The 57,671-nt window shown below is 59.0% G+C and carries 51 protein-coding genes, 2 tRNA genes and 1 pseudogene (2 of these 54 cut by a window edge); 22 read left to right on the top strand and 32 right to left on the bottom strand.

The genetic code is table 11. From position 1 onward, the window contains the following. Together AC3IYG_RS01900 and AC3IYG_RS01895 are read right to left on the bottom strand one after the other, a co-directional pair. On the bottom strand, positions 1–569 hold the beginning of the coding sequence (locus AC3IYG_RS01900; protein ID WP_489312031.1) for a DUF3999 domain-containing protein. The gene continues 802 nt to the left of window position 1, outside the view; only the first 569 of its 1,371 coding nucleotides appear in the window; its start codon is at positions 567–569; the stop codon falls past the left edge of the window. Further along, entirely contained in the window at positions 566–4,171 is a 3,606-nt protein-coding gene (locus AC3IYG_RS01895) for a DUF2339 domain-containing protein (protein WP_489312030.1), read from the bottom strand. The genes AC3IYG_RS01900 and AC3IYG_RS01895 overlap by 4 nt, the downstream gene beginning before the upstream one ends. Positions 4,172–4,478: 307 nt before the next feature. Here AC3IYG_RS01895 and AC3IYG_RS01890 point away from each other — a divergent pair, with 307 nt between their 5' ends. Continuing rightward, entirely contained in the window at positions 4,479–4,883 is a 405-nt protein-coding gene (locus AC3IYG_RS01890; protein ID WP_489312029.1) for a YkgJ family cysteine cluster protein, read from the top strand. Positions 4,884–4,908: 25 nt separating this feature from the next. Here the strand turns inward: AC3IYG_RS01890 and AC3IYG_RS01885 are convergent, their stop codons facing one another. The 4 genes from AC3IYG_RS01885 to thiI all read right to left on the bottom strand — a co-directional run bounded on the left by AC3IYG_RS01885 (position 4,909) and on the right by thiI (position 11,112). Then, on the bottom strand, positions 4,909–6,498 hold the full coding sequence (locus tag AC3IYG_RS01885) for a CHASE domain-containing protein (protein WP_489312028.1): 1,590 nt from the start codon (positions 6,496–6,498) through the stop codon (positions 4,909–4,911). Next, positions 6,495–7,283: a substrate-binding periplasmic protein gene (locus tag AC3IYG_RS01880; RefSeq protein WP_489332152.1), complete on the bottom strand. Its 789-nt coding sequence runs from the start codon at positions 7,281–7,283 to the stop codon at positions 6,495–6,497. Before AC3IYG_RS01880 ends, AC3IYG_RS01885 begins: the two co-directional genes overlap by 4 nt. A gap of 426 nt (positions 7,284–7,709) precedes the next feature. After that, on the bottom strand, positions 7,710–9,527 hold the full coding sequence (gene typA / locus AC3IYG_RS01875) for a translational GTPase TypA (protein ID WP_489312026.1): 1,818 nt from the start codon (positions 9,525–9,527) through the stop codon (positions 7,710–7,712). Between the two features lie 130 nt (positions 9,528–9,657). Further along, positions 9,658–11,112: a tRNA uracil 4-sulfurtransferase ThiI gene (gene thiI / locus AC3IYG_RS01870; protein WP_489312025.1), complete on the bottom strand. Its 1,455-nt coding sequence runs from the start codon at positions 11,110–11,112 to the stop codon at positions 9,658–9,660. A 333-nt stretch (positions 11,113–11,445) separates the two neighbouring features. Between thiI and glnA the strand changes: the two genes are divergently transcribed. The 5 genes from glnA (at position 11,446) to ntrC (ending at position 17,008) form a co-directional block, all read left to right on the top strand. Beyond that, entirely contained in the window at positions 11,446–12,849 is a 1,404-nt protein-coding gene (gene glnA, locus AC3IYG_RS01865; RefSeq protein WP_489312024.1) for a glutamate--ammonia ligase, read from the top strand. Between the two features lie 270 nt (positions 12,850–13,119). After that, the gene (locus AC3IYG_RS01860) at positions 13,120–13,677 is read left to right on the top strand and encodes a DUF4124 domain-containing protein (RefSeq protein WP_489312023.1); all 558 of its coding nucleotides are present in this window, start codon (positions 13,120–13,122) and stop codon (positions 13,675–13,677) included. Positions 13,678–13,680: 3 nt separating this feature from the next. Next, positions 13,681–14,301, top strand: a complete 621-nt coding sequence (locus AC3IYG_RS01855; protein ID WP_489312022.1) for a DUF4124 domain-containing protein — start codon at positions 13,681–13,683, stop codon at positions 14,299–14,301. Between the two features lie 191 nt (positions 14,302–14,492). Then, positions 14,493–15,578, top strand: a complete 1,086-nt coding sequence (glnL, locus tag AC3IYG_RS01850) for a nitrogen regulation protein NR(II) (RefSeq protein ID WP_489312021.1) — start codon at positions 14,493–14,495, stop codon at positions 15,576–15,578. Then, positions 15,575–17,008 (top strand): nitrogen regulation protein NR(I), encoded by a 1,434-nt coding sequence (gene ntrC / locus AC3IYG_RS01845; RefSeq protein WP_489312020.1) that lies wholly within the window; start codon positions 15,575–15,577, stop codon positions 17,006–17,008. The genes glnL and ntrC overlap by 4 nt, the downstream gene beginning before the upstream one ends. A gap of 138 nt (positions 17,009–17,146) precedes the next feature. Here ntrC and AC3IYG_RS01840 read toward each other — a convergent pair whose 3' ends face one another. Beyond that, positions 17,147–17,587 (bottom strand): hypothetical protein, encoded by a 441-nt coding sequence (locus AC3IYG_RS01840; protein ID WP_489312019.1) that lies wholly within the window; start codon positions 17,585–17,587, stop codon positions 17,147–17,149. On the opposite strand from AC3IYG_RS01840, the gene AC3IYG_RS01835 reads away from it, so the two are divergent. Continuing rightward, entirely contained in the window at positions 17,586–18,047 is a 462-nt protein-coding gene (locus AC3IYG_RS01835; RefSeq protein ID WP_489312018.1) for a tRNA (cytidine(34)-2'-O)-methyltransferase, read from the top strand. The genes AC3IYG_RS01840 and AC3IYG_RS01835 overlap by 2 nt on opposite strands. A gap of 80 nt (positions 18,048–18,127) precedes the next feature. Here the strand turns inward: AC3IYG_RS01835 and secB are convergent, their stop codons facing one another. Genes secB through AC3IYG_RS01820 form a run of 3 tightly spaced genes read right to left on the bottom strand, consistent with a single transcriptional unit; the run spans position 18,128 to position 19,325 of the window. Continuing rightward, a complete protein-coding gene (gene secB / locus AC3IYG_RS01830) occupies positions 18,128–18,619 on the bottom strand; it encodes a protein-export chaperone SecB (RefSeq protein ID WP_489312017.1) in 492 nt (163 codons plus the stop codon). A 36-nt stretch (positions 18,620–18,655) separates the two neighbouring features. Then, on the bottom strand, positions 18,656–18,910 hold the full coding sequence (grxC, locus tag AC3IYG_RS01825; protein WP_489312016.1) for a glutaredoxin 3: 255 nt from the start codon (positions 18,908–18,910) through the stop codon (positions 18,656–18,658). 1 nt (position 18,911) lies between these two features. Further along, on the bottom strand, positions 18,912–19,325 hold the full coding sequence (locus AC3IYG_RS01820) for a rhodanese-like domain-containing protein (protein WP_489312015.1): 414 nt from the start codon (positions 19,323–19,325) through the stop codon (positions 18,912–18,914). Between the two features lie 141 nt (positions 19,326–19,466). On the opposite strand from AC3IYG_RS01820, the gene gpmI reads away from it, so the two are divergent. The 3 genes from gpmI to AC3IYG_RS01805 all read left to right on the top strand — a co-directional run bounded on the left by gpmI (position 19,467) and on the right by AC3IYG_RS01805 (position 23,936). Next, complete coding sequence (gene gpmI, locus AC3IYG_RS01815) at positions 19,467–21,002, top strand: 2,3-bisphosphoglycerate-independent phosphoglycerate mutase (RefSeq protein WP_489312014.1); 1,536 nt, start codon at positions 19,467–19,469, stop codon at positions 21,000–21,002. 311 nt (positions 21,003–21,313) lie between these two features. Continuing rightward, positions 21,314–22,576, top strand: coding sequence for a murein hydrolase activator EnvC family protein (locus AC3IYG_RS01810; RefSeq protein ID WP_489312013.1), 1,263 nt, complete (start codon positions 21,314–21,316; stop codon positions 22,574–22,576). 34 nt (positions 22,577–22,610) lie between these two features. Beyond that, the gene (locus tag AC3IYG_RS01805) at positions 22,611–23,936 is read left to right on the top strand and encodes a S41 family peptidase (RefSeq protein ID WP_489312012.1); all 1,326 of its coding nucleotides are present in this window, start codon (positions 22,611–22,613) and stop codon (positions 23,934–23,936) included. A gap of 94 nt (positions 23,937–24,030) precedes the next feature. Here the strand turns inward: AC3IYG_RS01805 and AC3IYG_RS01800 are convergent, their stop codons facing one another. The 7 genes from AC3IYG_RS01800 to hisB form a co-directional block, all read right to left on the bottom strand. Further along, on the bottom strand, positions 24,031–24,786 hold the full coding sequence (locus AC3IYG_RS01800; RefSeq protein ID WP_489312011.1) for a substrate-binding periplasmic protein: 756 nt from the start codon (positions 24,784–24,786) through the stop codon (positions 24,031–24,033). Between the two features lie 128 nt (positions 24,787–24,914). Beyond that, a complete protein-coding gene (locus tag AC3IYG_RS01795) occupies positions 24,915–25,670 on the bottom strand; it encodes a substrate-binding periplasmic protein (protein ID WP_489312010.1) in 756 nt (251 codons plus the stop codon). A gap of 145 nt (positions 25,671–25,815) precedes the next feature. Beyond that, positions 25,816–26,589 carry an imidazole glycerol phosphate synthase subunit HisF gene (gene hisF / locus AC3IYG_RS01790; RefSeq protein ID WP_489312009.1) on the bottom strand — a complete coding sequence of 258 codons (774 nt, stop codon included), beginning with the start codon at positions 26,587–26,589 and terminating at the stop codon, positions 25,816–25,818. Positions 26,590–26,729: 140 nt separating this feature from the next. Continuing rightward, positions 26,730–27,464 (bottom strand): 1-(5-phosphoribosyl)-5-[(5-phosphoribosylamino)methylideneamino]imidazole-4-carboxamide isomerase, encoded by a 735-nt coding sequence (hisA, locus tag AC3IYG_RS01785; RefSeq protein WP_489312008.1) that lies wholly within the window; start codon positions 27,462–27,464, stop codon positions 26,730–26,732. Between the two features lie 51 nt (positions 27,465–27,515). Beyond that, positions 27,516–27,776, bottom strand: coding sequence for a DUF2164 domain-containing protein (locus AC3IYG_RS01780; protein ID WP_489312007.1), 261 nt, complete (start codon positions 27,774–27,776; stop codon positions 27,516–27,518). Continuing rightward, positions 27,776–28,414 (bottom strand): imidazole glycerol phosphate synthase subunit HisH, encoded by a 639-nt coding sequence (gene hisH / locus AC3IYG_RS01775; RefSeq protein ID WP_489312006.1) that lies wholly within the window; start codon positions 28,412–28,414, stop codon positions 27,776–27,778. The genes AC3IYG_RS01780 and hisH overlap by 1 nt, the downstream gene beginning before the upstream one ends. Beyond that, positions 28,414–29,007: an imidazoleglycerol-phosphate dehydratase HisB gene (gene hisB / locus AC3IYG_RS01770; RefSeq protein WP_489312005.1), complete on the bottom strand. Its 594-nt coding sequence runs from the start codon at positions 29,005–29,007 to the stop codon at positions 28,414–28,416. Before hisB ends, hisH begins: the two co-directional genes overlap by 1 nt. A gap of 131 nt (positions 29,008–29,138) precedes the next feature. On the opposite strand from hisB, the gene AC3IYG_RS01765 reads away from it, so the two are divergent. The 12 genes from AC3IYG_RS01765 (at position 29,139) to AC3IYG_RS01710 (ending at position 39,358) form a co-directional block, all read left to right on the top strand. Further along, positions 29,139–29,537, top strand: a complete 399-nt coding sequence (locus tag AC3IYG_RS01765; protein ID WP_489312004.1) for an acetyl-CoA sensor PanZ family protein — start codon at positions 29,139–29,141, stop codon at positions 29,535–29,537. A 179-nt stretch (positions 29,538–29,716) separates the two neighbouring features. After that, on the top strand, positions 29,717–31,939 hold the full coding sequence (locus tag AC3IYG_RS01760; RefSeq protein ID WP_489312003.1) for an AsmA family protein: 2,223 nt from the start codon (positions 29,717–29,719) through the stop codon (positions 31,937–31,939). Then, positions 31,936–33,003, top strand: coding sequence for an A/G-specific adenine glycosylase (gene mutY / locus AC3IYG_RS01755; protein WP_489312002.1), 1,068 nt, complete (start codon positions 31,936–31,938; stop codon positions 33,001–33,003). The genes AC3IYG_RS01760 and mutY overlap by 4 nt, the downstream gene beginning before the upstream one ends. Next, positions 33,000–33,287, top strand: coding sequence for an oxidative damage protection protein (locus AC3IYG_RS01750; protein WP_489312001.1), 288 nt, complete (start codon positions 33,000–33,002; stop codon positions 33,285–33,287). The genes mutY and AC3IYG_RS01750 overlap by 4 nt, the downstream gene beginning before the upstream one ends. 77 nt (positions 33,288–33,364) lie before the next feature. Next, positions 33,365–33,440: transfer RNA gene (locus tag AC3IYG_RS01745), tRNA-Phe, on the top strand. 204 nt (positions 33,441–33,644) lie between these two features. Further along, entirely contained in the window at positions 33,645–34,418 is a 774-nt protein-coding gene (locus AC3IYG_RS01740) for an ABC transporter ATP-binding protein (RefSeq protein ID WP_489312000.1), read from the top strand. A gap of 17 nt (positions 34,419–34,435) precedes the next feature. After that, positions 34,436–35,188, top strand: a complete 753-nt coding sequence (locus AC3IYG_RS01735) for an ABC transporter substrate-binding protein (protein WP_489311999.1) — start codon at positions 34,436–34,438, stop codon at positions 35,186–35,188. Between the two features lie 56 nt (positions 35,189–35,244). Continuing rightward, on the top strand, positions 35,245–35,940 hold the full coding sequence (locus tag AC3IYG_RS01730; RefSeq protein ID WP_489311998.1) for an ABC transporter permease: 696 nt from the start codon (positions 35,245–35,247) through the stop codon (positions 35,938–35,940). After that, entirely contained in the window at positions 35,937–36,626 is a 690-nt protein-coding gene (locus tag AC3IYG_RS01725) for an ABC transporter permease (protein WP_489311997.1), read from the top strand. The genes AC3IYG_RS01730 and AC3IYG_RS01725 overlap by 4 nt, the downstream gene beginning before the upstream one ends. 82 nt (positions 36,627–36,708) lie before the next feature. Then, the gene (locus tag AC3IYG_RS01720; protein ID WP_489311996.1) at positions 36,709–37,950 is read left to right on the top strand and encodes a methyltransferase; all 1,242 of its coding nucleotides are present in this window, start codon (positions 36,709–36,711) and stop codon (positions 37,948–37,950) included. Positions 37,951–38,220: 270 nt separating this feature from the next. Next, positions 38,221–38,296, top strand: a tRNA-Thr gene (locus AC3IYG_RS01715). 327 nt (positions 38,297–38,623) lie between these two features. Then, the gene (locus tag AC3IYG_RS01710) at positions 38,624–39,358 is read left to right on the top strand and encodes a class I SAM-dependent methyltransferase (RefSeq protein ID WP_489311995.1); all 735 of its coding nucleotides are present in this window, start codon (positions 38,624–38,626) and stop codon (positions 39,356–39,358) included. A 96-nt stretch (positions 39,359–39,454) separates the two neighbouring features. Here the strand turns inward: AC3IYG_RS01710 and AC3IYG_RS01705 are convergent, their stop codons facing one another. The 15 genes and pseudogenes from AC3IYG_RS01705 to AC3IYG_RS01635 form a co-directional block, all read right to left on the bottom strand. After that, complete coding sequence (locus AC3IYG_RS01705; RefSeq protein ID WP_489311994.1) at positions 39,455–40,573, bottom strand: glycosyltransferase; 1,119 nt, start codon at positions 40,571–40,573, stop codon at positions 39,455–39,457. A 100-nt stretch (positions 40,574–40,673) separates the two neighbouring features. After that, the gene (locus tag AC3IYG_RS01700) at positions 40,674–41,195 is read right to left on the bottom strand and encodes a hypothetical protein (protein ID WP_489311993.1); all 522 of its coding nucleotides are present in this window, start codon (positions 41,193–41,195) and stop codon (positions 40,674–40,676) included. Then, entirely contained in the window at positions 41,185–42,366 is a 1,182-nt protein-coding gene (locus AC3IYG_RS01695) for a glycosyltransferase family 4 protein (protein WP_489311992.1), read from the bottom strand. Before AC3IYG_RS01695 ends, AC3IYG_RS01700 begins: the two co-directional genes overlap by 11 nt. Next, entirely contained in the window at positions 42,366–43,319 is a 954-nt protein-coding gene (locus AC3IYG_RS01690) for a GDP-mannose 4,6-dehydratase (protein WP_489311991.1), read from the bottom strand. Before AC3IYG_RS01690 ends, AC3IYG_RS01695 begins: the two co-directional genes overlap by 1 nt. Before the next feature lie 169 nt (positions 43,320–43,488). Next, positions 43,489–44,520, bottom strand: a complete 1,032-nt coding sequence (gene gmd, locus AC3IYG_RS01685; RefSeq protein ID WP_489311990.1) for a GDP-mannose 4,6-dehydratase — start codon at positions 44,518–44,520, stop codon at positions 43,489–43,491. A 43-nt stretch (positions 44,521–44,563) separates the two neighbouring features. Further along, positions 44,564–45,898 carry a UDP-glucose dehydrogenase family protein gene (locus AC3IYG_RS01680; RefSeq protein WP_489311989.1) on the bottom strand — a complete coding sequence of 445 codons (1,335 nt, stop codon included), beginning with the start codon at positions 45,896–45,898 and terminating at the stop codon, positions 44,564–44,566. A gap of 37 nt (positions 45,899–45,935) precedes the next feature. Continuing rightward, positions 45,936–48,194: a hypothetical protein gene (locus tag AC3IYG_RS01675; RefSeq protein ID WP_489311988.1), complete on the bottom strand. Its 2,259-nt coding sequence runs from the start codon at positions 48,192–48,194 to the stop codon at positions 45,936–45,938. Continuing rightward, positions 48,191–49,060, bottom strand: a complete 870-nt coding sequence (locus AC3IYG_RS01670; RefSeq protein ID WP_489311987.1) for a hypothetical protein — start codon at positions 49,058–49,060, stop codon at positions 48,191–48,193. Before AC3IYG_RS01670 ends, AC3IYG_RS01675 begins: the two co-directional genes overlap by 4 nt. Before the next feature lie 10 nt (positions 49,061–49,070). After that, entirely contained in the window at positions 49,071–49,706 is a 636-nt protein-coding gene (locus AC3IYG_RS01665; protein ID WP_489311986.1) for a class I SAM-dependent methyltransferase, read from the bottom strand. Next, on the bottom strand, positions 49,703–50,698 hold the full coding sequence (locus AC3IYG_RS01660) for a glycosyltransferase family 2 protein (RefSeq protein ID WP_489311985.1): 996 nt from the start codon (positions 50,696–50,698) through the stop codon (positions 49,703–49,705). The genes AC3IYG_RS01665 and AC3IYG_RS01660 overlap by 4 nt, the downstream gene beginning before the upstream one ends. A gap of 112 nt (positions 50,699–50,810) precedes the next feature. Then, complete coding sequence (locus AC3IYG_RS01655; RefSeq protein WP_489311984.1) at positions 50,811–51,518, bottom strand: FkbM family methyltransferase; 708 nt, start codon at positions 51,516–51,518, stop codon at positions 50,811–50,813. Positions 51,519–51,541: 23 nt separating this feature from the next. Further along, positions 51,542–53,983 (bottom strand): glycosyltransferase family 4 protein, encoded by a 2,442-nt coding sequence (locus tag AC3IYG_RS01650; protein WP_489311983.1) that lies wholly within the window; start codon positions 53,981–53,983, stop codon positions 51,542–51,544. Next, entirely contained in the window at positions 53,983–55,041 is a 1,059-nt protein-coding gene (locus AC3IYG_RS01645; RefSeq protein ID WP_489311982.1) for a glycosyltransferase family 4 protein, read from the bottom strand. The genes AC3IYG_RS01650 and AC3IYG_RS01645 overlap by 1 nt, the downstream gene beginning before the upstream one ends. Positions 55,042–56,357: 1,316 nt before the next feature. Then, positions 56,358–57,329 (bottom strand): annotated as a pseudogene (locus AC3IYG_RS01640) (class I SAM-dependent methyltransferase); the annotation flags it as partial. Continuing rightward, on the bottom strand, positions 57,326–57,671 hold the end of the coding sequence (locus AC3IYG_RS01635; RefSeq protein ID WP_489311981.1) for an ABC transporter ATP-binding protein. It continues 872 nt past the right edge of the window; the window shows 346 of its 1,218 coding nt (coding positions 873–1,218); its start codon lies beyond the right edge, outside the window; the stop codon is at positions 57,326–57,328. The pseudogene AC3IYG_RS01640 and the gene AC3IYG_RS01635, both read right to left, overlap by 4 nt.

Here is a 57,671-nt window from a genome sequence, read left to right as displayed (position 1 = left end):
ATCTGGCCGTCACCCCAGCTTTCCCAGTGTTGCAGGTCATCGCTGGCCTCGATGGAAAAGCGCTGGAAACCCTCACGCTCGGCACTCCAATCGAGGATCAGCTTGTCCAGCGGCGTCTTGATCGCACTGGCGTCCAGCAACCAGCCACGCAGCAAGTCCTGGTCGCCCGCCGGCGCAACCTCCGGACCGACCTCCACCAGGGTGCCGCTGGTAGTGCGCTGCACACGAATGTCCGGTAGCGCCTGGGCGGTATCGGCCTGGCTGTAGAGCGGAAACCATTTGACCGCAGTTTGCGTGCGCGTCTCGCTGTGCTGGGCACTGCCGAGGGTCAAGGCATAGGCCTGGGCCTCGCCCTCGGCATTGAACACGCGCAGGTCTCGCAGGTCGCCGAAGCGCGCGGCGAAATGCAGCGCCATTGGCAACTCCAGGCGATACCACGGCCCCTCACCGCTGAGCGTCAGCGGCACTTGCGCGGCATAGTCGCTGCGCTGCTCCTGGGCGCCGGCCAGCATGGATACGAGCACGCCGGCAGCCGCCAGCAATAACCGCAAAGAAGCAAAACCACTCATGTAGGCGCCTGCTCTGATTCCGCTGCCGGCTGCCGGGGCGGCAGCGGGGCAAAATAGCCGACGATCAACAACAGCACGCCGACCCCAATAAACGACACAATCCGTTCCAGACCGCCGCGGTTGCCCAACTCGACGAAGAACAGCTTGGCCACCACCACAGCGATCAGCACCGCGCCCACCAACCAGATCTCGCGGCGAGTGCGCAGATGACCGACGATCATCAGGGCCAGGGCGATCAGGGTCCAGACGATGGACAACCCCGCCTGCACCAACATCGACTGGAGCAGCAGATCCAACGCATAGGGCACCCCGCCCCAGTGATGGGCGGTGCGGAACACGGCTGCGGTCGCCAGGGCGAACAACGAAGCACCGGCCACCGCCTGCGGCAGCCAGCTCTGCTGCGCGGTGCTGAAACCCAGCTCCGGCAAGCCGCTGCGCAGCCACTTGCACACGCCGAACAAGGCGAACAGCAGGCCCAGCTCCAGCGGGTTGATCAGCGGCAGGTACGGCAGCGGCTCGGCACCGCCGTCGCTGGCGATATTCGCCAGCCAGAACCAGGCCAGCATCAGCAGCGCCAACGGCAAAGCGGCCAGCACACGGTACGCGCGCGGATAGGCGCGCACCGGCCACGGCAGGCTGCGGGCGCTGCTCATCAGCAACAGATAACCGCTCGGCAGCAAGGCCCAGCCCAGCCAGCGCCACGCGTTGTAATGCTCGGACAAGGCATACAGCAGATAACGCAATTCCAGCGCCAGCACGCCGATGATCAGCCAGCAGCCGAGCACATGGGCGGCCAGCAACGCGTCGCCGGGCAACAGGCTGGCCAGGCGCCGCAAGGCGAACAGGTGCACAGCAAACACCAGGCCCCATGCCAGCCAACCGAAATGGGCAGCCGGGTGATAGTCGGCCTGCAAGGCATACAACAGCGCCACGCCAGCGGCTGGCACCAGCATCGGGCAGAGCAGCGTCAACGCGCGCCACTGCTCGCGCACGGCCAGCAGGGTCCAGAGCGCCACCGTAGCGGCAGCGGCCAGCAACAGCAGCGGCACCTGCAGTTCGGCGCTGGCGAAACGCAACACCTCGCTGCTCAGCGCCAGCGTCCACCAGCCCGCGCCCCAGACCAGCAGCAACTGCGACAACCGCTCCAGGCTCAGTGCGCCCATCGATTCGTCGTCGCGCCTGGCTGCCAGGAACAACCGCCAGGCGCCGACCAAGGCCGCCAGCGCCAGCACCGCCGGTGTCCAGAAGCCGGCATGCGCCAGCGGTCGCAAGCCTTCGCCACTCAACTGCCCGAGCAGTAGCGGGCTCGCGGCCAGGAAGGCCACACCGCCCAGGGCTTGCAGCAGCAGGCCGAAGACGAAGCTGGCGCGCTGTTGCAGATGCAGGCTCAACCAGATGATCAGCAGACCGCTGCCCGCCCACACCGCACTGGCGGTTTGCCAAGGCAGGACGAATAGCACCGCCAGGTTGATGAATACCAGGCCGACCAGCAGCACCAGCGACAAACCACGCATCAGCCGCGCATCGCTGCTGACCTGTTTGTCGCGGGCGGCGAACAACATGCCGCCGATCAGCGCCAGGCCGATCAGCGAGGCGGTGACCAGCCCGCTCCAGCCGGCGCTGAACACGCCGCGCTCGGTGCCCGATGCGGTTCTCAGCTGCAACAGGAACAACGCACCACCGAGCAACTGCACGGCGAAGGCACTGAACAGAAAGCTGCGCGAATGGATGCGCAAACCGACATACAAGGTCGCCAGACCGGCCAGCGCCCAGCAGATCGCCGTTGCCTCGGCCGCCAAGTTCAACGGCGCCAACAGATAGAGAAAGGCCAGCCCGGCACAGGCCAGCAGCGGCGAACCACGCCGCTCCCAGGCCGTCGCGTGCTCCGGCGCGGCGCGGCGCAAGCGGTCGTGGCTGAACAGCAAGGCCGCGCCGAGCAGCAGCGCCCCCAGCGGCGCGCCGCTGAGCACGCTATCCGCGCCCGCCCCCAGCTCGGCGAGGAAGGCCAGTGCCGCGCCCAACTGCAGCAGCAAGGCAAAGGCCCGTGCCAGGGTGCGTTGCTGCCGCAGGCCCAGCCAGTAGATGCCCGCCCCCTCGACCGCCCAGGCCGCGGCCGTCCAGCGCGCATCCAGGCCCAGGGGAATCGCCAGGGTGCCGAAGACCACGCCCAGCGCCAGACAGGTTTCCACCAACAGCAAGGCACGCCCCGGCGCCCGCCCGGCCAGCAGCCGCGCCAAGCCCATGTAGAACAGGCCCAGTGCCAGCGCACTGAAGGCGGCGGCGAACTCGAGGTGCTGCACCAGCGCGAACTGCAGGCCGAAACCGACGATGGGCGGGCCGAACAGCACCGTGCCGTCGACATAATCGCCCTGGCGTGCCGACCAGCGCAGCAGTGCGGCGCGACTGTCGTCCTCCGGCCCCGCCGCTATGTCGCGCAACTTGCGCCGGGCGAACAGCAAGCCGATGGCCACATACATCAGGAAAAACAGGATCAGGAACGGCTCGGTGCTCCACAGCAATTCGGGTTTATAGGAGCGCAGGCCCCAGGCAAAGCCGATGCCGAAGGTGCCGACGAAGCCGATCAGGTTGAGCACGCGCCAGGCCTTGAACCAGGCAATGGCGAAGATGCCGGCATTCAACAGGGCGAAATAGGAAAACAGCGCGACATGGTTGCCGCTGCCGGTCGAGGTCAGGATCGGTGCGGCGAAGCCGCCCAGCGCCGCCACCGCCGCCAGGCCCATGGCATTCTGCGCCACCGCCAGGATCGCCGAGCAGACGGTCACCACCACCAGCAACGACAGCGCCAGGCCCGGCGCCAACAGTGGATGCAGGCGGAAGGCGGCGAACACCGTCAGGTACAGCACCGCAATCCCAGTGCCTTGCAGCATCAGCGCGTAGCTCGGGTTGCGCAGGCGCAGCCACCAGCCCAGGCCGAGCAAGGCGATGGCACTGGCGGCCACCCCGGCGTAGCGCATCTCCACCGGCACCACCATGCCTTCGGTGGCATAACGCAGAAGGAAGGCCAGGCCGAGGAATAACAGCACCACCCCGATACGCAGCACGGTATTGCCACCGAACAGCCAGGTTTGCGCCACGTCGATCGCCCGTTCGATCGGTGAAGGCTGGCGCGGCGCGGGCGGTACTCGCGGAGCCGCGGCACGCGGCGGGCTAACGGCTGCGCCGCTCCACTCGCTGGGCGCAGCAGCCTGCGTTGGTTCCATGGTCGGAATGTGGGCCGGGCCCGACAGCTCCGGCGGCAACTCCCAGACCAGCTCGGGTTCCGGCTCCGGTTCAAGGCTGAAACTCAACTCAGGCTCAGGCTCGGCGGTGGCTTCAGCCAGAGGGGACGACGGCTGGGCTGCAGTCGCCGGCTGGGCGGGCGACGCCTGCTCGACCTTGAGCAGACGCTCATGAATCGCCGAAGTGCCATGGGCAAAGCGCTTCAGCTCCTGGCGCAACTCGGCGTTCTGCGCTTGCAGCGCCTGCAGCTTGAGCGCCTGGCCGATACCCAGGCCGAGCAAGCCGCCCAGAAACCCACCTGTGACAGACTCACCCACCGAGGCGCCGACCAGCAGACCGACCAGCATGAAGATCCATTGCATGCACTGACTTCCCAATCGGGTTATGAACAAACCACCTGCGTCCCTGCGAAGGAGCCACGAAGGCCGGCGCAATCAAGCGGCCCAGTATATGGCCCCGCCCCATCAGCTTATAGCGGCGAATGCCGTGCGCCGCACACTTGTGCATTAATTAGCCGTTAATCCAATGATTGCGCCAAACCGGCAGAAGGTTGTTCACTATTTCGCCAGCCCCGCTATCATGCCGCGCCCGGAAGCTGTTCAAGCTCCAGCCGAGCGTCGCTCAGGCACGCCTTGAACAGCCCCCAGAACGCCCTGCAGGTGTGGATAAATGACCAAGTTGTTGATCGTCGGTGCCGAGCTCGATCGGACGGACACCTGGATCAAATACGAAAGAAGCATGTGCAACAGCTGCGTTTCCAGCTGCTGCACCATGCCCGTGGAAGTGCGCTTCACCGACTTGCTGCGCATTGGCCTGGTGCAGGAGTTCGAGCGCAGCGAACCGCCCAAGCAGATTGCCAAGCGCCTGATGAAAGAGGGCGTGGTCGAGCGTTTCAACCAGAAGTACGGCATCTACACCCTGACGCGCATGGGCAATAACGATTGCCTGTATCTGGATCGCAAGTCGCGCCTGTGCACCATCTACGAGCAGCGTCCGGACACCTGCCGCAATCACCCGAAGATCGGCCCACGGCCCGGCTACTGCGCCTACAAACCGAAAGCCCAAGCCAAGTAGCAGCGGCCATACGCACTGTCGCCGCTCAGTGCGCGACGACCTTCGGATGCCAGAGCTGCACCTGGTTCCGGCCACTGTCCTTGGCCCGATACATCGCCGCATCGGCATTCTTCGACAACTGCACCTCGTCGCTGCCGTGTTCGGGATAGACGGCGATACCGGTGCTCGAAGAAATGCTCAGGGGCGCCTCGCCCTCCAGCTCGAATGGCTGATTGAGCACCTCGCGGATCTTTTCGGCCACCAGCAGCGCATCCTGCTCACCGTCGATGGTGGGTAGCAGCACGACGAATTCATCCCCACCCAGGCGCCCTACCAAATCCGACTCGCGCACGCAGCCCTGTAGGCGCCGCGCCACGACTTGCAGCAGCGCATCGCCGACATGGTGGCCCAGGGTATCGTTGATCGGCTTGAACCTGTCGAGGTCGATGAACATCAACGCCAAGCGCGACTTGTTGCGCCTGGCTTGGGCCAGCGCGTGGGTCAGGTGGTCGCTGAACAGGGCTCGGTTGGGCAGCCCCGTCAGCGCATCGTGTTCGGCCTGATGGCGCAGGCGCGCCTCGCTTTCGCGCAGCTCCTGGGTCATCACCCGAGCCAGCGCCAGCGCCCGCGAGCGCCCCGTTGCCAAGACCCAGGTAAGTAACGTCAACAGCAGGCTCAGGGCGATCCCGGCAAGGCCGATCAGGCTGGAATTATCCTTACTGATGGGCCTGTCCTGTTGCGGCACCGCGCCCAGTTCCAAGGTCCAGGTGCGCCCCGCCACCTCAAGGTATTCGACCGTGTCGCTCTGGGTGACCACCCCGGCCCGGGTCGAATCGAAGAGCAGCGACTGCTCGGCCATTCTGACGTCATCGTAGATTCTGATCTGCGCCGCGCCGGCGCGCTCGCCATACAGGCTCGCCATTAGCTTGTTGATCCGCAAAGGCGCCATCACCCAACCGCTGAGATTGGCCCGACGCGCCTCCAGGGAGTCGTGCCCCAGACCCTTGGCATACACCGGCAGAAACATCACGAAACCAGGCTGCGCATCGGGCGTCTGCTCAGCGCCCACCAGCAGCGTGAGTTTGCCGGTGATGGTCGCGGCGCCGGAATCCCGCGCCTGCTCCATCGCCGCGCGGCGCGAAGGCTCGGCATAAGGGTCGAGGCCGAACAGCAACTGGTTGCGCCTGGCGAAGAGCTCCAACTGAACCACCGGCGCGTAGAACGCACGCTCACCCTCCGGCCAGATCCGATACTGCTCCAGCCCCTGTTGTCGCTGCTGAGCAACGTGCCGGGCTTTTTCCGCATGCGGCAGCCACTGCAGAAAACCAATGCCCTCGATGCCAGCAAAGTCCGCCCCCAACTGCAGGGAATCGACGTAGGTCTTGAACTCCTCACGCTCGACCTTGCCTGACGCGGCAAATAGCCCCTGCACGCCGCGCAGCACCTGCTCATAAGCCGCAATCCGCTGCTCGATGCTGCTGCTGGCCTCGCGCAAGTTGAAATCGGAACTCTCTTGCTGATCGAGCAGCGCATTGTGCTGTTCGTGCTGCCAAAGCAAGTAGGTAACCGTCAACGAAACCAGCAACGTCACTGGCGCCAGCAGTTGATAGCGCAAGCTGCCCCTGAGCGGTTTCAAAAGTTGACCATCGTTCGAGCAAGGTTCGCGGGGAAGTACTTTTCAAAAATCCGCAGCACCGTGCCGTCCGCACGCATACCCTCGACCAGTGCCCGCCATTTCGCCTGTTCGGCCAGGGAAATAGACTTCTTCGACATGATCAGGCCGTGCGGCGTGGGCGCATCACCGGTATCGATAATGCGCGTCACCTGCCTGATCGCGCCGCTTTCCACCTGAGAGTAGTCGAACGGCTCAATGATCATTCCCTGGATCCGATTCAACTCCAGGACTTCGTACAACGGCTCCAGCCGAGTCGCATAGCTGACGCGCCGCTCGGCGCTCAGGCCATCCACCAGCCGATTGGCATTCGGGCTGTAGCGGAAGCCGCGGATAACCCCCAGTTGCAGCTTGGGGTTGCTTTCGAAGTCGCTCAGTTGCTGAACCTCGGCGTCCTTGCGCACCAGCAGGTAATACTGGTTGGAAAAGTACCAGGCGAAGCCGGCGAACTCTTCCCGCGTCTCATTGCTGATCCCGGACAGGCTGAAGTCCAGCGCGCCCAACTCGATCAGCTGCCAGATCCGCGCACGCGGCAACAGGGTAACCGTGACCTTGCAACCGCTGCGCTTGATCAGCTCCGCGGCGAAGTCCTTATCGATCCCCGCATCGGTTTCCGCCGAATAGAGCAACCCGTGATCATGCAAGGCCAGGGTCATGGCCCGACTGCAATCGGGCCCCTGTGCCGCCATGACCTTGTCGATCGTACCGAGTACGAGTAAAGCCAGCGTTAGCCAAAGAAACTGCCGCATAAAGCCCCACACCTACGAACCCAGAGAGATGACGGTACGCAAACCAGTCGCTGGTTACGCCTGCTCGACCGAAATAGTAGGCCAGCCCAAGTAACTTATATGGCCGTTTGCCGCTATTTTCCAGCGCCTCGCTGTCGGCTCGTCGCGGCAGGCGACATAAACCGAGCGCATCCCCACCTTTGTGCTCGCCCACGGCCCGGACCCACCCCACGTAATATGCCCGGCCAGCGTGGCTGGCCGGGCATATTACGGATGGGCTGCACCGCTGACTGGCTGCGTCTGCGCGGTCTCGACAGCCGCCCGGCGACCCGTGAAGCGTTCAAACGGCGGCGGGCAGTACATAACCACGGAAACCTGCTCGGCAGAAAACAAAAAGCCCCCGCCATGCAGCATGGCGGGGGCTTTTTGTTTCAGCGTTGTAGCGTATTAACTGCTTTTCTTGGCAGCGCGGGTACGCTCGCTCTCACCAAGAATTTTCTTACGCAGACGGATCGACTTCGGCGTCACTTCACACAGTTCGTCTTCTTGGACGAATTCCAGAGCTTGCTCCAGGGTGAAGCGGATCGGCGGAACCAATGCGATGGTTTCGTCTTTACCGGAAGCGCGCATGTTGTCGAGCTTCTTGCCTTTGGTCGGGTTCACACCCAGGTCGTTGTCGCGGCTGTTGATGCCGACGATCTGGCCTTCGTACACGTCTTCGCCGTGGCCGAGGAACAACTTGCCACGCGCCTGCAGGGTTTCCAGCGAGTAGGTCAGCGCCTTACCGGTAGCCACCGAAACCAGTACGCCGTTCTGACGGCCGGACATATCGCCGGACTTCATCACGTCGTAACGGTCGAAGATGCTGGTCAGGATACCGGCACCGGAAGTCAGGGTCAGGAACTCGTTACGGAAACCGATCAAGCCACGGGCCGGGATGTTGTACTCAAGGCGAACGCGGCCTTTGCCATCCGGAACCATGTTGGTCAGGTCGCCTTTACGGTTACCCATTTGCTCCATCAGAGCGCCCTGGGAAACTTCTGGCACGTCGATGGTGACGTTTTCGTACGGTTCGTGCTTCACGCCGTCAACCATACGGATGATCACTTCCGGACGGCCAACACCCATTTCGAAGCCTTCGCGACGCATGGTTTCGATCAGTACCGAGAGGTGCAGCTCACCACGGCCGGAGACTTTGAACTTGTCGGCGGTGTCGCCTTCTTCAACGCGCAGGGCTACGTTGTAGAGCAGCTCTTTGTCCAGACGTTCCTTGATGTTACGGCTGGTGACGAACTTGCCTTCGCGACCGCAGAACGGCGAGTCATTGACCTGGAAGGTCATGGAAACGGTTGGCTCGTCAACGGTCAGCGGCTTCATCGCTTCAACGTTCTGTGGGTCGCACAGGGTGTCCGAGATGAACAGCTCGTCGAAGCCGCTGATGCAGACGATGTCGCCGGCAGCTGCTTCTTCAACGTCGATACGGTGCAGACCGTGGTGCCCCATCAGCTTGAGGATACGACCGTTACGCTTCTTGCCGTCAACGTCGATGGCCACAACTTGAGTGTTCGGCTTGACGCGACCACGAGCGATACGACCAACGCCGATAACACCCAGGAAGCTGTTGTAGTCCAGTGCCGAGATTTGCATCTGGAACGAACCGTCACGGTCGACTTTCGGAGCCGGTACGTGGTCGATGATCGCCTGGTACAGCGGCGTCATGTCTTCGGCCATGTTGGTGTGTTCCAGACCGGCAATACCGTTCAGCGCGGAGGCGTAAACGACTTGGAAGTCCAGCTGCTCTTCGGTGGCACCCAGGTTGTCGAACAGGTCGAAGATCTGGTCCAGAACCCAGTCCGGACGCGCACCTGGACGGTCAACCTTGTTGATGACCACGATTGGACGCAGGCCGGCTTCGAACGCCTTCTTGGTCACAAAACGGGTTTGCGGCATAGGGCCGTCTTGAGCGTCAACCAGCAGCAGAACGGAGTCAACCATCGACATTACGCGCTCAACTTCGCCGCCGAAGTCGGCGTGACCGGGGGTGTCCACGATGTTGATGTGGTAGCCGTTCCAGTTGATGGCGGTGTTTTTCGCCAGAATGGTAATACCGCGCTCTTTCTCCTGGTCGTTGGAGTCCATCACGCGTTCGTCGTTGAGCTCGCCGCGTTCCAGGGTGCCGGATTGACGCAAGAGTTTGTCTACCAGGGTGGTCTTACCATGGTCAACGTGAGCAATGATGGCGATGTTGCGTAGATTTTCGATCACTTGTGTATCTCGATCAGAGGATTCGGTTCGCCGCTAAGTTTAGGCGGCCAGTATGAATAATGAAGTGGCGGGGCAGCCCCGTCGGTCGGGGGGGCGGTGGCGGATACTGCCGCCAAACAGACCCGGCGTTTTATGCCGGACGATAAACGCGCACATTGGCATGCCCCTCGCTGAGCAAGTGGTGGGCATGCAGGCGGCTCATCACGCCTTTGTCGCAATACAGCAGGTACTGGCGGGTGATATCCAGTTCCTTGAAGCGACTGTTGAGTGCGAAGAACGGCAACGCTTGAACCTCGATGCCGTTCAGCTCCAGCGGCAGGTCTTCCTGGGCGTCCGGGTGACGGATGTCCAGCACGATCTGCCCAGGCAAGGCTTCATTCACTTCCTCGACCTGGATGTCTTCGCCCAACTCGTCGATCACCCGGTCGATCGGCACCAGGCGGGCGCGCTCAAGGGCGCGCTCCAGCACGGCCATATCGAACTGGGCCTCTTCGTAGACCACGCGGTCGGGCTTGGCGCGGGTGGTCGGGTTCACCGAAATCACTCCGCAGTATTCGGGCATGTGCTTGGCGAACTCGGCCGTACCGATCTGCGTCGCCAAGTCGATGATGTCCTGCTTGTGGCTGGCGATCAGCGGGCGCACCACCAGTTTGTCCGTAGCCCGGTCGATCACCGCGAGGTTCGGCAGGGTCTGGCTGGACACCTGGGAAATTGCCTCGCCGGTCACCAACGCGTCGATATCCAGACGATCGGCGATAGTGCTCGCGGCGCGCAGCATCATGCGCTTGAGCACCACGCCCATATAACTGTTGTCGACCTTGCCGAGGATCTCGCCGAGCACTTCCTCGAACGGCACGCTGACGAACAGCACGCGCTGCGAACGGCCGTACTTGTCCCACAGGTAGTGCGCCACCTCCATAACCCCCAGCTCATGGGCGCGCCCACCGAGGTTGAAGAAGCAGAAATGGCTGACCAGCCCGCGGCGCATCATTTGATAGGCCGCCACCGTCGAATCGAAACCGCCGGACATCAGCACCAGCGTGTGCTCGATGGCGCCCAGCGGATAACCACCGATGCCGTCATGCTGATGGTGGATGACGAACAGGCGCTGGTCACGGATTTCCATACGCACCACAACTTCCGGCTCTTTCAGCGAAATCCCGGCGGCGCCGCACTGCTGACGCAACTGGCTGCCGACATAGCGCTCGACATCCATCGAGCTGAAGCTGTGTTTGCCGGCGCGCTTGCAGCGCACGGCGAAGATCTTGCCGGGCAGCAGGTCGGCGTAATGCGCCTTGCACTTCTCGACCATGTCATCGAGGTCGGCCAGCGGGTATTCGTTCACTTCCAGAAACTGGCCGATACCCGGGGTACGGGTCAGGCGCTCGACCATCTCGCGCAGCACTTTCGGCTCGCGCACCTTGGTCTCGACGTCGAGGTTGTCCCACACGCCGTCCACCACGAGATGAGGATCCAGGTCACGCAGCACCATGCGAATATTCTTCGCCAACTGACGGATGAAGCGCTTGCGCACCGGCCGGCTTTTTATGGTGATTTCAGGGAAGACTTTAACGATAAGTTTCATGAAAACTGCGCGCGTGAGGCCAGCCGAAAAAGTGGGGGCGGGATTATAGCGGAAATTGCTCAAGGTTTAACCAGTTATTGACAACAAAGATCTTAAGCGCACCAAAACAATGCACCAGCTTTCCTTGCAGATCCATTATGGTGCACAGGATTGCCTGGCGCACAGATGCAGCCCCCGCCACGCCTGAGTTACAGGAGCGAAACCCACTTCGGGGCACTGGCATGCAATTTGCTCCCTTGTGAGGCAGGTTGCCCTGGCGGAGTATCCGCCCGGCTTCACCCGTTTATTTTGGGGGCCAACTCTTACCCTGCCCCCGTCCATCTGGAGGACACCATGTCGAAGTCGCTTCAACTCATCAAAGAACACGACGTGAAGTGGATTGATCTGCGCTTCACCGATACCAAAGGCAAGCAGCACCACGTGACCATGCCGGCCCGTGATGCAGACGACGATTTCTTCGAAATCGGCAAGATGTTCGACGGCTCCTCCATCGCCGGCTGGAAAGGCATCGAAGCCTCCGACATGATCCTGCTGCCGGATGACAGCACCGCCGTGCTCGACCCGTTCACCGAAGAGCCGACCATCATCCTGGTTTGCGACATCATCGAACCGTCGACCATGCAAGGCTATGACCGCGACCCGCGCGCCATTGCCCACCGCGCCGAGGAATACCTGAAGTCCACCGGTATCGGTGACACCGTATTCGTTGGCCCGGAACCAGAATTCTTCATCTTCGACGAAGTGAAATTCAAATCCGACATCTCCGGCTCCATGTTCAAGATCTACTCCGAACAAGGCTCCTGGATGTCCGATGCCGACATCGAAACCGGCAACAAAGGCCACCGCCCAGGCGTCAAAGGCGGCTACTTCCCGGTTCCGCCGTTCGACCACGACCACGAAATCCGTACTGCCATGTGCAACGCCATGGAAGAAATGGGTCTGGTCATCGAAGTTCACCACCACGAAGTGGCGACTGCCGGCCAGAACGAAATCGGCGTGAAGTTCAACACCCTGGTAGCCAAGGCTGACGAAGTTCAGACCCTGAAATACTGCGTGCACAACGTCGCGGACGCCTATGGCAAGACCGCTACCTTCATGCCGAAGCCGCTCTACGGTGACAACGGTTCGGGCATGCACGTGCACCTGTCCATCGCCAAAGATGGCAAGAACACCTTCGCTGGCGAAGGCTATGCCGGCCTGTCCGACACCGCCCTGTACTTCATCGGCGGCATCATCAAGCACGGCAAGGCCCTGAACGGCTTCACCAACCCGGCCACCAACTCCTACAAGCGTCTGGTTCCAGGCTTCGAAGCCCCGGTAATGCTGGCTTACTCGGCACGTAACCGTTCCGCCTCGATCCGCATCCCGTACGTTTCCAGCCCGAAAGCCCGCCGCATCGAAGCGCGCTTCCCGGATCCGGCTGCCAACCCCTACCTGTGCTTCGCTGCACTGCTGATGGCTGGCCTGGACGGTATCCAGAACAAGATCCACCCCGGCGATGCTGCCGACAAGAACCTCTACGACCTGCCACCGGAAGAAAGCAAGCTGATCCCGCAAGTGTGCGGCAGCCTGAAAGAAGCCCTGGAGGAGCTGGACAAGGGCCGTGCGTTCCTGACCAAAGGCGGCGTGTTCAGCGACGACTTCATCGATGCCTACATCGAGCTCAAGAACGAAGAAGAAATCAAAGTGCGCACCTTTGTGCACCCACTGGAATACGACCTGTACTACAGCGTCTAAACCAGCCACGCTAGCTTTAGCGTGACCCAAAGGCCTCCCCGGCGAAAACCGGGGAGGCCTTTTTATTGAGCCGAATTGCAGCTCTCGCCGGAACGGGCCATACCACAATGCTTGAGGCGCTCTCACGGGCATAGCCCGCTCCTGCAGGCCATATAACCTTTTTATTTGGCATTTTTTATTTGCTTGCGCGCACAGCTATAAATGTACGAACTTGCCAGCGCCGCCTGCCAATGCAAGGCTAAGCAACAACCCTTGCACGGGAAACCAGCCATGCGCCTCACGCTTACCTGTTTGCTGCTCGCCCTGGCCCTGCCAGCCGCCGCACAAATCTACAAATACACCGACGCCAACGGCAACACGGTGTACACCAACCAGCCGCCCGATGGCGCCCCGACCGAAGCCGTCACACTGCCACCCACCAACAGCGTGGGCATGCAGGCACCGACCAACCCCGCAGCCGACACCAATAGCCAGGCTCCCCAGGCCGCATACAGCGTGCTGCAACTGAGCGACATTCCGTCCGAGGAAGCCCTGCGGGCCAATAACGGCACCTTCAGCGTCGGCATCAAGCTGCAACCGCAACTGCGCTCCGGCCATCGGCTGCGCCTGCTCCTCGACGGCCAACCCTATGGCCAAGCGAGCACAGCACTGCGCCTGCCACTGAGCAATATCCCGCGTGGCGAACACAGCCTGGCGGTGGAAGTTCTTAGCGGCGAGCAGCCGATCCAGCAAAGCGCCACCGAAGCCTTTACCGTGCAACGCGTCAACACCAGCAGCCCGGCGCTGCGACCACCCAAACCCACACCCACACCCAGGCCAGCCACCTAAAACATGCGATTTATTCTGCTCTGCCTACTGCTGATCGGCCTGCCGGTTGCAGCCGAGGTCTACACCTATATCGACAGCGAAGGGAATCGGGTCTTCACCGACCGCCCCAAGTCGGACAATGCCGAACGGATTCAACTGGCGCCATCCAACGGCATGTCGACCAATGACCTGCCGCCCCCACCCGCTCCCGCACAGACAGCCCCGACCACACCACCGGCCTACCAACTGCTACGCATCCTGATCCCCGAGCCGGATGCGACAATCCGCGAAGGTTCTTCCGGCGACCTGATCGTCACCGTCACCAGCGAACCAAACCTGCTGGCCGGCCACAACTACCGCCTGCTACTCGATGGCCAGGCGGTGGGTGAGCCCAACCGCAGCCCCGTCTTCGCGCTCAGCAATCTGGATCGCGGCACCCACCAATTGGCCGCAGAAATCGTCGACAACCAGGGCCGCACCCTGGAACGCACGCCAAGCCAACCGGTGCACATCCTGCGCATCTCCCTGGAACAAAAGCGCACGACCAATCCCTGCAAACTGAAGGATTACGGCGTACGTCCCGAGTGCCCCCTGGAAGACAAACCACCCGTGAAGAAGGACATCCCGCTCGTCCCCTTCATCTGACACCACCGACTTATGCACCCATTCGGTGCATTCATGCGCACCACTTTCTATACACTCCCCATTTTGGCTCGTCGGCTGATCTGTTTAGCGCCGAAAAGTAGCCAAAAGCCCCCATCCCGTACTATTAGCGCGTCTTTTCGGGGCTTTGGTTTGCTTTTTGCATTTTCAGACCCATTCTCGGGATCCCAAAGATGACCATCAACGACGCCCTGCACCGATTGCTGCTGGATAACCTGACCACCGCGACCCTGCTGCTCAACGCCGAACTGTGCCTTGAGTACATGAATCCGGCGGCCGAAATGCTCCTGGCCGTCAGCGGCCAACGCAGCCATGGCCAGTTCATCAGCGAACTCTTCACCGAGTCGCCGGAAGCCCTGGCCTCGCTGCGCCAAGCCGTGGAACAGGCGCACCCGTTCAACAAGCGCGAAGCCGTGGTCACCGCGCTGACCGGCCAGACCCTGACCGTCGACTATGCGGTGACGCCGATCCTCAATCGTGGCGAGACCCTGCTGCTGCTGGAAGTCCACCCGCGCGACCGGCTGCTGCGGATCACCAAGGAGGAGGCGCAACTGTCCAAGCAGGAAACCACCAAGATGCTGGTGCGCGGCCTGGCCCATGAAATCAAAAACCCGCTCGGCGGCATCCGTGGCGCCGCCCAACTGCTGGCCCGCGAACTGCCGGACGAAAACCTCAAGGACTACACCAACGTCATCATTGAAGAAGCCGACCGCCTGCGGAACCTGGTCGACCGCATGCTCGGCTCGAACAAGCTGCCGTCGCTGGCCATGACCAACGTGCACGAGGTACTGGAGCGCGTTGGCAGCCTGATCGAAGCGGAAAGCCAGGGCAGCATCACCCTGGTGCGCGATTACGACCCGAGCATCCCCGATGTACTGATCGACCGCGAACAGATGATCCAGGCGGTGCTCAATATCGTGCGCAACGCCATGCAGGCCATCGGCACGCAGAACGAACTGCGCCTGGGCCGTATCACCCTGCGCACCCGCACCCTGCGGCAATTCACCATTGCCCACACCCGCCACCGCCTGGTGACCAAGGTGGAAATCATCGATAACGGCCCCGGCATCCCGGCAGAGCTGCAGGAAACCATCTTCTACCCCATGGTCAGCGGCCGCCCGGACGGTACCGGACTGGGCCTGGCCATCACCCAGAACATCATTAGTCAGCACCAGGGTCTGATCGAGTGCGAGAGCCATCCCGGCCACACCGTATTCTCGATCTTCCTGCCGTTGGAACAAGGAGTTACTCCGTCATGAGCCGCAGTGAAACCGTCTGGATTGTCGACGACGACCGCTCCATTCGCTGGGTCCTGGAAAAAGCCCTGCAACAGGAAGGCATGACCACCACCAGCTTCGACAGTGCCGACGGCGTACTCAACCGCCTCAGCCGCCAGCAGCCGGACGTGATCATTTCCGACATCCGCATGCCCGGCGCCAGTGGCCTGGACCTGCTGGCACGGATTCGTGAGCTGCACCCACGCCTGCCAGTGATCATCATGACCGCCCATTCCGACCTGGAAAGCGCGGTGGCCTCCTACCAGGGCGGCGCCTTCGAATACCTGCCCAAGCCCTTCGATGTCGATGAAGCGGTATCCCTGGTCAAGCGCGCCTTCCAGCACGCCCAGGAGCAGCAAGGCTTGCACGTGCCGGTGGTACAGGCGCGCACCCCGGAGATCATCGGCGAAGCGCCGGCGATGCAAGAGGTTTTCCGCGCCATCGGCCGCCTCAGCCACTCGAACATCACCGTACTGATCAATGGCGAGTCCGGCACCGGCAAGGAGCTGGTCGCCCACGCCCTGCATCGGCACAGCCCGCGCGCGGCGTCACCCTTCATCGCGCTGAACATGGCCGCGATTCCGAAGGACCTGATGGAGTCCGAGCTGTTCGGTCATGAGAAAGGCGCCTTTACCGGCGCCGCCAACCAGCGGCGCGGGCGCTTTGAACAAGCCGACGGCGGCACGCTGTTCCTCGATGAAATCGGCGATATGCCGGCCGACACCCAGACCCGCCTGTTGCGGGTACTGGCCGATGGCGAGTTTTACCGGGTCGGTGGCCACACCCCGGTCAAGGTCGACGTGCGCATCATTGCCGCCACCCACCAGAACCTGGAAACCCTGGTGCAGGCCGGCAAGTTCCGCGAAGACCTGTTCCACCGCCTCAACGTCATCCGCATTCACATCCCGCGAATGTCCGATCGCCGCGAAGACATTCCGACCCTGGCTCGCCACTTCCTCAGCCGCGCCGCCCAGGAGCTGTCGGTCGAGCCGAAGCTGCTGAAAAGCGAGACCGAAGACTACCTGAAGAACCTGCCGTGGCCGGGCAACGTGCGCCAGCTGGAGAACACCTGCCGCTGGATCACGGTGATGGCTTCCGGCCGTGAAGTGCATATCGACGACCTGCCGCCGGAGCTGCTGACCCAGCCGCAAGACAGCGCACCAGCGACCAACTGGGAGCAGGCGCTGCGCCAATGGGCCGACCAGGCTCTGGCCCGCGGCCAATCGAACCTGCTCGACAGCGCCGTGCCGACCTTCGAACGCATCATGATCGAGACGGCGCTCAAGCACACCGCCGGGCGTCGCCGCGACGCCGCCGTGCTACTGGGCTGGGGACGCAACACCCTGACGCGCAAGATCAAGGAACTCGGCATGAAGGTCGATGGCGCCGATGACGATGAGGACGAAGCCTGAACCCCATGCGCCGCTAACGAAAAGCGGGCCTCGGCCCGCTTTTTTTATCCCCGTAATAAAACTGGCATACCTGCTGCATAGTATTAAGTACACCCAGTTTCGGGGACCTTGGTACAGGCAGGCCGGGGATTCCCTTTTTTATTCCGCGCGTAGGCTGAGCCTCAGCCGCCACCGCCCTTGCACCGCTGCGCCGTGCCACTCGCCCCGCAGCGGGCGGGCGGCCACCAGATTCAACAGCAACCCCCTCTCCGTACGCATCAAACGCCAATTCACACCCTTTCCAACCAACTGCAGTTGCCCCTGCTGGGCGCCACCGGCCGCCTCAAACACCAACGCCAATGCACCATGCAAGTGCTCACCGGACACTTTTGGTTCAGTGTTGAACCAAAACTGCAGGCCATCGGGCAATACCTCGACCTGCTCCAGGGTCGTCGGCTCGGGCACCATCAAGCGACCGATCATCAACCCGACCAGGAAGCCAAGCAGCGCCAACGCCGCGAGAAAGCGCCGCCATAACTTCGGCCGCGGGTCCTCTTCAGGAGTAGAATCCTGCCCGTCCTTACGCTCGGAGCCGTGCATGTTTCACGTGATCCTCTTTCAACCGGAAATTCCACCCAATACGGGCAACATTATCAGGCTCTGCGCCAACAGCGGTTGCAGCCTGCATCTGATCGAGCCAATCGGCTTTGAACTGGACGACAAGCGCCTGCGCCGCGCCGGGCTGGATTACCACGAGTACGCCAGCCTGAGCCGCCACAGCGACCTCGCCAGTTGCCTGGCCAGCCTCGGCCAGCCGCGCCTGTTTGCCTTTACCACCAAAGCCTCGCAGCCCTACCACGAAGCGCGCTTTGCGCAAGGCGACGCCCTGCTGTTCGGCCCGGAAAGTCGCGGACTGCCGGCCGAAGTGCTGGACAGCCTGCCGACCGAACAGCGCCTGCGCCTGCCGATGCGCCCAGGTTGTCGCAGCCTGAACCTCTCCAATACCGTCGCAGTGGCCGTCTACGAAGGCTGGCGCCAGCTCGGTTTCAGTCTCGACTGAAGCGCCCGCTCCTACGCTCTCGTAAAAAGCACAGACATAAAAAAGCGCCCCGCAGGGCGCTTTTCCAATACAGCGACAACTCAGTGTTGAGCCGCAGCGGGGGCCTCGCCAGCCGCTTGCATGCGGTTCAGCTCCTGAGCGTAAAGCGCGTCGAAATTCACCGGCGCCAGCATCAGCGCCGGGAACGAGCCCCGCACGACCAGGCTGTCGAGGGTCTCACGCGCGTACGGGAACAGGATGTTCGGGCAGAACGCCCCGAGGGTGTGGCTCATCGATGCGGCGTCCAACCCCTGGATCAGGAAAATCCCGGCCTGCTGCACTTCGGCGATGAAGGCGATCTCTTCGCCAGTTTTAACGGTCACGGAGAGGGTCAGCACCACTTCGTAGAAGTCGCCTTCCAGGGGCTTCTGCCGCGTGTTCAGATCCAGGGCCACGCTCGGACTCCACTCCTGACGGAAGATTTCCGGGCTCTTCGGCGCTTCGAAGGACAGGTCGCGCACATAGATGCGTTGCAGGGAAAACTGTGGGTTCTGGTCGCCTTGGGCGGCGCCGTTGGTCGCTTGGTCAGTCATAGCAGAGCCTTCTTATCGTTAGGTTTCTACAAAAATTCAGGCCTTGAGCAGCGCATCCAGCTTGCCGGCGCGCTCCAAGGCATAGAGGTCATCGCAGCCGCCCACATGGGTACTGCCGATCCAGATTTGCGGCACCGAGGTGGCGCGCGCCTTGCGGGTCATTTCAGCGCGCACCTCGGGCTTGCCGTCGACGCTGATTTCCTCGAAGGCCACGCCCTTATTCGCCAGCAACTGCTTGGCACGGGTGCAGTAAGGGCACCAACTGCTGGAATAGACGACGACGAAGGACATCTCACTTCACCAGGGGCAGGTTGTCGCCACGCCAGCTGGAAATCCCGCCAGACAGTTTGGCGGCGTTGAAGCCGGCTTTCTTCAGGTCGCGGCTGACGCTACCGGCATGCTGGCCCAGGGCATCGACCACGATCAAGGTCTTGGCCTTGTGCTTCTCCAGCTCGGCGATCCGGCCGATGACTTTCTCGTAAGGAATATTCAGCGCGCCGACAATATGGCCGCTGGCGTAATCCTTGTTCGAGCGTACATCGAGCACCAGACCCTGTTCACTATTGACCAGCGCCGTCAGCTCGCGCGTGCTCAGGCTTTGACCGCCCTTTTGCAGCTCGGTGAAGATCAGCAAGGCCAGCAGCACCGCGAAGACACCGCTGAGCACATAGTGGGTAGTGGCAAATTCAATCAGATGAGCGAGCATCAATAGGTTCCAGAACGGCAAAATGTCGGCCAGTATACACAGCCCCAAAGGTCGGCCAAACCCCGTCCGGCGGTGACGTAGCCGAGACTTGGCTTTAAAATGCCCAGCCTTTTTGACCACTATGCCAAGCGAGCCGGATCTATGACTGCCACGCCCAAACCCCTGGTTCTGATCATCCTGGACGGCTTCGGTCACAGTGACAGCCCCGAATACAATGCCATCTTCGCCGCCAACACACCGGTCTACGATCACCTGCGCGCCACCCAGCCCAATGGCCTGATCTCCGGCAGCGGCATGGACGTCGGCCTGCCGGACGGACAGATGGGCAACTCCGAAGTCGGTCACATGAACCTCGGCGCCGGCCGCGTGGTGTACCAAGACTTCACTCGCGTGACCAAAGCGATCCGCGACGGCGAGTTCTTCAGTAATCCGAGCATTGTTCAGGCGGTAGACCAGGCCGTCGGCGCCGGCAAGGCCGTACACATCCTCGGCCTGCTGTCCGATGGCGGCGTGCACAGCCATCAGGACCACCTGGCGGCCATGGCCGAACTGGCGGCCCAGCGCGGCGCCGAGAAGATTTACCTGCACGCCTTCCTCGACGGCCGCGACACACCGCCGAAAAGCGCAGAACCCTCGCTCAAGCTGCTCGACGACACCTTCGCCCGCCTCGGCAAAGGCCGCACCGCGAGCATCATCGGTCGCTACTTCGCCATGGACCGCGACAATCGCTGGGATCGCGTCGAAGCCGCCTACAACCTGATCGTCGACGGCCAGGCCGAGTTCCAGGCCGAGAGCGCCGGTGCCGCCCTGGAAGCCGCTTACGCCCGTGGCGAGAGCGACGAATTCGTCAAAGCCACCCGCATCGGTACGCCCGTGCAGGTCGAAGACGGCGACGCCGTGGTGTTCATGAACTTCCGTGCCGACCGCGCCCGCGAGCTGACCCGCGCCTTCGTCGAACCGGACTTCGCCGACTTTGCCCGCACGCGCCAGCCCCATCTGGCCGGCTTCGTCATGCTCACCCAGTACGCCGCCAGCATCCAGGCACCCAGCGCCTTTGCCGCGACCAGCCTGGACAATGTGCTCGGCGAATACCTGGCCAAACACGGCAAGACCCAACTGCGCATCGCCGAAACCGAGAAATACGCCCACGTCACCTTCTTCTTCTCCGGTGGCCGCGAAGAGCCGTTCGAAGGCGAAGAACGCATCCTCATTCCCTCGCCGAAAGTCGCCACCTACGACCTGCAGCCGGAGATGAACGCGCCAATCGTCACCGACCGCATCGTCGAAGCCATCGAGCAGCAGCGTTATGACGTGATCGTCGTCAACTACGCCAACGGCGACATGGTCGGCCATACCGGTGTATTCGAAGCCGCGGTCAAGGCCGTGGAATGCCTGGACACCTGCGTCGGCCGTATCGTCGCCGCGCTGAACAAAGTCGGCGGCGAAGCACTGATCACCGCCGACCACGGCAACGTCGAGCAGATGGAAGACGAATGCACCGGTCAGGCACACACCGCGCACACCTGTGAGCCGGTGCCATTCATCTATGTCGGCAAGCGCCAGGTCAGCCTGCGCGAAGGCGGCGTTCTGGCCGACGTGGCGCCGACCATGCTGGCCCTGATGGGCCTGCCGCAACCGGCGGAGATGACCGGCAGCAGCATCCTGACGCTGGAATAAGGGTTACGCGCGATGGCGGGCCGAACAGGTTGGGCTGAGTTAAGCGAAGCCCAATAATCCGCAGAGACCGAACGGAGGGCTGTTCGCCCCCCGCTCAACCGCCCGCGCAACACGCCCTGCGCGCCTGCAGGCGAAGGCCGGCACCTCATCGCGGGCGGCCTTCACTGTTGATCCTCGCGCAAAAGCCATTTACGACCCACGACATCGGCTGAATCGGCACAACGCCTCATCACCAGTGGTCTGAGACGTTTTTTTTGCCGCCGCCCACGGGCATACTAGGGCGTCTCCCTCCCCCCGGTATCGCCCGCCCCATGCTGCGCACTTTGATTGCCGTCTTGCTTGCTTGCCTGCTCAGCCCGGTAATGGCCGATCAACGCGCCGAAACCCAGAAGCAGCTGGATGCTGCCCAGCAGGATATCGGCGAGCTGAAAAAGCTGCTCAAACAGCTGGAACAGGAAAAGTCCGGAGTACAGAAAGACCTGCGCGGTACCGAAACCGAGATGGGCCAGCTGGAAAAGCAGGTCAAAGCCCTGCAGGAAGAGCTAAAAAAAAGTGAAGCCGAGATCCAGCGCCTGGATAGCGAGAAAAAAAAACTCGAAGGCGCACGCCTTGAACAGCAACGCCTGATTGGCATTCAGGCACGGGCCGCCTACCAGAGCGGCCGCCAGGAATACCTCAAGCTGCTGCTGAACCAGCAGAACCCGGAAAAATTCGCCCGCACCCTGACCTATTACGATTACGTCAGCCAGGCGCGCCTGGAACAGCTCAACGCCTTTAACGAAACCCTGCGGCAACTGGCCAACATCGAGCGTGAAAGCGCCGCCCAGCAAGCGCAGCTGGCCGAACAGAAAAGCGCGCTGGACGAGCGTCGCGAGCTGTTGGCACAAGCCCGTAAGGAGCGCCAGCTGGCGTTGGCCAAGCTGAACAAGGAGTCCAGCGCCCGCGGCCAGAAGCTCAAGGCCCGCCAGCAGGAGCAAGCCGAACTCGGCCGCGTGCTGAAGACCATCGAAGAGACCCTCGCCCGCCAGGCCCGCGAAGCCAAGGCCGCCGAAGAAGCGCGCAAACAGGCCCTGGCGCAGCAACAGCTGGAGGAAAAATCAGCGCGGCCGACGCCGAGCAAGTCCGTCAGCGGCCCATTGGTTTCCAGCACCGGCGCGACCTACGGCGGCCCGTTCGCCAAAAGCCGCGGCAAGTTGCCGTGGCCGGTGGATGGTCGCTTGGTCGCCCGCTACGGAACCCCGCGCGGCGGCGACGCTCGTACGACCTGGGACGGTGTATTGATCGGCGCCTCCGCCGGCAGCCAGGTACGCGCCGTACACGGTGGCCGCGTAGTATTTGCCGATTGGTTGCGCGGCTCCGGACTTCTGGTCATTCTCGACCATGGCAACGGTTACCTGAGCCTCTATGGCCACAACCAGAGTTTGCTGAAAGACGCCGGCGACATTGTCAAAGCGGGCGAGCCGATCGCGACCGTCGGCACCAGTGGCGGCCAAGATACGCCGGCCCTGTACTTTGCGATTCGTCAGCAGGGCCGCCCCAGCGACCCGGCACAATGGTGTCGCGCGCAAGGATAAGCGCAACACCTTTTATCATTGGAGTCCGTTCGATATGCCGCATTTGTCCCGCCTTACCTCTCTGGCCCTGGCTATCGCGCTGGTGATCGGCGCCCCCGCGCTGCAAGCCGCTCCAGCTGCAGAGGTTGCCGCGCCAGCCGCCGCGACGAACGGCAAAGCGCCGCTGCCGCTCGATGAGCTGCGCACCTTCGCCGAGGTCTTGGACCGGATCAAGGCGGCCTATGTCGAGCCCGTGGACGACAAGACCCTGCTGGAAAACGCCATCAAGGGCATGCTCAGCAACCTCGACCCGCACTCGGCCTACCTCGGCCCGGAAGACTTCGCCGAACTGCAGGAAAGCACCAGCGGCGAGTTCGGCGGCCTGGGCATCGAAGTCGGCCTGGAAGATGGCTTCGTCAAGGTGGTGTCGCCGATCGATGACACCCCCGCCTCCAAGGCCGGCATCCAGCCCGGCGACCTGATCGTGAAAATCGACGGCGAGCCGACCAAGGGCCTGTCGATGATGGAAGCCGTGGACAAGATGCGCGGCAAGGCCGGCGAGAAGATCCAGCTGACGCTGGTGCGCGAAGGCGGCCAACCGTTCGACGTCGAGCTGACCCGTGCGGTGATCAAGGTCAAGAGCGTGAAAAGCCTGACGCTCGAACCGGGCTACGGCTACCTGCGCATCACCCAGTTCCAGGTCAACAGCGGCGATGAAGTGGGCAGGGCCCTGGCCAAGCTGAAGAAAGACAACGCCGGCAAGAAACTCCGCGGCCTGGTGCTCGACCTGCGCAACAACCCGGGCGGGGTGCTGCAAGCGGCGGTGGAAGTCACCGACCACTTCCTCAAAAAAGGCCTGATCGTCTACACCAAGGGTCGCATCGCCAACTCCGAACTGCGCTTCTCCGCCGACCCGGCCGACGCCAGCGAAGGCGTGCCACTGGTGGTGCTGATCAACGGCGGCAGCGCTTCGGCCTCGGAAATCGTTGCCGGCGCCCTGCAGGATCACAAACGCGGCATCCTCATGGGCACCGATAGCTTCGGCAAGGGCTCGGTGCAAACCGTGCTGCCACTGAGCAATGATCGCGCCCTGAAGATCACCACTGCGCTGTACTTCACCCCGAACGGCCGCTCGATCCAGGCCCAGGGCATAGTGCCGGACATCGAAGTGACGCGCGCCAAGATCACCCGCGAGCAGGATGGCGAAAGCTTCAAGGAAGCCGATCTCGCCGGGCATCTGGGCAACGGCAATGGTGGCGCGGACAAACCGAGCAGCAAGGAAAAAGCCCAGAGCAAGCAGCCACGCCCGCAGGACGATGACTTCCAGCTCGGTCAGGCGCTCAACCTGTTGAAAGGGCTGAGCGTGACCCGCGGCGACTGAAGCCTGAGCCCGCTACCCGCCATCTGGCGTCAACGCCGAACACCCAGGCTTCAGCCGAAGCCTGGATTTATTGCCACTTTGTGACAAATAACGTTTACAGGTAGTTGCTGGTCACGTCTTCGATAAAGCCCTCGGCACGCAACTCATCCAGAGCCTTTTGCAGGCGCTCGATCACTTCGTCCGGGGTGTCCTTGTTCATCGCCAGGTACAACTCGGCATCGTTGAAACGCAGCACCGTGGTCAGGCCGCTGACACCTTCCTGCTTGGCCAGGTAGCGACCCACCGGATCGGTGGTGGCCCACAGGTCGATCTTGTCGCCCGTCAACTTCTTCACGTTTTCCTGGTCACGCAAGGCGTTGAGCGGTGTCATGCCCTGGCTTTCCAGGTGCTGGCTGACCGCATCGTTCTTGTAGGCACCGATGCTGTATTGCCCGGCATCTTTCAGGTTCGCGACCTTGAGCGTGCTACCGGGCTTGGCCAGCAGCACCCAACCGGTCTTGGCCAGCGGCCCGACCCACTTGAACAGCGGCTTGCGCTCTTCGGTGAGGGTGGTGGAGAACAGGCCGTAGCTGGCCTTGTCCAGCGTCAAGCGATACAGGCGATCCCAGGGGAAACGCAGGCTCAGGGTGTAACCGATACCCGCACGCTTGAACATTTCGCGCACGATCTCGGCACTGATGCCATCGATGCCATCGTCGCGGGCGAAGTTCTTGTCATCGATGGCCATATTGAACGGCGGGAAATTTTCGGTCAGCAGCACGACCTTGTAGCCGTCCGGCAGCTCGGCTCGCGCCGTGGTCGCCGCCAGGATCAGGCCGAGCAACAGGGTGCACTTGAATAGTTTCAGCATGGTTGGGATCGCCCGCATGGTTTGTCGGTGTGGCTAGCTGCATTCCTGCAAGGACGCGGAATGCTCGTCTCACTGCCATCCTTGGCCATGGCCGGACTTAACCGGCCCACTGGAGCAACTAACTGGTGTTAGAGATAGCTGTTGAGAATCTCGTCGACGAAACCCTCGCTACGCATCTTGTCCAACGCACCCTGCAGCTTCTGTACCACGTCATCCGGGGTCTCTTTATTCAAGGCCAGGTAGAGTTCGGCCTTGTTGAAACGCAGCACGGTCTGTAACCCATTGACCCCTTCCTGCTTGGCCAGGTAACGCCCGGCCGGATCACCGGTAGCCCACAGATCGATCTGGCCGCCCTCCAGCTTCTTGGCATTCTCCTGGTCGCGCAGCGCAGTCAGCGGCTCGAGCTTCTGCTGCACCAGGTATTCGGCAATGGCATCGCCCTTGTAGGCACCCACCTTGTATTTCTTCGCGGCTTCCAGGCTGCCGAGGGCAATCTTGCTGTCAGCCTTGGCAAGCATGATCCAGTCGTCCGGGCCGATCGGACCAACCCACTTGAACGACTGCTCCCGCTCCGGCAGGCGTGCGGTGACGAATACGCCGTAACCCGGCTTTTCCAACGCCAGCTTGTAGATGCGATCCCAAGGGAAGCGCAGCGTCAGGCTGTACTTGACCCCGGCACGCTTGAACATCTCCCGCACGATATCCACGGCGATGCCGTCGATATTGTCTTCCTGGGCGAAGTTCTTGCCGTTGATCGCCATGTTGTACGGCGGGAAATTCTCGGTCAGCAGGACGACACTGTAATGCTCGTCCACCTCGGCATGGGCACCACCTGCCAGCACCAATAAGGTGCCGGTCAGCGCAAGCAACAGACGTTTAAACATAACGACTCCCTTCTGTATTCGTTGAGTGGGCGGAGCGGTTCAGCATGCCAGCAGCGCCTGCAGTGCTCGGCGCGACTGAGCAATATGCAACTTAGCAGCCAGATCCAGGCTTGGCCGCAGATTGAAGCTCGAGTGCGAACCGGTGCTACTGGCGTACCACAATGCCACGGCTGGCCAGATAAGCCTTGGCTTCCGGCACCGTGTATTCGCCGAAGTGGAAGATGCTCGCTGCCAGCACAGCCGAGGCCTTGCCCTCGATGATGCCGGCCGCCAGGTGCTCCAGGTTGCCGACGCCACCGGAGGCGATGACCGGAATACCCAGGCTCTCGCTGATGGCGCGGGTGACGCCCAGATCGAAACCGTTTTTCATGCCGTCCTGGTCCATGCTGGTCAGGAGGATTTCCCCGGCGCCGAGCTCTTCCATCTTTTTCGCCCAGAGCACGGCATCCAGCCCGGTGGGCTTGCGCCCGCCGTGGGTGAAGATTTCCCAACGCGGGGTTTCGCCGGGCAGCGACACCTTCTTCGCATCGATGGCGACGACGATGCATTGCGAGCCGAAACGCTGCGCGGCCTCGCCGACGAACTCCGGATTGAATACCGCCGCAGTATTGATCGAGACCTTGTCCGCACCGGCATTCAGCAAATTACGAATATCCTGCACGGTACGCACGCCACCGCCCACGGTCAGCGGAATGAACACCTGGCTGGCCATGCGCTCGACGGTATGCAAGGTGGTGTCGCGGCCATCGACGCTGGCGGTGATGTCGAGAAAGGTAATCTCGTCGGCACCCTGCTCGTCGTAACGGCGGGCGATCTCGACCGGGTCGCCGGCGTCGCGGATGTTCTCGAACTTCACGCCCTTGACCACCCGACCGTTGTCGACGTCGAGGCAGGGGATGATTCTCTTGGCCAATGCCATAGTAAGTACTCTCGTAGGGCGGGTTAGGCCGCAGGCCGTAACCCACCATCGCGGGTTTGGGTTCAACGCCAGTCGGCGGGTTACGTCGCAGCGCGACCAACCCGCCCTATGGTTCTACCCAGCCTACATCTACCTGCTGATCAGGCGTAGTTGTCGCAGAAAGCTTGCGCTTCGGCCACATCCAGCGTGCCTTCGTAGATGGCTCGCCCGGTGATGGCGCCGATGATGCCGGGCGCCTTGGCCTCCAGCAGCGCGCGGATATCGCCGAGGTTATGGATGCCACCGGAAGCGATCACCGGAATCCTGGTCGCCGCGGCCAGGGCGGCGGTGAAGGGCACATTGCAGCCCTGCATCATGCCGTCTTTGGCGATGTCGGTGTAAACGATGGCGGATACGCCGTCGGCCTCGAAGCGCTTGGCCAGGTCGATGACCTGCACCGAGCTGACCTCGGCCCAGCCGTCGGTGGCAACGAAACCATCCTTGGCATCCAGACCCACGATGACCTTGCCCGGGAACGCGCGGCAGGCTTCGGCGACGAACTCCGGCTGCTTGACCGCCTTGGTGCCGATGATCACGTAGCTGACACCGGCCTTGACGTAAGCTTCGATGGTTTCCAGCGAACGGATGCCGCCGCCGATCTGGATCGGCAGCTGCGGGTAGCGCTTGGCGATGGCGTTGACCACCTCACCGTTGACCGGCTGGCCTTCGAAGGCGCCGTTCAGGTCGACCAGGTGCAAGCGCCGGCAACCCGCGTCAACCCACTTGGCAGCCATGCTCACCGGGTCATCGGAGAACACCGTGGAGTCGTCCATGCGGCCCTGGCGCAGGCGCACGCAGGCGCCGTCTTTGAGATCGATAGCGGGAATAATCAGCATCAGTCGAACCTGCTCAAGTCTTGGAATTCAGTTCTTGGAATCGGTGAAGGGTCAGCTCTTTTCGAGCGCCCACAAGTCGCTTTCGATGCTCATGAACCTGTCAGCCAGGTGCGCCTGCACATCGGCAATCGCCTTGTTGTAGAACAGTGGCGCCACTTCGCGAGTGAACAGTTCAAGCACTTCCTGCGCTTCGAAGGAGCCCAGTTGCAACTCGAAGCGCTCCTCCAGAAAAGCCTTGATCGCCGCCACCGCCGCAGTTTCCTGCGCGGCCTCGAGGCTCAGCTCCGGCGCCTTGTGCTTGGCTCGGCTCATTACCAGCGCCCATCCCAGGCGGCGAAGTTCTGCAGCAACTGCAGGCCGTGGGTGTGACTCTTCTCCGGGTGGAACTGCACGGCGAAGCGCGGGCCGTCGGCCAGGGCCGCGGCGAAATCGACGCCATAGTGCCCACGACCGGCGACTTGCCGCGGGTTGCCGGCCTGGATGTAGTAGCTGTGCACGAAGTAGAAGCGCGCCAGATCCGGAATGTTGTGCCAGAGCGGGTGATCCAGCGCCTGCGCGACCTGGTTCCAGCCCATGTGCGGCACTTTCAGTGGCTCGCCGTCCTCGACCATGTCCTTGCCGAAGAAACGCACCTGACCGGGAAACTGGCCGATGCAGTCGACCCCGCCATTCTCTTCACTGCGCTCGAGCAAAGCCTGCATGCCGACGCAGATGCCAAGGAACGGCCGGTCCTGGCTGACCTCGCGCACCAGCTCATCGAAACCGAGCCGCCGGATTTCCGCCATGCAGTCGCGAATCGCGCCGACACCGGGGAACACCACGCGATCGGCTTCGCGAATCACGCTGGCGTCGCTGGTGATCTGCACGCGCCCGGCGCCGACATGCTCGAGGGCCTTGGCCACCGAGTGCAGGTTGCCCATGCCGTAGTCGATAACCGCCACCGTCTGCATTACAGGCAACCCTTGGTCGACGGCATCTGCCCGGCCATGCGCTCATCCAGCGTCACCGCCATGCGCAGCGCGCGACCGAACGCCTTGAACACGGTTTCGATCTGGTGGTGGGTGTTGTGCCCACGCAGGTTGTCGATGTGCAGGCTGACCAGGGCGTGATTGACGAAGCCCTGGAAGAACTCCTGGAACAGATCGACATCGAAGCCGCCGACCGTGGCACGGGTGAACGGCACGTGCATCTGCAGCCCCGGACGCCCGGAGAAGTCGATCACCACGCGCGACAACGCTTCGTCCAGCGGCACATAGGAGTGGCCGTAGCGGACGATGCCTTTCTTGTCGCCGATGGCCTTGGCGAAGGCCTGGCCGAGGGTGATACCGACGTCCTCCACCATGTGATGGTCATCGATATGCAGGTCGCCTTCGGCTTCGATATCCAGGTCGATCAACCCATGCCGGGCGATCTGGTCGAGCATGTGCTCAAGGAATGGCACACCAATCGCAAAGCGCGCTTTGCCAGTGCCATCCAGATTGATCGAGGCCTTGATCTGGGTTTCCAAGGTGTTGCGCTCGACGGACGCCGTACGTTCGGCCATCACCAGCTCCACAAAATGCTCACGGAAAAGGCGGCCATTATAGGGCGACGAGGCTCAACGCGGCTACCGGCGGCGGTCGCTGCGGATTAAACTCGCATCCAGCCACCTCAACCGCCACCCGGAGCCGCGCCATGCCCGTATTCGTCGAAGCCGTCAGCGCACCGTCGACGCAGGACAAAAGCGACCTGGCGAAGATCTATGCCGACGCGCCGGCCTGGCTATTGGCGCCTCACCGCGACGCCGAAACCCTGCTCGATCGCGCTATCGAACAGGGCACGCTGATCGCCGGGCGCTTCAACGACCGCCTGCTCGGCGCCGCCCTGCTGGAAAAACGCGACGATTGCTGGCGCCTGTCGCACCTCTGCGTGCGCACCGTCACCCGCCAGCGCGGGGTTGGCCGGCGCCTGCTCGACGAGGCCCGGCGCCTGGCCCGCGAAGCCGGCAAGCCGCTGCACCTGGCGGCACCCAAAGACCACCTGGAGTGCCAAGCCCTGGCGGCACGCAGCCACCTGCCGCTGGAAGCGCTGTAACCGCAGCCGACACTTCTGTCCGCAGCAGGGGAACCGCACGCCGGCTTGCCCGTCCAAACCTCTGTGCGCCCATCCGCCGCGCCTGCGGCACCTCAACCGCGCAACAAACGCAGTAATTTTCGACCACTCTGTATACTCGCTACCCATACCCGCATCGAACTCACTACAAGGACTCGTCAATGAAATCGCTCGGCAAAATCCTGGGTCTTTTTTTCCTCGGGCTGTTGCTGATCCTCGTGGCGCTGGGCTTTGCCCTGACCCACCTGTTCGATCCCAACGACTACAAAGACGAAATTCGCCAGCTCGCCCGCGACAAGGCCAATCTGGAGCTGACACTGAACGGCGATATCGGCTGGAGCCTGTTCCCCTGGCTGGGCCTGGAGTTGCACGAGGCCACCCTGGCCAGCGCCGCCACCCCGGACAAACCCTTTGCCGACCTGCGTTTGCTCGGCCTGTCAGTGCGGGTGCTGCCGCTGCTGCGTCGTGAAGTGCAGATGAGCGACATCAAGGTCGACGGCCTGAACCTGACCCTCAGCCGCGACGAGCAAGGTCGCGGCAACTGGCAGGATATCGGCCACCCGGCCAAACCGGCGACACCCAGCGCGACCGCCGACCAACCCACCTCAAGCGAAGCGCCGGCCAGCGCCGAACCCGCCGAAAGCTCGCCGGCCCAGCCGCTCAAACTGGATATCGACAGCCTGACGCTGAACAACGCCCGCATCGACTATCGGGACGCCAAGAGCGGCCAGCAGTTCAGCGCCGAAGGCATTGAACTGAGCACCGGCGCGATCCGCGAAGGCGCCAACATCCCGCTGAAACTGAGCGCCTTCTTCGGCACCAACCAGCCACTACTGCGGGCCAAGACCGAGTTGCAAGGCCAGTTGCGCTTCGACCGGGCGCTCAAGCGCTATCAGTTCGAAGACCTGAAACTGTCGGGCGAAGCCTCCGGCGAACCCTTCAAGGGCAAGACCCTGACCTTCGCCGCCCAGGGCCAACTGCTGCTTGACCAGGCCGCCCAAGTCGCCGAATGGAACGGACTTAAGCTATCCGCGAACCAACTGCGCGCCCTCGGCGAACTGAAGGTGCGCGACCTGGACAAGGAACCGAAACTGACTGGCGGCCTGTCCATCGCCCAGTTCAACCTGCGCGAATTCCTCGACGGCCTGGGCCAGCAAGTGCCCGCCAGCGCCGATACCAGTGCCCTCGGCAAGTTCGAACTGGTCACCCGCCTCAAAGGCAGCCCGACCAGCCTGACCCTGGACGAGCTGAACCTGAGGCTCGACGACAGCAGCTTCACCGGCACCCTCGCCATCAACGACTTTGCCAAACAGTCGCTCAGCGCCCAGCTCAAGGGGGACCGCCTGGATCTTGATCGCTACCTGGCGCCGAAAGCCAAGGACGCCGCCACCAGCCGCCAGGCGGAAGTGAAAAGCACCGTTGCCAGCGCCGACCAGAATGGCAACGGCGAACTGCCCAACGCACCGACCCAGCAGGCCTGGAGCGAAACCCCGGTATTGCCGATCGACCAGCTGCGCAAGCTTGATCTGACGCTCGCCCTCAGCCTCGGCCAACTGACGCTCGACAAACTGCCAATCGAAAACGCCGGCCTCAAAGCCCATGGCAAAGACGGCCTGCTGACCCTGGAAGAGCTGCGCGGCGATCTCTACGACGGCAATTTCAGCGCCACCGCCACGCTCGACGTGCGCGCCACCATCCCACTCCTGCGCGCGCAGAAACACATCAGCCGCGTACCGGTCGAGCACCTGCTCAAGAGCCAAGGGCAGAAACCGCCACTCAAGGGCCTGCTCGACCTGAACGCCGACATCAGCACCAGCGGCAACAGCCAGAAAGCCTGGATCGAAGGCCTCAACGGCAGCGCCAACTTTGCCTTGAGCGACGGCGCACTGCTCGACGCCAACCTCGAACAGCAGCTGTGCCAAGGCATCGCCACGCTCAACCGCAAGCCCCTCAGCGGCGCTGTACGCGGCAAAGACACGCCATTCGAAGAGCTCAAGGGCAACCTGAGCTTCCACAATGGCGTCGCCAGCAACCCCGACCTGAAAGCCCGCATTCCCGGCCTCACGGTCAATGGCAAGGGCGACGTCGACCTGCGCGTGCTCGGCCTGGACTACCGCGTGGGCATCGTCATCGAAGGCGACAAGGGCGAAATGCCCGACCCCGCCTGCCAGGTCAACCCGCGCTACGTCGGCATCGAGTGGCCGCTGCGCTGCCGCGGCCCGCTGGAGTTGGGCGCCAAGGCCTGCCGCCTGGACAAGGACGGCATGGGCAAAGTCGCCGGCAAACTGGCTGGCGACAAACTCAGCGAAAAAATTGAAGAGAAACTCGGCGACAAAGTCAGCCCGGAACTGAAAGACGCACTCAAGGGCCTGTTCAAACGATGAACCCCGAACAATTCAGCCGCGCGGTGCTGGACTGGTACGACGACCACGGGCGCAAGGACCTGCCCTGGCAACAGAACATCAGCCCGTATCGCGTATGGGTCTCCGAAATCATGCTGCAGCAGACGCAAGTCAGCACCGTGCTCGGCTATTTCGACCGTTTCATGGAGGCCCTGCCCAGCGTCCAGGCGCTGGCCGAGGCGCCGGAAGACGAAGTGCTGCACCTGTGGACCGGTCTTGGCTACTACACCCGCGCGCGCAACCTGCAGAAGACCGCGAAAACGGTGATGGCCGAACATGCCGGCGAGTTCCCCCGCGATGTCGAGCAGCTCACCGAACTACCGGGCATTGGCCGCTCCACCGCCGGCGCCATTGCCAGCCTGTCCATGGGACTGCGCGCGCCGATTCTGGATGGCAACGTCAAACGCGTACTGGCCCGCTACGTGGCGCAAGAGGGCTATCCCGGCGAGCCGAAAGTGGCCAGGCAACTCTGGGATGTGGCGGAGCGCTTTACCCCGCATCAGCGGGTCAACCACTACACCCAGGCGATGATGGATCTCGGCGCCACGCTCTGCACCCGCAGCAAGCCGAGCTGCCTGCTCTGCCCGCTGCGCAGCGGCTGCCAGGCACACATGCTGGGTTTGGAAATCCGCTACCCGATCCCCAAGCCACGCAAAGCACTGCCACAAAAACGGGCGCTGATGCCATTGCTGGCCAACCACGCCGGCGAGATCCTGCTCTACCGCCGCCCCTCCAGCGGTTTGTGGGGCGGCCTATGGAGCCTGCCGGAGCTGGATGACCTGCAAGGCCTGGCTCCGCTCGCCAGCCGCCATGCGCTCGAACTGGGCGAGCGCCGTGAACTGCCCGGACTGACCCACACCTTCAGCCACTTCCAATTGGCCATCGAACCCTGGCTGATCCAGGTCGAGGCCGCCACCAGTAGCGTGGCCGAGGCCGACTGGCTCTGGTATAACCTCGCCACCCCGCCGCGCCTGGGCCTCGCCGCCCCGGTCAAAAAACTGCTCAAACGCGCGGCCGACGTATTGAATGCAGGAGAGTCGTCATGACCCGCACCGTAATGTGCCGCAAGTACAAAGAACAACTGCCCGCCCTGGAACGCCCCCCTTACCCGGGCGCCAAAGGCGAAGACATCTTCAACCACGTTTCGCAGAAAGCCTGGGGCGACTGGCAAAAACACCAGACCCTGCTGATCAACGAACGGCGCCTGAACATGATGAACGCCGAGGACCGCAAGTTCCTCCAAGGCGAGATGGACAAGTTCCTCTCCGGCGAGGAATACGCCCAGGCGGAAGGCTACGTCCCTCCCAGCGATTCCGACAAAAATTCGTAAGCGCCCGTTATAGCTAAATATTTTTCTAGCTCACGCTTGACAGGGCAAGGCCAAATCCGTCTAATAGCGCCCCGTTGGCCCAGGTAGCTCAGTCGGTAGAGCAGGGGATTGAAAATCCCCGTGTCGGCGGTTCGATTCCGTCCCTGGGCACCACTAATACCGAAAAAGCCCGATCACCGATCGGGCTTTTTTGTGTCTGCGCGACAGCCAACTGCAACGATGCGACAAGCACCCCGCAGTCAGCCCCTTAGCCCCGTTTACACCCTTGGCGCCCATCGAAGCGCTATGCTAGCTTGGCGCCTCGCCAGAAAGGCCACCCTGTAGCCAGAGTGCACCCGAATAAGAAGAGGAACCCCCATGGCCGAGGCCACGCCCGCGCTTGAAATTCGCAATCTGCACAAACGCTATGGCGACCTCGAGGTGCTCAAGGGCATCTCCCTCACCGCTCACGACGGCGATGTGATCTCGATCCTAGGCTCTTCCGGTTCCGGCAAGTCCACCTTTCTGCGCTGCATCAACCTGCTGGAGAACCCGCACCAAGGGCAGATCATCGTGGCTGGCGAAGAGCTCAAGCTCAAGCCGCGCAAGAACGGCGAGCTGGTCGCCGCCGACAACAAACAGATCAATCGCCTGCGCAGCGAGATCGGCTTCGTCTTCCAGAATTTCAATTTGTGGCCGCACATGAGCGTGCTCGACAACATCATCGAGGCGCCACGCCGCGTGCTGGGCCAGAGCAAAGCCGAGGCGATCGAGGTTGCAGAAGCGCTGCTGGCAAAAGTCGGTATCGCCGACAAGCGTCATGTCTATCCAGCCCAGCTCTCCGGCGGCCAGCAGCAGCGTGCAGCCATCGCCCGCACCCTGGCCATGCAGCCCAAGGTCATCCTGTTCGACGAGCCCACCTCGGCCCTCGACCCAGAAATGGTACAAGAAGTGCTTAATGTGATCCGCGCGCTCGCCGAGGAAGGTCGCACTATGCTGTTGGTCACCCATGAGATGAACTTCGCCCGCCAGGTTTCCAGTGAAGTGGTATTTCTGCACCAGGGCCTGGTGGAAGAACAAGGGTCGCCCGAGCAGGTGTTTACCAACCCGAACTCGGCGCGCTGCAAACAATTCATGTCCAGCAATCGCTAAACACGGAGCAACATCGCATGAAGAACTACAAGAATATCCTGCTGGCCGCCGCAGCCACCCTGGCTTTCGGTACTGGCGCCGTTGCCGCTGACAAACTCAAGATCGGCACCGAAGGCGCCTACCCGCCCTTCAATCTGATCGACGCCAGCGGCCAGGTCGGCGGCTTCGACGTCGAAATCGCCCAGGCCCTGTGCGCCAAGATGAAGGCCGAGTGCGAAGTGGTCACCTCCGATTGGGATGGCATCATCCCAGCACTGAACGCCAAGAAGTTCGACTTCCTCGCCGCGTCCATGTCGATCACCGAAGAGCGCAAGCAGGCCGTTGACTTCACCGACGCCTACTACACCAACAAGCTGCAGTTCATCGCACCGAAAGCCAGCACCCTGAAGACCGACAAGGCCAGCCTGAAAGGCAAAGTGATCGGTGCCCAGCGCGCCACCATCGCCGGCACCTGGCTGGAAGACAACCTGGCTGACGTAGTTGATATCAAACTCTACGACACCCAGGAAAACGCCTACCTCGACCTGTCCTCGGGCCGCCTCGATGGCGTGCTGGCCGACAAGTTCGTCAACTGGGAATGGCTGAAAAGCGAAACCGGCAAAGGCTTCGAATTCAAGGGCGACCCGGTATTCGACAACGACAAGATCGCCATCGCCGTGCGCAAAGGTGATCCGCTGCGTACCAAGCTGAATGCCGCGCTGAAAGAAATCGTGGCCGACGGCACGTACAAGAAGATCAACGACAAGTACTTCCCGTTCAGCATCTACTGACCTGCCTGACTGGCGTCGCCCGACCGGGCGGCGCCGTCCCTAAGTAGCCCCCTCAGATGACCCTCGACCTCTACGGATTCGGCCCGGCGCTTGCCGCTGGCACCTTGATGACCATCAAGCTGGCGCTCTCGGCGTTAAGCCTGGGCTTGGTACTCGGGTTGCTCGGCGCGCTCGCCAAGACTTCCCCGCACAAGTCACTGCAATGGCTTGGCGGCACATACTCGACCCTGGTGCGCGGTATTCCCGAGCTGCTCTGGGTCCTGCTGATCTATTTCGGCACCGTCAACCTGATGCGCAGCCTCGGCGAACTGCTCGGCCTTCCGGGCCTGGAGCTGAATGCCTTTGCCGCTGGCACCATCGCCCTCGGCCTGTGCTTCGGCGCCTACTCCACCGAGGTATTCCGTGGCGCAATCCTGGCCATCCCCCGTGGCCACCGCGAAGCCGGGCAGGCGCTGGGCATGTCCAAGGCGCGGATTTTCTGGCGGATCATCCTGCCGCAGATGTGGCGCATCGCCCTGCCCGGCCTGGGCAACCTGTTCATGATCCTGATGAAGGACACCGCCCTGGTTTCGGTGATCGGCCTGGAAGAGCTGATGCGTCGCTCGCAGATCGCCGTGACCTCAAGCAAGGAGCCCTTCACCTTTTTCCTGGTCGCCGCTTTTATCTACCTCAGCCTGACGATCATCGCCATGATCGGCATGTACTTTCTTGAGAGACGCGCTGGCCGCGGCTTTACCCGGAGCGCGTCATGAACTGGGAAGTCATCTTCAAATACCTGCCGCGCCTGTTGGAGGGAGCGGTTCTGACCCTGGAGCTGGTCGGCTTTGCCGTGGTCGCCGGCCTGATTCTCGCCCTGCCCATGGGCATCGCCCGCGCCTCGCGCCACTGGTATGTGCGCGCCGTGCCTTACGGCTATATCTTTTTCTTTCGCGGCACACCGCTGCTGGTACAGCTGTTTCTGGTGTATTACGGCGTGGCGCAGTTTGAATCGATTCGCCAGGGCCCGCTCTGGCCTTACCTGCGCGACCCGTACTGGTGCGCAATCCTGACCATGACCCTGCACACCGCCGCCTATATCGCCGAAATCCTGCGCGGCGCGATCCAGGCCGTGCCGCCGGGTGAAGTCGAGGCCGCACGGGCCTTGGGCATGGCTCGCTGGCAGGCGATGTTCTACATCATCCTGCCGCGCGCCGCGCGCATCGGCCTGCCGGCCTACAGCAACGAAGTGATCCTGATGCTCAAGGCCAGCGCCCTGGCCAGCACCATCACCCTGCTGGAACTGACCGGCATGGCCCGCACCATCATCGCCCGCACCTACCTGCCAGTGGAGATCTTCTTCGCCGCCGGGATGTTCTATCTGCTGATCGCCTTCTTGCTGGTCAAAGGCTTCAAGCTGCTGGAACGCTGGCTGCGGGTCGACGCCACCCAGGGTCGTTAGCCGATAATTGCAGCAGCCCTTCTCCATCGAGAAGGGCCGCGCGCTCCACTCTCTGTACTCCCTAACACCGATACCCACCCGCATGAGCGACGCCGCGGTACTCAAGGGTCCAGCCTTGCTAGAGCGCTTCCAGGCACTCGACCGCTTTCTGCTGGCTCATCAAACACTCTGGCGCCCCAAACCCTTCACCCATTTGGTATTGCCTTGGGAAACCCAGCATCCCGAGTTGGCGACCTGGCTGCGGCAACACACCTTGGCCGATGCCGAAGCCGCACACAACCAGCCCGAGCAACTCCACGCGCCGCCGCCCTTTCCCGAGCTGGCGGCACAATCCGCCGCGCTCAGCGCGATTGCCGACCTGCCAAAAAAAAACCTGGCAACCCTGCCGCCGCGTTTTGCCGTCGATGTACCCGGGCGCAAACTGGAGCAGATCCAGGCCTTCGCCAGCCGCCTGCAGTTTCGCCAGCAACCCCGGCACTGGCTCGACTGGTGCGCCGGCAAAGGCCATCTCGGCCATCTGCTCGCCCATGACGGTGACACCCTCACCAGCCTGGAATACGACCCTGAACTGGTCGAGGCCAGCCAGCACCTGAACCAGCGCCGCGGCCTGCAAGCCCGGCATCTGCAGCAGGATGTAATGGCCAGCGATGCCGCAACCCAGCTGCGCGCCGAACACACGCCCGTCGCCCTGCATGCCTGCGGCGACCTGCATGTGCGCCTGATCCATCTGGCCAGCGCCGTCGGCTGCGCGCAACTGGCTATCGCCCCGTGCTGCTACAACCGCATCGGCACTCCCAGCTACCAGGCACTTTCAGCGGCGGCACAGGCATCCGCCCTTAAGCTGTCGCTGGACGATCTCGGCCTGCCCATGAGCGAAACCGTCACCGCAGGCGCCCGCGTACGTCGCCAACGCGACAGCTCGATGGCCCGCCGCCTGGCCTTCGACCTGCTGCAACGAGAGCTGCGCGGGGTCGACGATTACTTGCCCACCCCCTCTCTGCCGCCAGCCTGGCTGAACAAAGCATTCGCCACCTACTGCGCAGACCTGGCCGCCCTGAAAAAACTGCCAACCCCCACCCCGCGCGACTGGTCGCAGCTGGAAGCACAAGGCTGGCAGCGCCTGGCCGAAGTGCGCAATCTCGAACTGGTTCGCGGCCTGTTCCGCCGCCCACTGGAGCTCTGGCTACTGCTGGATCGTGCCCTCTATCTGCAACAGCAGAGCTATCAGGTGCAACTAGGCCGCTTCTGCCCCAGCCAACTCAGCCCACGCAACCTCATGCTGCTCGCCGAACGCGCTCAAGTTGCCCACATAAACTGTGGATAACTGTGTTGATAGTTTCTGGGCAACCCTGCACAAAGCCGTCACAGCAAGGCCTCGCAGCGATTGATTATTTTTTGATCGCAACAAAAAAGCCAATAAAACCATACAGTTACAAATAACCGATAAGTACCGCACAAAATCCGAGCACGACCGTCCTAAGCGCCTCTTGATTGTGCATAAGACTTTTGCTGCTGATACCCAAGCCATGCTCAAACTGCGTTGCACGGGGTCTTTACTCGTACGAACTAATGGATATAATGGCGACCCTGAAATGCCGGTATAGCTCAGCTGGTAGAGCAACTGACTTGTAATCAGTAGGTCCCGAGTTCGATTCTTGGTGCCGGCACCATACAAAACAAAGGGTTACGTGAAAGCGTAACCCTTTTTTGTGCCTGAAATTCGGCTTGGGGTGGATTTGGGGGGATTAGCTTTGTGATTGAGCAGGTGACCACGCGCATCTTTACCTAGACCACGGCTAGACATATGCGTCGTGGCGGTGCGGCACAGATCGTGTGAGATCGACGTAGACAAATTGGTACAGTAGGGTACAGCCAGAATCCGGCCTCTCGGTAAAGCACGTCTTAAGGAAAAAATACGGGCCTGAACGCATGAGTTTTCCTGGTTATTGATGGAACAACTCCTTACTGAGTCATTGAGTCAAAAGCAGGGAAAATCCATGACGAATTCAGAATTGCCTCAATCAGCACAGAAAACTGCGTGCATGGAATCAAGAGAATTGTCTGAGACTCTGCCAAAGAGAATCAATCTCGGATGCGGTTTCGATCTACGCCCCGGCTATCTAAACGTCGACCTTCATGAGATGCACAGTCCTGACCTTGTCGCGGACATCACAAACCTTGAGATGCTCCCCTCAGGGTATTTTGATGAAGTAGTCGCACAGGACGTTCTCGAACACCTAGAGCGCCACAAGATCGAGCCCACCCTCAAAGAATGGGCAAGGCTGCTGGGGGATGGCGGAATCTTACACGTCCGAGTACCAAGCCTTATGCACATGTTCAGCATGCTGGCTCGCCCTGAAAATCATGCATGCGAGGAAGCAGAAAAAGTCGTGCACCTGATGTATGGCACTCAGGCCTACACCGGTGATTACCACCTATCCGGCTTCACTGGCCCAATGCTGAACACATACCTGCATCGGGCCGGCCTTGTTGTCTGCCATGCAGAGATCATGGATAGCTGGCTATTCGATGTACAAGCTAAGAAGGGTGATGAACCAGAGAAAAAACTTCACAAAAATCTTGAGTGGGTAATGCCAGCCAGCCTCGAATATGCCACGTCGGACATCCACTTATTGGAAGAAAGACTACGCGCAGTGGAGAACTCAAGGAGCTGGAGAATTACTGCGCCACTCCGGAAACTTGTGGCTTTAATCAGGCGGATTACCGCTTAAAAGACTGAAGAAAATGGCACAGAAAACGCCAACCCTTCAAACCTGACGCCTTCCGGGTTGATTACCGGTTTCCAGATCAGTCATGCGACTACGCACTCAACCCTGCTCACGGGCACACACTTCGGCATACAGCTTCACATAGGCCTCACCCATGGCCTTGGCAGTGAATACCTGCAGATAGCGCTCGCGCGCCGCCTGGCCGTATCGCGCGGCCAGTTGCGGGGCCTGCCACAAACAGCTCATGGCTGCGCGCAACGCTCCAGCGTCGGCGGGAGGCACCACAAGCCCAGTGACTTCATGCTGATTGATGAAGCTGGTACCCGTACCGATTTCACTGCAAATCATCGGTTTGCCGAACATCGCCCCCTCCAACAAGCTAATGCCGAAAGCCTCCGAGCGCAGATGCGACGGGAAGATCACGGCATAGCTCGCTGCAAGCATGTTGACCTTTTCCTGCTCGGTTACCTGCCCAACGAAATGCACATTGCTCAGACCTAGCTTGGCAGCGGCACCGATCAACTCCTGCTCTATTGGACCCGCCCCGACAATCAGCAAAGGCCAGCCGGTATCTGCAATAGCTTTCAGCAGGTAGTTCAGCCCCTTGTAATAACGCAGCACGCCGACGAACAGGAAAAACCGCGGCCCATAACGCTGCTGCAAAGCGGCCACCGCCTGAGCATCAGCAGTGGGGTACATGCTCTGCTCAAGGCCTATGGGTATCGAGCATGACTTGCTCCGGAACCTGTTCAGTACCGGCGAGCTTTCAAGGTAGTTGGGGCTGGTGGCCGCGATGGCATCCACGCTGGCGAGAAAAGCGTGCATCAACGGCCGGTACGCCTGCAGCAGTAACTGCTGACGCACGATATCCGAATGGTAGGTCACCACACTGGGCTTACCGGTACGGGTCGCGAAGTGCACCATATCCATGAACGGCCAAGGAAAGTGGTAATGCACCACATCGGCCTCGGCAGCCAAGCGGGCAAACTCAGCGAACGACGACAGGGAAAATCCTGTCGAGGCTATGTTGAAGTTTTCCTTGGCCTGAAACAGACGGTAATCAGGCGAAACTACGGGCTCTGAAGGCTCACGCGCCAACGACAACACGGTATTTTCACAGCCGAGTTGCGTGCTCGCATGGGTCAAATGGCGAATGAAGGTTTCCACTCCGCCGTACTGGTCAGCCGCAAAAGTTTTATAGAAATGCAGAATTTTCAAATGAGTGCCTGATACTCAAAGACACAAGTCTTATCGGAACAAATACAGTACAAGATAGCCTCTTGCGCGGCTGCGGAAGAGGCCTCAAAAAGACTCCAACTCACTCGACCTGAATGGTCAGCTCCAACGGTTGGACCTGCTTGTCTTCGAACCAGGTAACGCCCTCCTGAACCAGGCTCACCTGCATGATGTAGGTACCCGCTTCTTTTGGTGCCTGAGCGTTGAGATTTATCTTCACTTCGCTGCCAGCAGCAACCGGTGTGGCGAACGGTGTGCGCATGCCATCACGCACCAGCACCTTCTTATCGCTGTTCAACCAATGATAGGCAGCCAGAACAGGGCCCTTCTCGGCCTGCGATGACCAGGTATCGGCACTGGTGTTCTTGATCGTTACCGGAACGGAAAATTTGCTATCCGCCGCCACTTTCCAAGTGGTGTTGTCTGCCTTGTATTGCGCCGCAAATACATTCTGGCTTGCCGGCGCGGACGAGGTCTGCGGCGATTGTTTAGATTCGGGTTCCTGCTTGCTGTCGCACGCCGTCAATACGGCAACACATGCCACCGCCACCACCAAATTACCAAGCTTCATATGCATCTCCCTTTGATTGAAATCACGCAACATGCGTGTACACCTCATGCGTCTCACGGGCACAACGCGCCCAGGAAAAGCGGCCGGCCTGAAGCAACCCTAATTCTACCCGCCGTGCTCTGGCTGCAGCGTCCTCCAGCAACTCATGCAGGTGTGCAGCAAGCGCACCCACATCATTGGCCGCAAACTGCACACAGGCCGCCCCGGCAAACTCGGCCATGGCGGTGCCCGCCGTGCAGATTACCGGCACCCCACTGGCCATGGCCTCCAATACCGGCAAGCCAAAACCCTCGTAGACCGAGGGGTATACAAATGTCGTTGCACCGGCATAGATATAAGGCAGGTCGTGTGCACTGACAAAATTCAAAAACCGGATTTCTCCCGAAGCCTGCAATGCCTGGATGCGCGCTAGCAGCTCTGCATTGCGCCAACCGGGCGCGCCCGCGATGACCAATGGATAAGCCTTACGCAAGGCCACTGGCAAACCCTGCCAGGCATCCAACAACACAGCAAGGCCCTTGCGCGGTTCTAGCGTACCGACAAACGCCACATACGCGCCGTGCTGCAAGCCATGCCGGGCCAGTACGGCTGTCGTTTCGGCGGCCGCGCGCGGAACAAAGCGCGCATCGGCCCCCAGGTAAATCGCCCTCACTCGCTCAGCCGGCACGCTGAACTGCTCGATCAACTCGCTACGCACCAACTCCGAATCAGTGATAACGAAATCGGCGCGATCCAACGTCCGTGGCAACTCCCGGGTCAACCAGGCGACACGCTCCTGCGGATGAAATTGCGGGTGGTGAATAAAGGACAGATCATGCACGGTCGCCACGCAGGGGCCGTCGTGGGGTTTCAGGATGAAGTTCGGCTCGTGATAAACGAAGCCTCGCCGCAGCCGCGCCTCACGACTAAACCGATAATTGAGCACGGCCGCACGCAATGGATAAGCCAGGGGTATGCCGCGCACCAACGTGCGTATGCGCGAACGCCATGAGTCGCCATTTGCGCCCGGCAACAAAGCGCCGGTCCGCTGTGCGGCTTCGCACGCAGCCAGCGTCTGGGCCGCGCCTGTAAATGTCAGGCCGTCAAAACAATCGAATCGCTCTGCAACCGCCAGGCTTTGCAGTTCACGCAAAAGATTGAAGGTGTAGTTACCGATGCCAGTAAGCGGGGGCCGCAATGACTCTGTATTAAGCAGTATGTTCACTAAGCGCTCGCCACTTGCCCGCGCCAGTAGGCCAATAGCTGCGCCAACGTTTCAGCCAGTGAAATGTTTGGTTGCCAACCCGTAGCTGCCGCCAAGCGCTGACAATTGCCCACCGCAAAGGGAATATCGGACGGCCGCAAACGTTGCGGATCAAGCTCGACTTCTATCGCCACAGAACTCTGTTGCACCAACACATCCAACACTTCACGAATCTTGCGCGCCTGCCCGGAAGCGATATTGAAAACCCGCACATCAAGGGGCGAAGCGCTCAGCTCGAGCAAATGCAGATAGGCGGAGCACACATCGCGCACATCGAGGAAATCCCGGCAAGCCTCCAGGTTGCCCACCTGTAAAACAGGAGGCTGCTGCCCGGCCTCGATCAGCGCGATCTGCCGAGCGAATGAGGCCGTCACGAACTCCGGCGACTGCCCTGGCCCTATATGGTTGAAGGGCCGCGCAATGACACCACGCACGCCCTGGCGGAAATACTGCTCGAATGCCAACTCAGCGGCCAACTTACTCGCGGCGTAAGGGTTCATCGGCAAACAGGCGCTGCGCTCATCCAACGGCACGCCCGCCTTGAATGCCTCGCCGTAAACCTCCGAAGAGCTGGCGAACAGCACGAAAGCCTCGGGTGCACGCTGTTTGAGCGCTTCCAACAGATTCAGGCTGCCCAGCACATTGGTGTTCCAGGTCAGCAGTGGATCAGCAAAACTGGTGGGGACATGGGAGATAGCTGCCAGATGAATGACGTGGGTCGGTTGAACGCGCTCGACAGCCAGCCCGACCGCTTGCGCATCACGAATATCGAACACAACCGACTCTACCCCTGGCAACAGCTCCGCCGCTGGCGAAGCGAAAGCACAGGTCACCCGATACCCGGCCGCCAACAACTGGCCAAGCAACACCTTACCGACAAAGCCATGGGCCCCGGTCAACAGAATATGTTTCACCGCTAATCACCTCAGGCGTTACGGAAAAAATCACGACCAGCAAAGCAGGGGCAAACGCGATGCCCGCCCCTCGCTAGCGCCCATCCGGGCGCTAGCGACTCAGACGAGATCGAAAGCAGCGAAATCACACATCAGCAAAACAGAACGTGTGCGTTCACTGCCCGCGACCTCAGAACGAAAAGCCCTGCTGGTTCCGGCGCAGATCCGCCTCGACCATCATCCGACACAGTTCTTCCAGAGAAGTTTTCGGCTCCCAGCCAAGCTTCTCCTTGGCCTTGGCCGGGTCGCCGATCAGCAACTCCACTTCCGCCGGGCGATAGAACTTCGGGTTGATCGACACGATCACCTTACCGGTCGCCGTATCGATGCCCTGCTCCTGCTCCGCCTCGCCTTTCCACTCCAGGTCGATATCCACGGCCTTGCAGGCCAGGGAAACGAAATCGCGCACGGTTTCGGTACGGTTGGTGGCCAGCACGAAGGTATCCGGCTCGTCGGCCTGCAACATGCGCCACATGCCCTCGACGTACTCCTTGGCGAAGCCCCAGTCACGCTTGGCGTCCATGTTGCCCAGCTCCAGTACATCCTGCTTACCGAGCTTAATTTTAGCGACCGAGTCGGTAATCTTGCGGGTCACGAACTCACGGCCACGCAGCGGCGACTCGTGGTTGAACAGAATGCCACTGGCACCGAAGATGCCATAAGACTCGCGGTAGTTGATGGTCATCCAGTGCGCATACAACTTGGCAACGCCATAGGGGCTGCGCGGGTAGAACGGCGTGGTTTCGATTTGCGGAATCGCCTGCACCTTGCCGAACATCTCGGACGTCGACGCCTGATAGAAGCGCACCTTCGGGTTAACGATCCGAATGGCCTCCAACAGGTTCACTGCGCCCAGACCGGTAATTTCCGCCGTAGTCAGCGGCTGATCGAAGGACACCCCAACAAAGCTCTGCGCCGCCAGGTTGTACACCTCGGTGGCCTCAGTGCTCTGCAGCAAACGAATGCTGGCGGAAAGGTCCGTCAGGTCGTACTCGACCAGATGCAGATTAGGGTGACTCCCAACGCCAAGCTCATCTAGGCGCCAGAAGTTAACCGAACTGGTACGGCGGTAAGTGCCGTATACGGTATAACCCTTTTCCAGCAGCAGCTGTGCCAAATAGGCGCCATCCTGGCCTGTGATACCGGTAACGATTGCTTTCATGCGAATTCTCTAAGCTCCATTCAAACGCCTATCCAGGCAACAATTAACGAATCGATTGGCCACGGCCTACGCCAAAATAACGTATGCCATGTCGACTCAACTCATTGGGGTCGAACAAGTTGCGACCATCCACAATCAGCGGTTCAGACAACGAACGTTTGAGCCAAGCAAAATCAAGCGTACGGAACTGCTTCCATTCCGTGCAGATGACCAGCGCATCGGCCCCTTCAACGGCAGCTTCACGGCTATCGGCTAGCGTGAAGTCATCACGCTCACCATAAATACGCCGCGCTTCGTTCATGGCCTCAGGGTCGTAGGCCCTAACACATGCACCAGCAGCCCAGAGCGCCTCAATCAAAACCCGGCTAGGCGCGGCCCGCATATCATCGGTATTAGGCTTGAACGCCAGCCCCCATACCGCAATGGTTTTGCCTTCCAGATTCCCAGCCAAGGCCCTATTCAACTTGCTGAACAGAATACTCTTTTGCCGCTCGTTGACCGCCTCGACCGCACGCAAGAGTTGCGGTTGGTAGCCCACCTGCTCGGCCGTACGCGCCAGGGCCTGAACATCCTTGGGGAAACAGGAGCCGCCGTAACCGCAACCGGGATAAATAAAGTGGTAGCCGATACGCGGATCAGCACCGATGCCCTTGCGCACCTGTTCCACGTCCGCCCCCAGTAACTCAGCCAGGTTGGCGATCTCGTTCATAAAGCTGATCTTGGTCGCCAACATGGCATTGGCAGCGTACTTGGTCAGTTCAGCCGAGCGTACATCCATAAACATCAACTTGTCATGATTGCGGTTGTACGGGGCATAACACTCACGCATGCGCTCGCGCACCTTGTCAGAGTCAGTGCCCACCACGATTCGCGCGCCCTTGGTGAAATCCTCGATGGCCGCGCCTTCCTTGAGGAATTCGGGGTTGGAACACACATCGAACGACACATCGGTAGCACGCTGCTGCAACTGCTCGGCAATCGCGGCCCTCACGCGATCCGCAGTACCCACCGGCACCGTGGACTTGTTGATCACCACCTTGTGGTCTTGCATGTGCAGGCCAATGGTGCGAGCCACCGCCAGCACATATTGCAGGTCGGCAGAACCGTCTTCATCCGGCGGCGTGCCCACGGCGATGAATTGCAATTCGCCAAAACCAACCCCGGCGGCAGCATCAGTGGTGAAGTGCAAACGCCCCTCGGCATGATTGCGCTTGACCATGGCTTCCAGCCCTGGCTCGTGGATAGGGATGATGCCCAACTCAAGATTGGCGACTTTCTGCGCATCCACATCGACGCACATCACTTGGTGACCGACATCCGCCAAGCAGGCACCAGTAACAAGGCCTACATAACCAGATCCGAAAACTGCTATCTGCATAAGTTAAGTCCAGACCCATAGAGAGTGGCAGACGTATTCAATGAACAACATTAATACCATGGAAGGAAACACCAAGAACCCTTGCATCATAAGATGAACTATTTTCTACCGGCGAAACAGCATCTGGAATATATATTTGCAAGTCTTTGAACTGCACCTTAGATGACAGCGTTAAGTTTACACTCTGCGGGTGATCGTCACTAAAGGATAATGATGGAACTTCTGGCTCAGCCACATCGGGTTCGACCCACTTAAAAAACACATGCTTAGGCTTACTTGCTGTAGCTCCGTAAACGGAGAGCGTCAAGGAAACACTACACCCCCCCACATTTTTGCAAGCTTTTGGCGTATATATCCTTAAAGAAGACTTGTCATATGACCACAAACTTTTTGCCTCCATCGCGTACCATCCGCCCCTCAAAAAAAACGGTAAAGAGCAACTCTTACTCGCCATGCTGACTGGGTATATTTCTGGACAAAGGTAATTTATCAGTCCGCCCGCGTCATTGATTTTTTCCCCTGCCCCAGCCCTTAGCCGTATAGCAAAGTAGTAGTCTCTTTGATAAATATCAACGAGCCCAGTTTCCTCAAACGTCTTTAGCGCCCACAACAGTTCATCTTTATAGGTTAGTGGCACAGGCCATGAATAAAATCTCTCAAAATCGACATATGGAAAAATAACAACATCGGACTCATTTTCAGCCAGAAGCGTAAGTGCACTAGTAATCACTCTGCCATCTATACTGGCAGCCGGCAGAATCTTTAGAGACTCTGGCCAGGAATTCCTAGCCGCCGCCAAGCCCTTATCCCCACCAATGTTGAACGTATTAAACCCTGCTGCTGGCGCTATATAAGTGGCCATGAAGTCATTGCGATATGGCAAAAAAGCAACCACTTCACCTCTCTTTATATCGGACTTCAGCGCACCAACCAAGCCACGATCAATCTGACTGAAGCTTAGCCTGTTATTCTTGTACTCAACCCATTTACTCCTCATATCTGGCAAACCAGAAATAACAACCAGCAAGACGGCAGCTATAAAAACACCGTCAAATCGAGCATTACGCCTATGCGAAAAACTTATAGCAATAACAAGCCAGAGACAAAAGACCCCGAGAGCGGTCCAACGGTAAGATGCCCTCATGCTTTTAAAGCCAGGCAGATTTTCAGAAATTATAGCAGACCCCGTTGGGGCCACTGCATACTCAACTGGCATTTCCGAACCAATATATCCAGACTTTATGGAATTAAACTTTAAAGAAGGTCCTAAAGACATATAGAACCCAAATAATGCCACAAGAACTGCGGCATACAGTAGAGGACTTGCTTTTTTTGCGTAAAACCACACCCACACACCCAAAAACAAAACCGGAAGAATAAATGTTGTCCCCCACACACTTCCATCACCAAAAAGGTCGACCTGGCTTCGAGGCACGCTCAGCCCCAAAGCGTCCCACAACCAATAAACCCCTTCTGTAGGGAGGACAAAAAATAGAATATCCGCACCCCACCCACGGAAAAAATCCATAGTCTCTGGCTCGTACTGCCCACCACCGACATAGGAGGAGTACAGTAAATAAGCAATTCCAAATGACAACAAATGCAAGGGATAGGCAAGCCCAAAGAGGTAACGGCGAGATATACCATGCATCAGTAATGACCAAGCGCCGAGAAAACTTGATCCAACAGCGAACATCATGAATGTGTAACCATCCATAAAAACAGAGATCAAGCAAGAGCAAAAATAGAGAACCGCTGTAAAAATAATAGACTTCGGCGTCAGATCAGCAAAAACAAAAAGTCTGAGAGCCGCATAAAAATATAACGAAAGCAGTGCAACCCCAATTGAAAGCATAGAGTAACCAGCATGGTTCCATATTACTGGCTGCGACATCCAAAGAAGGGCAAGAATAGTTGAGATTGACTTATCAATTTTAAGCCCAACGCATATACTTCTGCATGCAAAAAAAGCAACGATCAACCAAAATGCCACAATAGACGAATAGGCATCCGCAGGAGACATGCCCATCCTCAAAAGGAAGCTCATCGGCAGAGCACCAGAAAGCCCAAACGCTATAGCGGCCGGGTTTGGATAACCAACATTATTAGCATGAACAGATAAATACGGATCGTCCGCAAATGACAGTGAAAACCCCGTAGTCCAAATCGCCTGCCCAAAAGTTGGAACAGACACAAATGGAATGGCCCCATTCAAAAACAAAATAAGAAAAAGTATCGAAAGCACAAGAAAAAAGGTTTTATCACGTTTTTTCTCAGCTCTTATAAAAACCTTCATACCCTTGTTCCTTTATCGTCAATCACCAGTGCGGCAATAAAGAACATTACATCCCCTACCACAGTAACTACTCGTCCCAAAATTACTGCAAATACCAAATCCGCCTCCACCACAACTCCCTTCAGTAGAAAAAGCAACACCAGTTCACGTACACCAACACCTGCCGGGGCACCAGGTGTTATCAGCCCGACCAACCAGGCAATTACGAATGCCCCAATCAAAGGAAGCCACGATAAATTTTCGCTTACAGGCGTATCAGAAATTAAACCAATTAACCCAACGAACAGCCCACCAGAAACACTAAGGAAAGCTAAATAGCCACTCAGTGCCCGGGCAGACGGGGCCCCTGAGAATCGAGAAAGTACGGCCGCAAAGAGTCCGGCACCAACAGCGAACACCCCGAGCGCAGCAGGTATCGAAACAACAGGGAAAAGCAACGGTAAAGCGAGCAGGCCAAACATGCCTCCAGTAAAGGAGATTAGACCCAATTCCCAAACTGCTGATTTAGCGAGTGACCAACCTGGGACACCAGCAGCCATGCCCATTGCCTGGCGCCCAGCAAGGTGGAAAATATTACCTGGAAGATACTTGGCCAACTGGGAAACACCAAAGATCTTCAATGTCCATAGCCATGATGCTCTTGCCTTGAACTTCTCGAGTAAATTCCACCAAGCGAATGCAAGAAAGCAGTTCGCACAGCCGTAAAGCAGTGCGAACCCTAATACGGTCAGCCACTCTAAAGCATCGAAACGCCCAACGTCGATTTGAGCATAATAATCATGCAAACGAAGAGCTACATAACCAACCCCCACAATAGCTAAAGCGCTACCGCCCCAGTGCAAAGCACGCTTAGTTACAGGGGTCATTGTGGACAACTCATTTTATTGGACGGCACAGAAGCATTGTCCAAGGCAGTGGGTTTTTAACCTCTACAACCTCAAAGTACTTTGAGACCATGCGCACGAATGCACCTTTAGACCAATGCTGTATATGCCCAGGTGTATTACCAAAATCCGAGATATATTTACCTCGTGCAAGATTGAGTGCACACCAGATAGGCTCCCTCGGAACGCTCAATATAAGGTGCCGCCCCACTACCCGTTGCAGTGCTCGCAAACCGTCTTCCGGCCGCTCCAAGTGCTCAAGTACCTCACAGCACACAACGAGATCCGCGGAGTCCCGTTCAGCATCCAGTTCATAGATGCTTCGCGCCTCAAACAAGGCGGGAGAAATACTACGCTCTGCAGCATTAGTACGCGCAAGGTCTATGACCTGTGAAGAGAAATCGCTGCCACGTGCCAGCTTTCCTTGTTTATTCCAGTGCAGAACCCAAAAACCTTCACCACAACCAACTTCGTGTATCGAAGTCGGTGCCGCCTTGATAACCAAATCGGAAAGGGCGTTATCAAAGCCCTGCATCAGGCTGCGAACGATAATATTCTTGGAGCCGTATTTGTCGTAAGCATTGCCTACAACTATTCCGTCTTCTTTTAGCCCACCAGAAATTTTCATACCTGACCGCCCACACTTTTATCCCGATCGATGATGTTGCCCAGCAGCGCTTCTTCAGTCTCGTTAGCCGCACGCAGGCGGAAACGCACGTCTTCCATCAGTTTGCGATTGGCTGCCAACAAGTCGGCAAGAAAAGCCACCAGAATAGTTTGAAAGCCCATTACCAGCAGTGTTGAGGCAAGAATCAGAGACTGCACATGACCATCACCATTACCCTCGAAATAATGCCCGAGGAAACGCAGACCGATCAGCGTACCAATCCCGAACAATACGGAGCCAATCGCACCAAAGAAACGGAATGGCCGGTATATGACAAAAATCCGGATGATGGTGACGATGGAGCGCTTGATATAAGAAGGGATGCTCTTGACCAAGCGCGAGGGACGCAGGTCTTCATTCACCCGGATTGGCACCGAGGTGATGGCCATATTTTTCTGACCAGCTTGAATGATAGTTTCCAAGGTGTAGGTGTAGTCGTTGAACACCATCAAACGCTGCGCAGCGGCACGGCTCATGGCACGGAAGCCGCTTGGGGCGTCAGGAATATCGGTCTTGCTAGCAACCCTCACCACCCAACTGCCTAACTTCTGCAGCATTTTCTTGATTGGCGAGAAGTGCTCTATGGTTTCGATTGGTCGCGCGCCCACCACGATATCGGCGCGGTGTTCGAGGATGGGCGCTGTCAGTGCTGGGATGTCGTCAGCGTTGTACTGGTTGTCCGCATCGGTATTGACGATTACATCCGCCCCTAGGCGCAGGCAAGCATCCAGCCCGGTCATAAAACCGCGCGCAAGCCCCTGGTTACGGGTATGACGCACCACATGGTCCACACCACATTCGCGGGCAACCTTGACGGTGTCGTCAGAGCTGCCGTCATCGATAATCAACCACTCGACGCTATCGAACCCCGGCACCTTGCGCGGCAAGGCCCCTAAAGCGATAGCGAGGGTTCCCGCCTCGTTGTAGCAGGGAATCTGGATAATTAGTTTCAAATGGGGTTTTCCTTAACTATTCATGTCAACAGGCGACGTTGAGAAACCATTGTTTTTTTTAAAAACGTATAAAAAATCAATCCTTACATCCAACAGAACCAAGCTGCCGCGCTTAGTTTTTGCAAGCCGCAAACACGCTTTCCATCAACTCGATCCTATTTTCCGGGCATGCAATATAATCCCAAAAAATTTGCGCTTTAGATGCGTGCACAAATGCATCCCTGCCTAATAAATCCCCAAGAATGGAGTAGACGCGAAACCCCAACCCTTCAAGATAATCATATAAGTCGCCAGGCTGAACACTGTACGATTTATAGCTTGACTCTCCAAACTCAAAGGCGACGATCGGCTTGTATATTTTTAGCACATCACGCGCACCTTTTAAGGCGTCAAACTCTGCGCCCTCAACATCCAATTTTATAAATTTAAGCGCACTTGTAATATTACCTAACAGAGAGTCAAGCGTTATGGTTTCTACTTCAATTGTTGTTGTAGTCGTTGGACCATTGTACTCACGAGCTTTTAAACCCGACTCCTCCGGCCGCTCGTTTGCAATCACGAAATAACTTTTCTGCGATTTGTCGCTAACGGCATACGGGAGAATAGATACAATATTATTTCTCACCTCATCTATTAAATTACCTTGCAACCACTCTCGCGCCGTTGGATTAGGCTCGAACGCGATGACCTTTCCTAATGCCCCAACCAACATCGCTATCGGCTTGGTATGCCTGCCAGAATGCGCGCCGATATCAATAACCAAGTCATTCTTTACGATAATCTTAGAATATATCGATTCGAGCAGGTCTTCGTAATTCACTTTAACCTCCTATTGAGTATGGACTATCCAATCGTAATACTACCGGCGACGTTACTGTACAACCCATCAGCGATAACATCCCAAGAGTAATCAGCCTCAACCAAGGCTCGTGCCGCTCCGGGAATCGAGCTATACGCATTCGGGCTTGCCAACATATTGGCGAGTTCCAGAGTGAAGCTAGGGATTTCCGCTTCAATGTAGTGCATACCAGCAACCGCCGTTATGCCCCTTGCGCCAAAGCGCGTGGAGATCACTGGCAGACCCGCCGCAAAATAATCAAACATCTTGAGGTTGCTACCGGAACCGGAAGTCATTGGGTTCAATGCGACATCCGCTGCACTGAGAAGAAGACTCTTCTCCTCATCATCTACGGTGCCGACCGCAATCACATTGCTCGGAAATTCCTTTTTATCGAAAGCTTGGCAAACACTTCCAATAATGATGAATTTCACATCGCCAAATGCGCGTGCCAATTCGAAAATATAGCGAGCGGCTTCAATGTTTGGTTCGTGCCAGCTGCCCATAAACAATACAATCTTGGCGTTTGGGTAGCCCAGGCGAGATTTCAGCGCATCGCGCGACTGCACACATGAAAAAGGCACATCCTCCAGAGAGACGCCATTAGGGACCGTCAGTTTTACCGCGTTCGTAACGCCATACTGCACAGTCAAATCATGCAGGTCTTGGTCCGAACAGGTATAAACCAGATCAGCCTCTCGCCAGCAGCGCGACTCTACCTCTTTGACTTTATCAAGCAGCGCCGTCGCTTTCTTAGACGTCGGCAGGATGCTGCTCTTCAATTTATATTCAAAATCCTGAGCTTCAAACCAAAGGCTGGTACTTGGGGCGGACGCTCTTATTACGTCAATCAAATAGGGATGGCAGGCAACTACCGCTTCGGCCCCGGTTGCCGCCCGAGCCAGCGCCAAGCCATACTCTGGGGTCAAACCGATAAGGAAGGAGGCCGCAATATCTGTGACAGGTATCCAGTCGACACCTTCGCTCAGGCTTCTCTCTTCTTTTCTGTGGGCATCGGTTTGCGGAACTTTTGTTTCAATGACACCCGGCGCGATTTCAGCTTCTGAGTGGGCTGTTGAGCTATTGCACAGACTCACGATATGCACATCGAAATATTCAGCAAGCTTTCGGTACAGATGATAAACGCGGGATTGCCCACCCCCTCTTGGCGGGTAGATCGGAAAGGTCACGGCTACGACTATTTTCTTTTTATCTTTTTTTATTGAATGGCCCTGCCCGGCTGCAATATTTCCGCGTAGCTGATTACTTTCCACTTTACTGCCACTCTTGCCTATGAGCCCATCAACCACAGCTGACCATTGAATTGAAGCCACTTTTTCCCGTGCTCTGTTCCCCATCGCACGCATTTCCTGGCGATGCTCACTCATATAATCCAGCTTCTGTGCCAGTGCGCTTACATCTGGCGCAACAGAAAACCCCGTTTCTCCGCTAACAACAAATTCGTTGGGGCCTCCGGAGTCTGTGGTCGTCAAAACCGGCTTTCCGCTTTTCATGGCTTCAATCGTGATATAGCCATAATCTTCGTCATAGGGCACAAACAGAACAGCCAGGCTGTTTTTGTAATAGTGTTTGATTTCGACGTCTGTCAGATTGCCAACGAATACAATTCGCTCATCCCCCTCTGCGAGGGCTTTGAGGTAATCCAGTTCTGGCCCAACTCCGCCAATTATGAAGGGGATATCAGTACGCGCTTCTCGCATTGCCTTAACGAGCAGGTCTATACGTTTAGGTTTATCCAGGCGGCTGACCGTAAAGAAAAACTCGTCGGCTCCGCAGGTGAAGTCACGCAACCGCGGCGGTGGGTACAGAACGGACACAGCCGTATCCACCGGAAAATAATTTTCTCTGTGCTTTACGTTGTTAGAAATAGCCGCGTAACTTTTTATCTTTCCTGAGGCTAGTGCGTATGCATCCAGAAAATGAATAAGGTTGCGGATCAGCGGCCCAGGAAAACGAAACACTTCTGGCTCAAGGCCCAGACCAGGGAGGCTATTTACTTGAGCAAAGAAGTCGGCCATCTGCGCGCTATTTTTTTCTGGACTCTCCAGTGCCGAGAGCATCCATTTTTTCAAACCAACCAACCCATGCTTCGCCCAGTCAAACGCTAAGGGCTCATGCGTCAAATGGTACGTATCGTACAACCCTCTCAGCTTGTGCAGCATGTAGCAAACATGATTGTCATGCGAAACCATCCAAGACGGATACTTGGTCGACACCACCATATCGAAGTGCTTAAGGTCAAGTTTCGTAAACTTTTCGTATGACGCCATCAGTTCAAAAAAATTATTTTCTCTGGTCGGTACTTTAATCAACTCACAATTATGATGGGTTTCGACATTGAAGTAGTCATATAACGCACTGTAAAGATTCTCTGCACCACCAAAAACGAACGGCACCGGGCTGGGCGCAATGATTGCAATATCCATTAATTACCACCCTTTTCCTGTTCGTGCAAAAGCCGGCCGACCACATTATTCCAACTGATATCCAGACACTTAAAGTGCTCCAGCCCTGCTTGCCCCATTCGCTTCGCGTTAGCTCGATCAAAATACAAGCGATCGATGGCTTCAGCTATTGACTCAGGAGCAGGATCAACTACATAGCCCGTCTCATTATTTATTACAAACTCAAGTGGCCCGCCTGAGTCTGAGCATGTGATTACAGGTTTGGCCGAGAGCATGGCCTCAAGCGTTACAAAACCATAGTCTTCGTCATACGGCCCGAAGAATACGCCGAGGGCGTTTGAGTAATAATCTGCTAATTCGGTAATGCTTGGCGCGCCGACTAGGCGAACTCGATCCGATACATTTTCACTTTTTATAAGGGCTTCCAGGTGTTCGCGTTGACCACCATTGCCGGCCATCAGCAAAGCTACTGGGCTTTTCAGGTGCTTTGCCGCGCGAACAAATAAATCCTGTCTTTTAAGCGACTCAAGCCGGCTAGGGAAAAACATATAGGGCAATTGATCGCCCGACTTAAGAAAGTTGGCAATAGGCGGAGGCTGGTACAAGGGAGAGGATTCAATACCACAATATTGGTGCATTCTCTCCGACACTCGTCGAGATATGGTGAATACCGACTTGGCCTCTTTCAAACTTTCAATATCGCCGTCGACTATTTCACCCCTCAGTTTCACCTCGTCTTTCTTGCTCGACGAGTAGCCGTACGGCGTATCAAATAGCTCGTATGCGGCGCGATGCTGGTGCATCAGCCAAACGCTCTTATTGTGATGCCTGAGGTAAAAAGATGGAAATTTCAGGCTTATAACTTTATCAATTCGGCCACAATCGAACATATCCAGGTTTTCGGCGCGCCAATCTTCCATATTTTTACGCACGCTGTCGGTCGGCCCGAATCGAAATGGCAGCGTAATGATTTCCACATCGTGACCAAAGCGCTCTAAAGCTTCCATCAGCGCTTTGGTCATAAACTCGGCGCCGCCTTTGATAAAAGGAACCTGCGCAGTCGCAATGGCTATTCTCATTCCTTTGTACTCTTCACTTCCATGAGGCGTCGGACGCGAGAAACAGCCTCATCAGAAAAGCTGCTTTGAACCTTATTAGAAGTTAGGTTTATATTTTCTTTCAACGCCGCGCTATTCACATCAGCTGTCGAGGTTCGCGCCAACACAGGCTTTACATGATTTTCGTCAACACCATTGTTTACCGAGTTCACTGCCGGGCTCTGAACAGGGTTTGGTGATATCAGATTACGGTGAATAGCAAACTGCTTGAGATGCAGATAAACCTTTGGGTAGCGCATTAACCGATTTTTCAAGCCTTGCCTGAGCCTCGGGCGCTTTAGAACAATGCTCATGGCGGCCAAGGCCACGCTGCGCAGCAGCGCTTTGATAACCCGGACAGGTAGCCTGAGCAACCAGAGCGTGACGCCCATGATGGCGCGCAGGGGCCATGTGATACGCCATGAGGTACTGCCCAGCAGTGCCTTTATCCGCGCTTCGTGGCTTGTGGCCTGCAACCACCAATTGTGTGCATTGCCGAGCGACTCATTGAGTTGCTGCTGGACGGCTTGCAACTGCTGCGTGCGCTGCTCTGCTTGCTGGTACCAATGGTGTGCATTGCCAAGTGATTCATTGAGCTGTTGCTGGACTGCTTGCAACTGCAGCGTGCACTGCTCTGCTTGCTGGTACCAATGGTGTGCATTGCCGAGCGATTCGTTGAGCTGTTGCTGGGTTTGCTGCTGCAACGCCTCCAACTCTGCTGACTTCTGGTGCCCGTGCTGTGCATCGCTCAGGGCATCTGCCAGTTGCAGCTGGGTCTGCTGCTGCAGCGCCTCCAGCTCTGCTGACTTCTGGTGCCCATCTTCCAGTTGCTGAAGGGCGTCCTGTAGCTCGCCCTCAACCTGATCGATCTGTGCTTGCAGCTCCTGCTGTTGCTGAAGATCCTGAGCAAGCTGGCTCTTTTGTTCTTCTACTGTGGTGAGCTGGGCAGTGAGTGCTTCAATCTGGGTGTTCAGATAGGTGGGGTGCGTTTCGAGGTACGCGATTTGCGCCTGCGCACTCGCAATTTCACTTTTGAATGCATCCCGCTCAGCCTCAAGCAATTGGCTATGCTCGCGCATCTGCGCCAGCTCAGCCTTCACGTTGGCGATTTGTGCTTCTGCCTGTTCCAGAAGAATTTCCAGCCGTTGCGAGCTCTTGTAGAGCGCTAGCAACTCACTCGTAACCTGCTGAACCTGCGGGCGAAGGGATTCGTTGATGGCTTCGACCGCACTCTGGCGGGCTTCTGCCTGGGCTACGCGGGTCAGGCTATCGCGTAAAGAAAACTCGGCTTGTTGACCGCGACTTTCCGCATGTTGAATGCGCAGGCCTGCTTCCTGAAGCTGTAGCCTCAATTGATCCGCGATGGTCTCCAATTGAACCGTACGCAGTTCCAGGCTGGCGGAGCCTGCGTGAGCATGTGCCACCTGCTCCACCTGGCTCTGCAGTTGTTCCAACTGCCCTGTCAGGGCCTGTTCCTTTTGAGTCGTGCTGTCCAATTTCTCAACCACTTCCATGAGTTTGTTATGCAAGCAGCTATCATAGCGCTTTGCCACCACATCGAGCGCCAGCCCATGGGCCCTTTCGAAGGCGTCATCGAAAAGGGCTGCCTGTCCTTCGAGCGCAGTCTTTTGCGCCACGATTCCGTAGTCGGGGCTGACCCCTCCCAGCACATCCATCAACTCGACGTGCGCCCCTTCCATTAAATGGGCGGGCTCTTGCAGGCGCAGCAGCTTGGAGCGGGCGAAACCGCTGTATTCAGTGAGAAAACTCAGCAACAGGTGCGGTATCGGCCGTTCGTGGGTGGGGTCGAGGTAGAAGTTCTGCGTACCGACCACCAGGTTTTCGGCGTTGGGCGTCTCCAGGATCAGCAACCCGGCTGGCTTGAGCACGCGCAAAGCCTCTGCCACCAGTTCCTGCAAGTCGGCAAATGGAATGTGCTCGGCAATGTGGAAGCCGGAAACCGCCGTCTGACTTTCATCTGGCAACCCTTTGAGAGTGGCCAGGGCATCGGCCTGCTCGGCTGGCAGGCCGAGCGCCTGGCAGGCTTCGAGCATGCCAGGATCAAGGTCGATCCCCTTGGGCTTGAAGCCGCTTTCCAGAAGAATCTCCAGCCATTCCCCACGACCACAGCCAAGGTCCAATACCGGGCATTCTTCATAGAGTTGTTTGAGTGGCTCGATAAAGGGCAAGTAAACCCGCTGCCGACCCTTGATCAACTCACGCGAACCGCGGTAACGATCTTCAAAGGCACGGTAGAAGGGGATGCTCATCTGCTGCACTCCACGGTAGGTGGCATCCAGGCCAGACCAACGAATAGCGCCTTCGAAAGGTTGACCACATTGAACACCAGCGCCAGGTCACACCATTCATAGTTGCGGGCTATATGGTTTTCGGCGGTATGCAGGGCCACCGCCACGGAATAAGAGCCGACGCCAAGATTAACCAGGAAGGTGAAGCGGTACTCAACCACTTCACCTTCCTGCAAGGTTTCAAGCTTGCAGGCCAGGTGGTGGGTATTGGTACCGAAGACCGATTGACCGAGGCGGTCCTTGATCATGTAGCCCACCACCAGTTCGGGGATATCGCTGTTGACGCGAGCCCTGACACGCAAG

Source organism: Pseudomonas sp. KH_027 (genome assembly GCF_057838565.1).
Note: the sequence above shows the minus strand (reverse complement) of the source record. Positions and strands in the feature narration are given on the sequence as shown.

Coding starts and splice junctions, on each gene's coding strand:
- AC3IYG_RS01720 (WP_489311996.1), top strand. CDS start 36,709: ATGAGCGACGCCGCGGTACTCAAGGGTCCAGCCTTGCTAGAGCGCTTC.
- AC3IYG_RS01780 (WP_489312007.1), bottom strand. CDS start 27,776: ATGAGCCGAGCCAAGCACAAGGCGCCGGAGCTGAGCCTCGAGGCCGCG.
- AC3IYG_RS01650 (WP_489311983.1), bottom strand. CDS start 53,983: ATGGATATTGCAATCATTGCGCCCAGCCCGGTGCCGTTCGTTTTTGGT.
- AC3IYG_RS01810 (WP_489312013.1), top strand. CDS start 21,314: ATGCTGCGCACTTTGATTGCCGTCTTGCTTGCTTGCCTGCTCAGCCCG.
- gmd (WP_489311990.1), bottom strand. CDS start 44,520: ATGAAAGCAATCGTTACCGGTATCACAGGCCAGGATGGCGCCTATTTG.
- AC3IYG_RS01735 (WP_489311999.1), top strand. CDS start 34,436: ATGAAGAACTACAAGAATATCCTGCTGGCCGCCGCAGCCACCCTGGCT.
- AC3IYG_RS01835 (WP_489312018.1), top strand. CDS start 17,586: ATGTTTCACGTGATCCTCTTTCAACCGGAAATTCCACCCAATACGGGC.
- AC3IYG_RS01680 (WP_489311989.1), bottom strand. CDS start 45,898: ATGCAGATAGCAGTTTTCGGATCTGGTTATGTAGGCCTTGTTACTGGT.
- hisB (WP_489312005.1), bottom strand. CDS start 29,007: ATGGCCGAACGTACGGCGTCCGTCGAGCGCAACACCTTGGAAACCCAG.
- hisH (WP_489312006.1), bottom strand. CDS start 28,414: ATGCAGACGGTGGCGGTTATCGACTACGGCATGGGCAACCTGCACTCG.
- secB (WP_489312017.1), bottom strand. CDS start 18,619: ATGACTGACCAAGCGACCAACGGCGCCGCCCAAGGCGACCAGAACCCA.
- AC3IYG_RS01665 (WP_489311986.1), bottom strand. CDS start 49,706: ATGAAAATTTCTGGTGGGCTAAAAGAAGACGGAATAGTTGTAGGCAAT.
- glnA (WP_489312024.1), top strand. CDS start 11,446: ATGTCGAAGTCGCTTCAACTCATCAAAGAACACGACGTGAAGTGGATT.
- AC3IYG_RS01760 (WP_489312003.1), top strand. CDS start 29,717: ATGAAATCGCTCGGCAAAATCCTGGGTCTTTTTTTCCTCGGGCTGTTG.
- AC3IYG_RS01880 (WP_489332152.1), bottom strand. CDS start 7,283: ATGCGGCAGTTTCTTTGGCTAACGCTGGCTTTACTCGTACTCGGTACG.
- AC3IYG_RS01840 (WP_489312019.1), bottom strand. CDS start 17,587: ATGCACGGCTCCGAGCGTAAGGACGGGCAGGATTCTACTCCTGAAGAG.
- hisF (WP_489312009.1), bottom strand. CDS start 26,589: ATGGCATTGGCCAAGAGAATCATCCCCTGCCTCGACGTCGACAACGGT.
- gpmI (WP_489312014.1), top strand. CDS start 19,467: ATGACTGCCACGCCCAAACCCCTGGTTCTGATCATCCTGGACGGCTTC.
- hisA (WP_489312008.1), bottom strand. CDS start 27,464: ATGCTGATTATTCCCGCTATCGATCTCAAAGACGGCGCCTGCGTGCGC.
- AC3IYG_RS01710 (WP_489311995.1), top strand. CDS start 38,624: ATGACGAATTCAGAATTGCCTCAATCAGCACAGAAAACTGCGTGCATG.
- grxC (WP_489312016.1), bottom strand. CDS start 18,910: ATGTCCTTCGTCGTCGTCTATTCCAGCAGTTGGTGCCCTTACTGCACC.
- AC3IYG_RS01750 (WP_489312001.1), top strand. CDS start 33,000: ATGACCCGCACCGTAATGTGCCGCAAGTACAAAGAACAACTGCCCGCC.
- AC3IYG_RS01670 (WP_489311987.1), bottom strand. CDS start 49,060: ATGACCCCTGTAACTAAGCGTGCTTTGCACTGGGGCGGTAGCGCTTTA.
- mutY (WP_489312002.1), top strand. CDS start 31,936: ATGAACCCCGAACAATTCAGCCGCGCGGTGCTGGACTGGTACGACGAC.
- AC3IYG_RS01805 (WP_489312012.1), top strand. CDS start 22,611: ATGCCGCATTTGTCCCGCCTTACCTCTCTGGCCCTGGCTATCGCGCTG.
- glnL (WP_489312021.1), top strand. CDS start 14,493: ATGACCATCAACGACGCCCTGCACCGATTGCTGCTGGATAACCTGACC.
- AC3IYG_RS01860 (WP_489312023.1), top strand. CDS start 13,120: ATGCGCCTCACGCTTACCTGTTTGCTGCTCGCCCTGGCCCTGCCAGCC.
- AC3IYG_RS01855 (WP_489312022.1), top strand. CDS start 13,681: ATGCGATTTATTCTGCTCTGCCTACTGCTGATCGGCCTGCCGGTTGCA.
- AC3IYG_RS01820 (WP_489312015.1), bottom strand. CDS start 19,325: ATGCTCGCTCATCTGATTGAATTTGCCACTACCCACTATGTGCTCAGC.
- AC3IYG_RS01700 (WP_489311993.1), bottom strand. CDS start 41,195: ATGTTGCGTGATTTCAATCAAAGGGAGATGCATATGAAGCTTGGTAAT.
- AC3IYG_RS01890 (WP_489312029.1), top strand. CDS start 4,479: ATGACCAAGTTGTTGATCGTCGGTGCCGAGCTCGATCGGACGGACACC.
- AC3IYG_RS01725 (WP_489311997.1), top strand. CDS start 35,937: ATGAACTGGGAAGTCATCTTCAAATACCTGCCGCGCCTGTTGGAGGGA.
- AC3IYG_RS01800 (WP_489312011.1), bottom strand. CDS start 24,786: ATGCTGAAACTATTCAAGTGCACCCTGTTGCTCGGCCTGATCCTGGCG.
- AC3IYG_RS01740 (WP_489312000.1), top strand. CDS start 33,645: ATGGCCGAGGCCACGCCCGCGCTTGAAATTCGCAATCTGCACAAACGC.
- AC3IYG_RS01895 (WP_489312030.1), bottom strand. CDS start 4,171: ATGCAATGGATCTTCATGCTGGTCGGTCTGCTGGTCGGCGCCTCGGTG.
- AC3IYG_RS01730 (WP_489311998.1), top strand. CDS start 35,245: ATGACCCTCGACCTCTACGGATTCGGCCCGGCGCTTGCCGCTGGCACC.
- ntrC (WP_489312020.1), top strand. CDS start 15,575: ATGAGCCGCAGTGAAACCGTCTGGATTGTCGACGACGACCGCTCCATT.
- AC3IYG_RS01645 (WP_489311982.1), bottom strand. CDS start 55,041: ATGAGAATAGCCATTGCGACTGCGCAGGTTCCTTTTATCAAAGGCGGC.
- AC3IYG_RS01765 (WP_489312004.1), top strand. CDS start 29,139: ATGCCCGTATTCGTCGAAGCCGTCAGCGCACCGTCGACGCAGGACAAA.
- AC3IYG_RS01675 (WP_489311988.1), bottom strand. CDS start 48,194: ATGAAGGTTTTTATAAGAGCTGAGAAAAAACGTGATAAAACCTTTTTT.
- AC3IYG_RS01795 (WP_489312010.1), bottom strand. CDS start 25,670: ATGTTTAAACGTCTGTTGCTTGCGCTGACCGGCACCTTATTGGTGCTG.
- thiI (WP_489312025.1), bottom strand. CDS start 11,112: ATGAAACTTATCGTTAAAGTCTTCCCTGAAATCACCATAAAAAGCCGG.